Source organism: Streptomyces sp. SID12501 (assembly GCF_010550245.1).
In the GTDB taxonomy this organism is placed as follows: Bacteria; Actinomycetota; Actinomycetes; order Streptomycetales; family Streptomycetaceae; genus Streptomyces.
The window spans coordinates 1-54728 of the sequence record NZ_JAAGLU010000045.1; the positions used below are offsets into that span (position 1 = coordinate 1).

Genomic DNA, 54728 nt, shown 5'->3' on the forward strand with positions numbered 1-54728 from the left:
CCGGACCTGGCTGGCCATGCACTGGCACCGCTGGCGCACCCGCCACCAGACCCGAGCCCGAACCAGCCACTACCGCACCCGAACCGCCCGCGCTCACTCACCGTGAAACCACCGGCTGTAGTACTAGTGGCGTCGTGGGCCAGACCGAGCCGCCGCTCTCTTGCTGGAGCGTGGAGATGAGGCATTCGCCCCATATGTGACACTTGTCTGTAAAGACGCTGCGGTGGTCCCGGCTCTTCCGGAATTCGAGGACGTTCGGCAGCCTCTCGAACATGGACCATGACGGTCGGGGCGAAGTTCTCGTTCGGTCAGAGGAGCTTGTTCATGCGCACTTCACGGATCTCGCCGATGCCCACCGACAGCAGCTTCGCGAGCCTGGCCGCCTTGGCGGTGGCCACGCCGAGAGGCTTGATCGTCCCCGTGTTCGCGACGCGGCCACCGCCCTCGTCATACGTCAGCCGCGCTGCCTGCGTGAACACCCGCCTCATACCGCCCCCAGTCGGCGGAGATTCCGTCCACGGCCCACCCGAGGAGCTGCCGCCCCTCCAGCCACGTCTCGACCTCGTCGACGCTCATACGCGTTCCTCCCGCATCCCGGCCGTCATGGCCGCGATCCCCCTGGCCGTGTGGCTCTTCACCGTGCCCACCCGCATCCCCAGCAGATCAGCGGTGTTCGTGACGTTGAGGTCCTCCCAGTAGCTCAGCGCCAGTACCGCCAGCTACTTGGACGTGAGTTCCGCTAGATCGGCCCGCGCCATCATCCCGCGCCGCTGTTCACCGGCGCCCTGGCTATGTCCGGAACATCCTAGTATGCGCGCTCGCCCCGCCAGAAGGGCGGCAAACCATACGAGCTGAAGGACAGCGTGACAAGGCCGGCAACTACCGTTCCTAGAGACTGAGCGGGAGTGAGTCCTGTTGCCAGAACTCATGCTCGGCCGAACGCCCCGGACGGTGTTGGGCGTTCTGGTTGCCCGCGTTCGCTCCGCGTCCGGCGCCGACGGATCGTGTCCGTGGTCCGGGAATGCGGGGGCGGGTTCCCTCACACCCAGGAACACGCCGATCGGCCTGGACGGTCCGATGCCCCTGCTCATCACTCCGGTGAGCAGGGGGCGGTGCCGTCCGACGCCGGATCGGGTGTCCCTGGGCGCGCCTTCCGATCGCCACGGCAGCAGCATCGTGACGAGTGGTCTTGCGAGTCGTGCTGGTGAGCGGTTTCTGCCAGTGCTGGGCACCCCAGCGGCTGGTGTAGGCCGGGTCGACGGCGATGACCACGACGCCTGTCTGGACGGCCATCGAGGACAGCCGGGCGCGGAGTTTCCCGGTGGGCATGCCGGAGATCAGCTGCCGGAAGCGCTTCTTGCGGCCGTGCTTCTCCCGGGTCTTCTCGGCGGCGAAGTCCAGGTCCTCCACCGCGATCGCGCGCACACCACAATCTCTGGCCCAGTACAGCAGGCGGGTGAGGGCGTGGCGGACCTGCGCGTCACGGTGCTCGGCGGTACCGGACAGGTCGTAGAAGAAACGGCGCGGGGCGCCGGTCGGGTTGCCGTGCACGTCCAGCTGCCAGGCGGCCAGGTGGTCGGCGTTCATGTCGACGCCGATCACGCCATGGGCGAGCGCAGCCTCGATCGGGATGGCCGGGGTGACGGGGGTCTGCCACGAGGCCGTCAGGTACCAGCGGTCCCGGCCGGTATCCAGGTGGATGCGGTAGGCCACAGCCCGGTCGGCCGCGACCCGGTCCGCCCACTCACCGCCTCTGTGCGCGAACACGACCCGGCAGGCCAGGACATACCGCCCGTACGGGGCGTTCGCCAGATACGCGAGCGGCGCGGGGAGTTTGATGCTCACCTCACCCTCGGGGCTGATACGGATCGTCTCGTTGCCGTAGCGCTTGCCCGACTCACCGTCCGCCTGGCAGAACCAGCGCTCCGCCTCCCAGCCCCGGCGCCACTCGCCTTTGGTGAATCCGGCCTCGTCCAGGTGGTGGCGGGTGCGGGCCAGTTGCTTGCCGCCCCGTACGACGTGCACGACTCCTGCCTCACGGTCGGCCCGCGCGGCAGACAGCCGGTCCTCAAGCACCCGCAGCCGCCGGGACTTCGCATGCCACTCCCGCCGCGACCGGTAACCGCCCGGTGCCCGCTTGGCCCCCTTTTGCCCGACCGGCTGGGACAGTCGCTGCTCGATGGTGCGGATGCCCGCTTCCAGGTTCTGGATGTGCGCCAGCTGGCAGCGACGGGCCAGCGCCCACTGGTCATGAGTGGCTTTGGTGATACTGCCCGCCCATCGCGACGACGACAGGGCCGTCAGTCCCCGCTTGCGTCCCGCCCACGTCTCAGCGGAGTGCTCCAGGCCGTCCCGACAGCGCGCCTTGAGGTCCTTCGAGGCCAGCGACCCCAGATGCCCGCCCATCAGACGCAGCACCTTCCCATCGTCCGGTGTCAGCTTCTTGAAACGGGTCCGGACGGCCACACCACTCGGACCTGACGCGACGAACGGCGACGCCAAGTCCCTCAGTTCACCCATCCCGTCACCCCCGCCCAACCCCACGCGAAGCCCCCTGCCACTGCTTCCAACGAGCAGTTCCACAGAAGGTCACGCATTCGATGCAAGAACGTCAGTTCCTAGCTGAAAACCGACACCCGGCCGAGGCGCGCGACACCGACCACCGGCACTCACTCCCGCTCACCAAAACCCCCTTGAACACACTCCAGCGGCAGCAGCGCGTCGCCATCGCCCGGGCCCTGGCCATGGACCCGAAGCTGATGCTGTTCGACGAGCCGACCTCGGCCCTGGACCCGGAGCTGGTCGGTGACGTCCTGGACGTCATGCGCGACCTGGCCGAGTCCGGTATGACGATGGTCGTCGTCACCCACGAGATGGGCTTCGCCCGTGAGGTCGGCGACAGCCTCGTCTTCATGGACGGAGGCGTGGTCGTCGAGTCCGGCAACCCGCGCGACGTCCTGACGAACCCGCAGCACGAACGGACACAGTCCTTCCTGTCCAAGGTGCTCTGACCACAGCAGAGACGACCGCGGACATACAGCGGACATACGGAAGAGGCGGTGCGAGATCCTCGTACCGCCTCTTCCGCGTGCCCGGGTCACATGAGCGCGAGCAGCAGCGTGTCCGAGGGTGAGCACCACACGGGACGCGCCTCCGCGAACCCCTTCTCGCGGAGCACGCGCGCGTGCCACCCGGCGGAGGGCATGTCGCCTTCGGCGTGCTCGCCGTAGATCTCGAAGCGGCGGGCGGTCGGCCCGGCGAGGACGGGGTCCTGGGCGGCGAGCCGCCACCATTCCGCCCAGTCGACGGCGCCGCTGTGTTTGGCCTGATCCATACGTACGTGGCGCAGTGCGCGCTCCGCCGCGTTGATCCGGGGCGTGCTGTCGTCGATCATGTGGTCCGCGTTCATGAACAGACCGCCGCCGCGGACGAGCTCCGCGATCCGGCCGTAGAGGTCCGCGAGGGGTTCGCTGTGCAGCCAGTGCAGGGCGGTGGCGGTCACAACGGCGTCGTACGAGTCGTACGGCAGCCCGCTCGTCCACCGCGGGTCCTTGAGGTCGGCCGTGACGAAGGTGACCCGGTCGTCGCCCGCGAAGGTGCCCTCGGCGATGGCGAGGAGCGCCGGGTCGAGGTCGACGCCGACGCTTGTGGCCTGCGGGAACCGGTCGAGCAGCCGGGACGTGATACTTCCCGTGCCGCATGCGAGGTCGAGCACGCGCGGGGCGGGGCCGACGAGGGCCTCGACCATGTCGAGCATGATCCGGAACCGATCCTCACGGTCCGGCATGTACCACTCCTGCTGCCGGTCCCAGCTCGCCTGCCAGGCATTCCAGTCGGTTCCGGTGTTCGTCCCGTTGGTGCCGGTGGTGGTGGTCATGGCAAGCCTCTCCCCGTCGGTCAGTCACTCGCTCGCCCGCTTCGAACGCATGCGTAATACCCTGGAAGCAATATCAGCCGTTACTTCCCCGCATCCACGACCATAGAGCGCCCTCGTAAGGACTACAAGTGGAACTGGCCTATTACTCGGACTACGCCGTGCGCCTCGTCAACACCGAGGAACCGGCCCGCGGAAAGGACTCGCTGACCTCGATCGACGCCGTTCGCGATCTCTTCGGCGCCAACCAGCAGGCCGCCCGCCGCGCCACCGACGCCGACGTGACCCGCTTCCGCTCCGTACGGGCCCGTCTGCGCGCGGTCTTCGAGGCGGCGGACACGGGCGACGAGACGCTCTCGGTGGACCTGCTGAACTCGCTCCTGCTGGAGTTCCCGGTGAGCCCGCAGATCTCCGGACACGACTTCCGGGACGACGACGGCCGCCCGCTGTGGCACATGCACCTCGCCGACCACCCGTCGAACGCGACGGCGGGCTTCGCGGCCATCGCCGCCATGGGCCTGGCCTTCCACCTCACCGAGTATGGCGTGGACCGTCTCGGCCTCTGCGAGGCGCCGCCCTGCCGCAACGCCTACCTCGACACCTCGACGAACCGCTCCCGCCGCTACTGCTCCGACCGCTGCGCGACCCGGGCCAACGTGGCCGCCTACCGCGCCCGCAAGCGCCTGGAGGCGGACCGGTCCGAGAAGACGGGCCTGGCGGCCGACACCGCCCAGCGCAGCAGCGTCAGCGGCGAGCGCTGACCGGGCTTGAGCGGCCGGTAGCGGAACCGGACCCTGCCCAGGATCAGATCGTGCGGCACTGTGCCGTAGTCGGTGCTGTCGCCGCCGGCGAAGGAATTGTCCCCGAGCACCCACCAGCCGCCCTCACGGCGCTCCGCGGCCCGTTTGACGACCAGCAGATCCTGCTGGAACGGATGACGCAGGACGACGATGTCCCCGGCCCTGACCCGGTTCCCGTACCGCACCACGAGAAAGTCGCCGGGATACAGCGTGGGCACCATGGACGGCCCGTTCACCGCGACCCATCCGAAGTGCTTCGCAGCCCCTCGGCGCTCGCTCCCGTGTTCGCTTCCGTGTTCACTCTCCTGCGACAGCTCCGGCATCCCGGCACCTCCCCGGTCCATCCTCCACCAGTCCCGGTCTGAGCCCCTACTTTTGTCCTAAGCCCATGGGGGCACTCGCGAAAACCCCTCTCTCAGGGAGTAATGTCCAACCTGAGAAGACGATCACGAGGAAGGAACGCTCCATGCTTTCCCGCCTGTTTGCCCCCAAGGTCAAGGTCAGTGCACACTGCGACCTGCCCTGCGGTGTTTACGACCCGGCCCAGGCCCGCATTGAGGCGGAGTCGGTGAAGGCCGTGCAGGACAAAATGGCAGCCAACGACGACCCGCACTTCCAGGCGCGCGCCACCGTCATCAAGGAGCAGCGCGCAGAGCTCGCCAAGCACCACGTTTCGGTCCTGTGGAGCGACTACTTCAAGCCGCCGCACTTCGAGAAGTACCCGGAGCTGCACCAGCTGGTCAACGACGCCCTGAAGGCCCTCTCGGCCGCCAAGGCGTCCACCGACCCGGCGACGGGCCAGAAGGCGCTGGACTACATCGCCCAGATCGACAAGATCTTCTGGGAGACGAAGAAGGCCTGATGCAAGCCTTCCTCGAAGGGCCGGTCGAAGGCTGACCGGCCCTTTTCCCTGTCCCGGCTCGTTCACCTGTCCCGGCTCGTTCACCTCTCCCTGCCATTTCCCTGCCCCGGCCACGTCGGCCCGCTCAACGCCTGCAGACGAGAATCCCCGCCCGGCAGGTGACCTCGAACACGCCCTCGCGGGCGATCCGGTCGGTGACGATGGCGCGGGCCCGCTCGATCGTCGCGTCGAAGGGCGTGTCGTACTGGTCCGCCCAGGCCCGGTAGGACGCCAGGTACGCGACGACCGGCTCTGGTTCACGGACCGTGACGGTGCTGGGCAGCTCGATCGTCCGCACCCGGCCGAACTCCTCCCCGAGGAAGCCCGGGGCCTTCTCCAGGGAGAAACGGGCCCCGATCGAGAACCGGGCCGGTTCCTGTCCGGTGCCGAGCACGTCGCTCGCGGCCCGCTGCCAGAGGTCGTCGAGTTCGGCCTTGTCCCGCTCGCTGTTGGTGGAGGCGATCACCAGCCCGTCACGGGCGACGACGCGCGCCAACTCCCGCACCGCCTGCGGGATGTCGGGCACGTGGTACAGCATGTGCAGTGCCAGGGCGGCGTCCACGCTCCCCGTGGCCAGCGGCAGCCGCGTGACATCCGCCACGGCGACCGGGCCTGGGACGGTGACAAGGATGCCGGGCGAGATGTCCAGGCCGACCGTGGACAGGGCGGGCCGGTCCTCGCGCAGTCGCTGGACGTACTTTCCGTTGCCGCAGCCGACGTCGACCACGCGCCCGCTCCCCCGCACACCGCTCAGCTGCTCGACGACGACGCCCGACAGGTCATGACGGGGCGTCTGCCACTGGTAGAGCGACTGCCGGGCTGCCAGGTCCCGGTCGCTGCTGTACGCGCTTCCGGCGAGGCGGACGCGGTCGGTGCCGGCGGCTGCGGTGCGTTCGGTCACGTCAGCGGCTCCCGGGTGCGGGTGCGGGTGCGGGTGCGGGTGCGGGTGCGGGTGGGGCGGCGTTCACTCGCCGTCGTCGTCCTCCCCCGCCTCCAGCAGGTTCACCGCCGAGCCCACGATGCTCGGGTCCGGGCTGCCGACGACCTCCTCGTCCTTGCCCGTGTAGTCGAAGCGGGCCAGGACGCTGCGCATCGCCTCCACCCGCGCCCGCTTCTTGTCGTTGCTCTTCACCACCGTCCAGGGGGCCTGTTCGGTGTCCGTCGCACGGAACATGGCGACCTTGGCCGCCGTGTAGTCGTCCCAGCGGTCCAGGGAGGCGAGGTCCATGGGGCTCAGCTTCCACTGCCGTACGGGGTCGACCTGGCGGATCGTGAAACGCGTGCGCTGTTCGCCCTGGGAGACCGAGAACCAGAACTTGATCAGGTCGACGCCGTCGTCGACGAGCATGCGCTCGAACAGCGGGGCCTGACGGGTGAAGCGGCGGTACTCGTCGTCCGTGCAGAAGCCCATGACCCGCTCCACGCCGGCCCGGTTGTACCAGGACCGGTCGAAGAGGACTATCTCGCCTGCGGTCGGGAGGTGTTCGACGTACCGCTGGAAGTACCACTGGCCGCGTTCGCGTTCGGTGGGCTTCTCCAGGGCCACCACGCGGGCGCCGCGCGGGTTGAGATGCTCCGTGAAGCGCTTGATCGTGCCGCCTTTCCCGGCGGCGTCCCGGCCCTCGAAGACGACGACCAGCCGGCGTCCGGTCTGCTTGATCCAGCTCTGCAGCTTCAGCAGTTCGATCTGCTGGAGCCGCTTGTGCAGGTCGTACTCCCTGCGCTCCATGCGCTCGGGGTACGGGTAGTTCTCCCGCCAGGTCTCGACCGGCGTACCGTCCCGCCGGACGAGGACGGGTTCGTCGAGGTCGCTGTAGTCGACCTTCAGTCCGGACATAAGCGGTGTCATACCGTCGGCCTCCTCGGCATCGACATCAGCGGTCAATATCGATCAACAGTGGTCAGTGGAACTGCGGCACGATCAGATAGATGCCGTACGCGACCACGGCCGCACATGCCAGGAAGCACAGCCCCGCCTGGGCGAACCCGAGCGTGTGGGTACCTCCGTCATTCTCGCGCGCACTCTCGACCCGGGCGAGTCCGAGGACGCCGAACGCGAAGACGACGACCACGGCGACGGTGACCCCGAGGCTCACGGCGGCCACCTGGCCCAGTGCGGTCCAGTCCAGCTTCATGTGGGTTCTCCCTCGCTCACGCGGCCGTACCGACGGCCGTCGGCGGCGTCGACCTGATACTGACCTCGTGGGTGTCGTTGACGTTGTGCGCGCTCACGGGGTTGCGGCGCGCGGCGAGGACGATGCCCGCCGCGACGGCGGCGGCGACCAGCGCGACGACCACGGTGCCGAAGGTGCCGCCGTACCTGACCGCGCCCGCGGAGACCCCGCCGACCAGTGCGGCGGCGGGCAGGGTGATCAGCCACGCCATCACCATGCGGCCCGCGACACCCCAGCGCACCTCCGCCAGCCGCCTGCCCAGACCCGCGCCCAGGATGCTGCCCGAGGCCACCTGAGTGGTGGACAGGGCGAAGCCGAGGTGGGCGGAGGTGAGGATGACGGCCGTGGACGCCGACTCGGCGGCGAAGCCCTGCGGCGACTGGATCTCGGTCAGCCCCTTGCCCATGGTCCGGATGATCCGCCAGCCGCCCAGATAGGTGCCGAGGCCGATGGCGAGCCCCGCCGAGGCGATCACCCACACCGGCGGACCGGCGTCGTGGCCGAGCGCGCCCGCGGAGATCAGGGTCAGGGTGATGATGCCCATGGTCTTCTGCGCGTCGTTCGTGCCGTGCGCGAGGGAGACGAGGGAGGCGGAGGCGATCTGGCCGGCCCTGAACCCCTTGGTCACCGAGTCCTTGCGGGCGCGGGCCGTGAGCCTGTAGGCGAGGTACGTGGCGATCAGGGCCGCGACTCCGGCCACCAGCGGCGAGGCCAGCGCCGGGATCAGCACCTTCTCCACGACCTTGGTGAAGTGCACGCCCTCGGCGCCCGCGCCCACCCACACCGCGCCGATCAGCCCGCCGAACAGGGCGTGCGAGGAACTCGACGGCAGCCCCACCAGCCAGGTCAGCAGGTTCCACAGGATCGCCCCGACGAGCCCCGCGAAGATCATCCCCGGGGTGACGAGCGTGTCGTCGACGATGCCGCCGGAGATCGTCTTCGCGACCTCGGTGGACAAGAAGGCGCCGACAATGTTGAGGACACCGCCGATCAGGACCGCCGTTCGCGGTTTGAGGGCACCGGTGGCGATGGACGTGGCCATCGCGTTCGCCGTGTCGTGGAATCCGTTGGTGAAGTCGAAGGCCAGGGCCGTCACGATGACGACCGCCACCAGGAACGTGATGTGGTCCATGCGTTCGATGGAAGCAAGCGCAGGCGTACTCGCGACGAACTGCGAGCAAAGGCTGTTCCTCGAAAAACGCGGGTGCCGTGGAAACCCGCAAGCCTACGATCACCCCATGAGCACCGCCAACAACACCGGCACCGGCACCGACACCGAGAGCGGCATCCGCTGGACCTACGCCTTCGTCGACCGGCCCGTCGGCCGCCTCGGCGCCGCCCAGGCGTTCTGGACCGCCGTCACGGACGCCCGGGCGTCCGAAACCCGGGGTGAGCAGGGCGAGTTCATGACCCTGCTGCCGGGCTCGGGCGACGCCTGCGTCAAGGTCCAGGGGGTGGCCTCCGGGGACGGCGGCGCGCATCTCGACTTCGCCGTCGAGGACGTCGACGCCTTCGTAGGGTCGGCGTCGGCTCTCGGGGCGACGGTCGTCGGGGCGCACGCCGACTGGTCCGTGCTGCGCTCCCCCGCCGGGCAGCTGTTCTGCGCCGTGCCCTGGCACGGGGAGGCGGTACGGCCCGCCGTGGCGCACGGCAGCCGCCTCGACCAGGTGTCCATCGACATCCCGCCCACCGCCTACGACACGGAAGTCGCCTTCTGGGAGCGTCTGACCGCCTGGGACTCCCTCACCGGCTCACTCCCGGAGTTCCACGTCCTCAGGCCCCCGGCCGGCCTCCCGGTCCGGGTCCTCCTCCAGCGCCTCGGCACCGACCGGCCCGCCGCCTCCGCCCACCTGGACCTGGCCTGCGCCGACATCGGGGCGACCAGCGCCCGCCACGAGGAGCTGGGGGCCACGGTCGTCGCCCGGCACGCCCACTGGACGGTCATGCGCGACCCGGCGGGCGGCACGTACTGCCTGACCGGCCGTGACCCCGAGACGGGCGGGCTGCCGAGGGCGACGCCTGCGGACAATCCCGCCTAGCGATCGATCCCGTACGCGCATATCACCAGCGTCGGACCGGCTTCCGGCGCCGGATCCGGGGAACCTCCCGGCGTCGGCGGGCACCCGTTCTCCCCGTCGTCCTGCCCCGGCGCCAGCGCCGGACCGCTGTCGCTCGTCCCGTAGCGGCCGTACGTCTCCGACGAATCCGCCGAGTCCCGCAGCCACACCGTGAGCGCACCCCCGACGGCCACCGCGACCACCCACACGAGGACGGCCCGCCGCCACGCCCTGCGGCTCACCCCCACGCCTCGACGTCGACCACGGCGGCCACCGGGATCGGCCCGTACACGTGCGGGAACTCCTCGCCGCCCGGTTTCGGGGCCTCGTACTTCAGGGGTACGCCGAGCCGCGCGGGATCCACGACCAGCACCACCAGATCGTCGGGGCCGTCGTAGGAGCCGTACAGGAACGCCGCGACGCCCGGGAGCTGGGCGCGGGTCGAGCAGTGGATGAAACCCTCCTCCTGGAGGGTGCGGCCACGCGTCGACATCTCGTACGCGCCTCGCTCGCGGGCCGCTTCCCAGAGGGCGCGTTCGGTGATGTGGAGTATGTGCGGTTCGGGCATGAAGCCAACCTACGGGCCCGGCCGTGCCGCGCGTACGCCGGCCGGCCGGTGCTCTCTGCCCGTCTCTCCGCCGGACTCAGGGTTTCCCCGTGGCGGCCTCGCCCTTCGCCCCCGAGTCGGCAGCGGCCTCCGCCTCGGGATCGACGTACGCCTCGCACTCGGTGTTCCGGCACGGCCCGGCGACCCACTTCGGCACCCATGCGCCCAGGGTCTTGTACCGCCGTACCACCGTGGTCACATGCTGCCCGCAGACGGGACAGTCGTGCTCTTCTCTGACCATGCCCTCAGGGTATTGCCGGAGCGAGCGGGACGCTCCCCACCGGTCCAGGGTTTTCTGCCGAGCGTGCGCACCGGAGGCAGCGGGTGGGGATCAGGTCCGGGGCTCGCGCCACATGGGCCACATCTGGGGGCCGTCCGGAAGGTCCAGGGGGCGGTCGAGGAGGTCGAAACCGAGGCGCTCGTACAGCGTGCGGCTGCGGGCGCTGCTCGCCTCCAGGTAGGCGGCCACTCCCTCGCGGTCGCAGCGGTCGAGGACGTGCTGCACGAGGGCGGTACCCAGCCCCAGGCCCTGGCTGTCCGGTGCGACACCGATCATCCACAGGTATTCGTGGGCGCGCCCGGAGGGGTGTATCCCGGCCGTGAGCCGAGCGATCAGTTCGACGCGCTCGTTGTCGGGATCGACGGCCTCGCGCATCTGGGCGGCGTCGTCGCCCTGCGCCTCCTCCGCCTCGTCCCCTTCGTTCGCCTCGGTCGCCTCGTTCGCCGGGTGGGCGTCGGCGGGGACGGACAGCCACAGGGCGCATGCCGTGCCGTCCTCGGCGAGGTCGACGCGGCCCTCGGCGAGCACGATGTCGAGGAAGGCGGCCATCAGTCTGGGATGCGTCGCGCGGCGGTGCGCCGGGTCCGGGAAGACCCAGCCGCTCACCGGATCGTTCTGGAACGCCCCGTCGAGCAGCCGGACGACCAGCTCCCGGTCGTCCTCGCCCGCCGTACGTATCGCTACGCCCATGACCCGCCCCTTTTGTCTCAACCGCCGTTGATCATACGGCGGTTGAGCCTAACGGGTGCGGGATGTGTGACGGGGCCCGCACACCGTGGGGATGTGCGGGACCCGCCAGACCGGAGCGCCGCGGCGGGGCGCACGGAGTCAGGGCCGTACGCTCCGCCGCGGGTGGCTCCGGGGCCTCAGGTGGTGCGGCGGGTCACGAACTCGGCCAGGGACAGCAGGCCGCCTGCCGCCTCCGGGTCGGGGACCGCGCGGGACAGTTCGTGTACCGCGCGGGCCATCCGGTCGGCCGCCTGGAGCTGCGCCCAGTCCCGGCCGCCCGCGCGCTCGACGGCGAGCACCGTCCGCTCCAGCGCCCCTTCCTGCGCGTCGTCGTACGGAACCGCGTACAACTCGGCCAGTTCGGTGGCCGCCGGTGTGCCGGAGGCCAGTGCGGCGACCACGGGCAGGGACTTCTTGCGGGCGACCAGATCCGCCCCGGCCGGTTTGCCGGTGCGGCTCGGGTCCCCCCATATCCCGATCACGTCGTCGATGAGCTGAAAGGCGAGCCCGGCCTCCCTGCCGAACGCGTCCATCGCCTCGACGTCCTCGGCCGACCCGCCCGCGTACAGCGCCCCGAGGGCGCAGGCGCAGCCGAGCAGCGCACCCGTCTTGGCCTCGGCCATGGCGAGGCACTCGTCGAGGGTGACCTCGCCGGGGCCCCGCTTCTCCATGGCCGTGTCCACGTGCTGCCCCTCGCACAGCTCGACGACGCAGGACGCGAGCCGGGCGGCGGCGACGGCGGACGCCGGGTGCGGGTCCTCGGCGAGCAACAGCAGCGCCAGGGCCTGCAGTGCGTCTCCCGCGAGGATCGCGTCGGCGTCGCCGAACACGGTCCACGCGGTGGGCCGGTGTCTGCGGGTGGTGTCCCGGTCCATGACGTCGTCGTGCAGCAGGGTGAAGTTGTGGATCAGCTCCACCGCGGCGGCCGCTCGTACCGCCGCCTCCCGCCGGCCGCCGAGTGCCGCGGCCGCGGTCAGCACGAGCGCCGGGCGGATCGCCTTGCCCGCGTTGCCCGCCGCCGGGCTGCCGTCCGCGTGCTCCCAACCGAAGTGGTAGAGCGCGACGCGGCGCATGGCCCCGGGCAGCGACTCGATCGCCGCGCGCAGCACGGGATCGACCACGGTCCGGGACTGCTCCAGGATGAGGGCGGCGTCCTGCCCGTCCGCCCCGCCGGACGCCGCCCTCTCCGCCCCCTTCCCCCGTACATGTACGGGGGATGATCCCCCCTGCCTCGCGTGCCTTGTGCCCACGGCCGGCCGCTCCCGTCCCCCGGACTCCGATGATGTCTCCGAAGGCCTCTCCGCCGGACTGCCGATGGGGTTCCGCCTCTCCGGATCCAGAGTCCCGATGGTCTCGGCCGGGCCGTGGGCCCGGGTCATCGCCAGCGGCCGATCTCGACGTTCTCCAGCACGCCGAGGGCGTCCGGCACCAGGACGGCCGCCGAGTAGTAGGCCGTCACCAGGTAGTTGATGACCGCCTGTTCGTTGATGCCCATGAACCGCACGGACAGGCTGGGCTCGATCTCGTCCGGGATACCGGCCTGCTGGAGCCCGATGACCCCCTGCTCGGCCTCGCCGGTACGCATGGCGATGATCGAGGTCGTACGGGCCTCGGTGACCGGGATCTTGTTGCACGGGAAGATCGGCACACCGCGCCAGGTGGGGATGCGGTTGCCGCTCATGTCGATCGTCTCGGGGACGAGCCCGCGCTTGTTCAGCTCACGGCCGATCGCGGAGATCGCGCGCGGATGGGCGAGCAGGAACTTGGTCCCGCGCCGCCTGCTGAGCAGTTCGTCCAGGTCGTCGGGGCCGGGTACGCCGTCGTGCGGCTGGAGTCGCTGGTCGTACTCACAGTTGCTGAGCAGTCCGAACTCCCGGTTGTTGATGAGTTCGTGCTCCTGGCGCTCCTTCAATGCCTCGACCGTGAGCCGGAGTTGCTGCTCGGTCTGGTTCATCGGCTGGTTGTAGAGGTCGGCCACGCGGGAGTGGATGCGCAGCACCGTCTGGGCGATGCTCAGTTCGTACTCGCGGGGCCTGGCCTCGTAGTCGACGAACGTGCGCGGGATGTCCGCTTCGCCGTGGTGACCGGCCGCGAGGTCGATCTCCTTCTCTCCGTACCTGTTGGCGCTCTGCTCCGGGATCGCGCTCAGCGCCTGGAGGTGATCGCGCAGCGAGTCGGCACGCTCGGCGACCTGCTCGAAGTGCTGACGGGAGAGTGTCAGCACGATGCACGTGGTGACCGCGCGGGCCGTGTACTCCCACAGGGCGTCGGGGTCGACGAGCGCCTGGTCGCCGAAGTAGGCGCCGTCGGCCAGCATGCCGAGTTCGGTGTCGTCCCCGTACAGGCCCGTGCCGATCTTCTCGACCTTGCCGTGGGCCAGCAGGAACACCTCGTCGTTCGCGCTGCCGAAGGAGGCGATCTCCGAGCCTGGTGCGAACTCCCGCTGCTGGCAACGCCGGGCCAGCTCGGCGAACACCTCCTCGTCCTCGTAGTTCCGCAGCACCGGCAACTCGGACAGTTCGGCGGGGACCACTTCCACGCGTTCACCGGTCTTCACGAACGTCAGACGGCCGTCTCCCACGGAGTAGGTGAGCCGCCGGTTCACGCGGTATGCACCACCCTGCACGTTCACCCAGGGAAGCATCCGCAGCAGCCAGCGTGAGCTGATCTCCTGCATCTGGGGTACGGATTTGGTGGTGGTGGCCAGGTTCCGCGCGGCCGAAGTGCCGAGACTCTGCTGCGGCTTGTCCTGCTCCGTGCGGATCTCTTCGCCTACCGACATAAAGAACTGCCCTCCCATTAACGCGTAATGCGCCGATGCGTCGACCCCCCTCGGGCGTGCTCCGCATCGGACGCCTGCGCTCCCCACCCTTCCTCACCGAGCGTGTCGGTGCTATTACACGAATGAGCGGGAATGGATCATCGCCGAAGTGGGCACATGAGAGTTTTTCGCCAGCTCGTTCGACCTGGCGAACGGGAAATGCCTCTTCCGGGGAACTTCAAGATCGCGTCGGCCGTTTGAGCAATTACCGGACAACGAACAAAACGAACAAGGAGACATCGATGGCAGGCTTCCTGGACCGCGCCAAGGAACAGGCACAGCGCGGCCTGACGCAGGGCAAGCAGAAGCTCGACGAGGTACAGGCCCAGCGGGCCGGCGGCGACCTGCTCAAGAAACTGGGCGCGGCGTACTACGCGGAGCGGCGCGGCAGCGGTTCCCCCGACGCGACGCAGCGGGCCCTGCAGGCTCTGGAGAGCCACATCGCGGTGAACGGGGACTCGTTCCTGCACCAGTGACGGCCAGTGACGCCATATCGGCGTCTTTGACCGGATCGGCTCGCACGCCGTGCGAAAAACTGGCTCCGACCGTCGGATTCCGGTACAAGCTGCGATACGAGGCGGTCACGACCGGTGACCGTCGCGCAGTGCGAAGGAGACGGTCATGGCCCCACCCATGTCCGCTGCCGACTTCCTGGACCGGCTCAGGGAGGAAGGCGTCATCGTCGTCGAGGTGGGCGACTGGGTCCACCACAACCGCAATCACAAGGGTCCCTGGGGGCCGGTCCACGGCGTGATGATCCATCACACGGTGACCGAGGGCAGCGAATACACGGTGGAGCTGTGCCGTGCGGGCTACGCCGAGCTGCCCGGCCCCCTGTGCCACGGGGTCATCACCAAGGACGGCCGAGTCCATCTGGTCGGCTACGGCAGGGCCAACCACGCGGGCCTGGGCGACGACGACGTCCTGCGTGCGGTGATCGCGGAGAAGGCGCTGCCGCTGGACAACGAGGCCAACACCGACGGCAACCGGCATTTCTACGGCTTCGAGTGCGAGAACCTCGGCGACGGGGAGGATCCCTGGCCGCAGGCTCAGCTCGACGCCATCGAGAAGGTCGCCGCGGCGGTGTGCCGCCATCACGGCTGGACGGAACGGTCGGTGATCGGCCACCTCGAATGGCAGCCCGGCAAGATCGATCCCCGGGGCTTCACCATGCAGTGGCTGAGGGAACGGGTACGGGACCGTTTGAAGTAGGGGTTTCCTCGCCCCCGCCGCCCCCACCCGTCCCATCCTGAACCTGGGGGCTGCGCCCCCAGACCCCCGCATCGGCCCTGAACGGGCCTCGTCCTCGAACGCCGGACGGGCTGGGGTGGGCGGGTGGGAAACAAGGCCTCGACCGGATCCGCCTCGCATCTCGAACGCCGGACCAGCTCACAATGGCCCCGTGCCCCTCCCCACCCCCCTCCAGGAACTCGCCGACCCCCGCTTCGCCCGCCGCTCCCTCCGTCTGGTCCTCAAGCGCGACGACCTCATCCACCCGGACCTGATCGGCAACAAGTGGCGCAAGCTGGTGCCCAACCTGGAAGCCGCCGCCGGCCGCCCGGTCCTCACCTTCGGCGGTGCCTACTCCAACCATCTGCGTGCCACAGCCACCGCCGGCCGCCTCCTGGGCCTGCCCACGGTCGGCGTGGTCCGCGGCCAGGAACTCGCCGACCGGCCCCTCAACCCCTCCCTCGCCCACTGCACGGCGAACGGCATGCGCCTGCACTTCGTCGACAGATCGACGTACCGGCACAAGACAGACCCCGACACCCTCAAGGCCGTCCTCCGGGCGGCCGGCGCCGAGGACGCGTACGTCGTACCCGAGGGCGGCAGCAACCCCCTCGCCGTACGCGGTTGCCGTGCCCTCGGTGAGGAGCTGCGGGGCCATGCCGACGTCGTCGCGGTCGCCTGCGGCACCGGCGGCACCCTCGCCGGCCTCGCCGCGGGCCTCGCCCCCGAGCAGCGCGCCCTGGGCATCCCGGTCCTCAAGGGGGGCTTCCTGGACGCGGAGACACGGGCCCTCCAGGACCTCACCTTCGGCGGGCCCCGCGGCTCGTGGACCCTCGACCACCGTTTCCACTTCGGCGGCTACGCCCGTACGACCCCCGAACTGCACGCCTTCGCCGACGACTTCGAGGCCCGTCACGACGTACCCGTGGAACGTCTCTATGTCGCCAAGATGCTCTACGGACTTGTCGCCCTCGCGGAGGAAGGCGCGTTCGCGAACGGAACCACCGTCGCGGCGGTGATCACGGGCCGCCCGTTCCCGTAGCCGACCAGAGCGCGCCTCCCCCCAACCCGCCTACTCCGCCTCCCTGAACGCCGCCGCCTCCTCCAGGTCCAGTCGGCGCAGCAGCGTCCGCAGCATCTCGTCGTCGATGTGGCGCGCGTCCCGGAGTCGCACGAACACCTTCCGTTCCACGCTGATCATCTCGCGGGCCAGGCGCCGGTAGGTGTCGTCCACCGTCTCGCCGGTCACGGGGTTGACCGAGCCCAGGCGCTCCCAGACGGCGTTCTGCCGACGTTCCAGCACCGAACGCAGCCGGTCGGCCAGCGGGGGCGGCAGCGTGTTGCTCTCGCCCTCCAGCAGGCTGTCCAGGTGCCCCTGTGCCGCCCTGGACGCCTGCGCCTGGGCGTTGGCCTCCGCGAGCGTCTCGGCCTGCGCGTCACGTCCGGGCAGCTTCAGCAGCCGGATCAGGGGCGGGAGTGTCAGACCCTGGACGACCAGTGTGCCGATGACCGTCGTGAAGGTCAGGAAGAGCACCAGGTTCCGTTCCGGGAACGCCTCGCCGCCCTCCATCGTGAGCGGGATCGAGAAGGCGATGGCCAGCGAGACGACCCCCCGCATCCCCGCCCAGGAAATGACGAACGCGCCCTTCCAGGTCGGGTTCGGTTCGCGTTCCCGGATCCGCGGCGACAGCAGCCGGGGCACGAACGTCCCGGGGTAGACCCAGGCGAACCGGGTGACGACGACCACGAGGAAGACGGCGATCGCGTACCAGGCGGCATCGACACCCTCGTACTCCCCGAGTCCCTCCAGGACGACCGGCAGTTGCAGTCCGATCAGGGCGAAGACAGTCGATTCGAGAACGAAGGCAACCATTTTCCAGACCGCCTCCTCCTGGAGGCGGGTCGCGAAATCGACCTCCCACGCGCGATGTCCCAGATAGAGCGCCACGACCACCACCGCGAGGACCCCGGAGGCGTGCACGGCTTCGGCGACCGCGTAGGCCGCGAACGGGATCAGCAGGGACAGCGTGTTCTGGAGCAGCGCCTCCCTCAGGTGCGTGCGCAGCCAGTGGATCGGCATCATCAGGATCAGCCCGATCCCGACACCGCCGACCGCCGCGAGCAGGAACTCGCCGATCCCGCCCGCCCAGGTCGCGCCCTCCCCGACGGCCGCCGCGAGAGCGACGCGGTACGCGGTGATCGCGGTGGCGTCGTTCACCAGGGACTCGCCCTGGAGGATGGTGGTGACCCGCGACGGCAGCCCGACCCGGCGCGCGATCGCCGTGGCCGCGACGGCGTCCGGCGGCGCCACGACCGCGCCGAGCACCAGCGCGGCGGTCAGCGGCAGCCCGGGCACGATCAGATAGGCCGCCCAGCCGACGACGAGGGTCGCGAAGAGCACGTACCCGACCGACAGCAGGGCCACGGGCCGCAGTTGCGCGCGCAGATCGAGGTACGAGCTGTCGACGGCCGCCGTGTACAGCAGCGGGGGCAGCATCAGCGGCAGGACGACATGCGGGTCGAGCGCGTAGTCGGGCACCCCGGGGACGTACGCGAACACCAGGCCGGCGGCGACCAGCAGCAGCGGGGGCGGGACAGGGGTGCGGCGGCCCGCGGCGGCAATGGCGGCGCTGCCCGCGACCAGCAGGAGCAGTGGCATCACATGCATCGGTTTCGGCCCACTCTCGTTTCCACCCACCCTGGCATCCGTGCACTCCGGCTTTCCGCGCGGCCTGCCGCACAGCCGTCGTAACCTGGCAATCATGAAACAGTGCACGCATGCCGACGCGCTGCCGCTCCCGGAACCCCAGCCGAAGAACGAGACCTGTCCGGAGTGCCTGGCGGCCGGAACCCACCCGGTGCAGTTGCGCCTGTGCCTGGAATGCGGCCACGTCGGCTGCTGCGACTCCTCGCCCATGCGCCACGCGACGGAACACCACAAGGAGACCGGTCACCCGGTGATGCGGACCTTCGAACCCGGCGAGAGCTGGCGCTGGTGCTTCGTCGACCACGTCCTCGTATGACGGCCCGGATGAACGCGCGGAGGCCGGAATTGCCGGAGACCCACCCTCACACCCGTGTGAGCTGGGGCATTGGTGACCGAGGGCGTACTCGTGTGACTCTGGATCCGGACGGTTCGACCGTCTGACGTCTGGGTACGTCAACCCGGCGCGCGCTCTTCCCAATTGGGCCCGCAGACCCCTAGCCACTGTGCGTATACACAGGTTTACTATGAGTGACGGCAAGGGGCTGGGGTCCCGAGGACAGGAAAGTCCAGAGCGCGGTAGCGTCACCGCTGAACCACCTATCGCGTTACCCGGGGGGCGACCCTCGGCCCCCGAAAGAGCTTGTACCACCTTGGAGGTGAGGGTGTCCCAGTTCGCAGGCGAGCCCGCGACCCAGGACTTCGTGGAAGTCCGGCTGCCGGCCGCGGGTGCCTACCTGTCGGTGCTGCGTACGGCCACGGCCGGTCTCGCGGCCCGTTTGGACTTCACCCTCGACGAGATCGAGGACCTGCGCATCGCAGTGGACGAGGCCTGCGCGATCCTGCTTCAGCAGGCCGTGCCCGGCTCCGTACTCAGCTGTGTGTTCCGACTGATCGACGACTCCCTGGAGGTCACGGTCTCGGCCCCGACCACGGACGGTCACGCCCCCGCGCGCGACACCTTCGCCTGGACCGTCCTGTCGGCCCTCGCGGGCCAGGTCGACTCGACCGTCGCCGAGGACAAGACCGTGTCGATCAGTCTCCACAAGAAGCGCGGCGCGGGACCCGGGCCGGCGTGAGGAACGGGGACGGGCCGGTGCGTGACGAAGAGCGAGGCACGGCGGACGCCATTTCTGGCATCGCCGGTATCTCCGGCATCCCCGAGCAGGCCCGGCCGCATCCGGAGGACAACCCCCCGGAGGCCGGCTTCGTGGACGACGGGCAGCTGGATCGGGAAGGTGCCGTGCAGAGTGCGCCCCTGGAAGGGCCAAGTGAGCTCTCCCCTGTCCGAGCCGACGCTCGGACTCCGGGAGGGTCGACGGGCGGGACGATGAGCGAGCACGAACGAGACGACGCGCAGGGCGCACAGCAGACGGCACAACAGACGGCGCAGCCGCCGGCTCAGGCCACACAGCACTCCGCGACGGACCGCAGCGGAGCGCGCGCCCTGTTCTACGAGCTGCGCGCGCTGCCGGACGGCAGCGCCGAGTACGCGGAGCTGCGCAACCGGCTGGTCCGTATGCATCTTCCGCTCGTCGAGCACCTCGCGCGCCGCTTCCGCAACCGCGGTGAGCCGTTGGACGACCTGACCCAGGTCGCGACGATCGGCCTGATCAAGTCGGTCGACCGTTTCGACCCGGACCGTGGCGTCGAGTTCTCGACGTACGCGACCCCGACGGTCGTCGGCGAGATCAAGCGGCACTTCCGTGACAAGGGGTGGGCGGTCCGCGTCCCGCGCAGGCTCCAGGAGCTGCGCCTCTCGCTCACCACGGCGACGGCGGAGCTCTCGCAACGGCACGGCCGTTCCCCCACGGTCCACGAGCTCGCCGAGAAACTGGGCATCTCGGAGGAGGAGGTCCTGGAGGGCCTGGAGTCGGCCAACGCCTACTCCACGCTGTCCCTGGACGTTCCCGACACGGACGACGAGTCCCCGGCGGTCGCGGACACACTGGGCTCGTACGACGAGGCCCTGGAGGGCGTCGAGTACCGCGAGTCGCTCAAGCCGCTCCTCGAGGATCTCCCGCCCCGCGAGAAGCGCATCCTGCTGCTGCGCTTCTTCGGCAACATGACGCAGTCGCAGATCGCGCAGGAGGTCGGCATCTCCCAGATGCACGTCTCCCGCCTGCTGGCCCGGACGCTGGCCCAGCTGCGCGAGAAGCTGCTGGTGGAGGAGTGAACCCCCCGACGAGTAACCGTGTGACCGAGTAACCCTTCGGGTTATTCGGTTTCGCTGCCGGGCCCCCGGATCCCGAGGGCCCGGGTCGTCTCCTGGTTCACCAGCAGCACAAGCGCGGCGACCGCCACGACGCCCAGCACGATCCCGCCCGGAACGGCCATGCTGTCGGCCCGGAGCAGGTTGTAGGCGACGGGCAGTGCCATGATCTGCGTGATGACGGCCGGCCCCCGGCTCCAGCTCCGCCGCCCCAGCAGCCCGCGAGCGGCGAGCAGCGGCAGCAGTGCGAGCACGATGAGCGTGACGCCGCCGGTGACGGCCTGCTGCCGGTCGTCCGGATCGCCGGTCAGCCCCAGGACGAGGATGTAGGCCCCGCCGGCCATCAGGGCGAGCCCCTCCAGGGCGGCGAGCACGGCCGCCGCGGTCAGCCGCAGGGGCCGCGGCCACGTCGGTTCGAGGGTTTCCGGGGCGGGGGTCTGCTCAGCGCTCACCCCTGAAGGGTAGCTCCGGGCTCCACGGCGCTCGGCCCGCCCCGCACTCCCCCGGTCCACCCCGCACCCCAGGGGCGTGCGCCCAGAGTGCCGGACTCACGTCCGCTTTTCTTACTGATCCCTAACCTGCCCTGGGCCGAGTACCACCCAGTAGGTACCCTGCTTCGCATGCGTGCACTTCTCGTGGTCAATCCGGCGGCTACCACCACAAGCGCCCGTACGCGCGACGTGCTGACCCATGCTCTCGCGAGCGAGATGAAGCTCGAGGCGGTCACCACCGAGTACCGGGGCCACGCGCGTGACCTCGGCCGGCAGGCGGCGGAGAGCAAGGACATCGAACTGGTCGTCGCTCTCGGTGGCGACGGAACGGTCAACGAGGTCGTGAACGGCCTTCTGCACAACGGGCCCGACCCGGACCGGCTGCCCCGTCTCGCCGTGGTCCCCGGCGGCTCCACGAACGTCTTCGCCCGCGCCCTCGGTCTGCCCAACGACGCCGTGGAGGCCACCGGCGCCCTCCTGGACGCCCTGCGCGAGAACCGGGAACGCACGGTGGGCCTCGGTGTCGCGAGAGGCACACCGGGCACCGAGGACGAGTCGGTGCCGGAGCGCTGGTTCACTTTCTGCGCCGGACTGGGGTTCGACGCCGGTGTGATCGGCCGTGTGGAACAGCAGCGGGAACGCGGCCGTAAATCCACACATTCCCTTTACCTGCGGCAGGTCGTGCGCCAATTCCTTGGAGAAGCGAACCGCCGGCACGGCACGATCACCCTGGAACAACCGGGCGCCGACCCGGTTACCGATCTCGTGCTGTCCATAGTCTGCAATACGTCCCCCTGGACGTATCTGGGTAATCGTCCGGTGTACGCGTCGCCTAAGGCTTCGTTCGATACCGGGCTCGACGTACTCGGTCTCAGCCGCATGTCGACGGGCGCGGTTGCCCGGTATGGCACGCAGTTGCTCACTTCGTCCCCCGAGCGGGGGCCCCATGGGAGGCATGCCACCTCCCTGCACGACCTGACGGACTTCACCTTGCATTCGAAGGTCCCCCTACCCCTCCAGATGGACGGCGACCACCTGGGACTGCGAACGAGCGTGACGTTCACAGGCGTACGCCGTGCACTGCGTGTGATTGTGTGAGCGGAACGGGCTAAAGTCCTTCCACTCGAACGTTTAGGCCAGGGTCCACCCCATGGAAGTACGGCTGTGACCGAGCCGACACCGAGGAATCAAAAAAAACTTTCCGGTAGGGGTTGTATCCGCCGCTGAGGTTTGCGAGTCTCTACGTGGCGCTCGGGACGGCCCGCAACACCGGCCACCACAGAGAGCCAGAACCCCTCCTCACTCCAAAGGACCACATCAGTCCGTCTGATGATCGGCCCTTCACTTGTTGAGGGATTCGTGAAAGCGTTCACATTCACAAGCAACGTGCATGTAATACCAAGGAGAGGTAGCAGCCATGGACTGGCGTCACAACGCCGTTTGCCGCGAGGAAGACCCGGAACTCTTCTTCCCCATCGGCAACACCGGTCCTGCGCTGCTGCAGATCGAGGAAGCCAAGGCCGTCTGCCGCCGTTGCCCCGTCATGGAGCAGTGTCTGCAGTGGGCGCTTGAGTCCGGCCAGGACTCCGGCGTCTGGGGTGGTCTCAGCGAGGACGAGCGCCGTGCCATGAAGCGTCGCGCCGCCCGCAACCGGGCCCGCCAGGCAACCGCCTGACAACCCACCCCGTAACAGCCTGAGCTTGGCGGCGCGTACAGCGAGTACGCATCTCCCGCCCCCGAGCCGCAGCGCGCAGTGCCCCCGATGCGCATCACCACACAAGCATCTGAGCCCCGGACCGTCCCATGGTCCGGGGCTTATCGCTGTGCTCGGGCCTGTCGCCGCACTCGGGCTCATCCGCCCCGCGCGCGCTACTTGTTGGCACGCACCGGGATGTCGAGGATCACCTGCGTGCCTCGCTCGGGCGCCGCCACCATGTCGAACGTACCGCCCAACTCCCCCTCCACCAGAGTTCGTACGATCTGCAGGCCCAGGTTGCCGGAGCGGTGCGGGTCGAATCCCTCGGGGAGACCCACGCCGTCGTCCTGGACGGTGACGAGGAGGCGGGACTCCTTGGTCGTGCCGCCGCGGACCGCCGAGACCTCCACCGAGCCGGTGTCGCCCGGTCCGAAGCCGTGTTCCAGGGCGTTCTGCAGGATCTCGGTCAGCACCATCGAGAGCGGGGTCGCGACCTCCGCGTCCAGAATGCCGAAGCGCCCGGTGCGCCGGCCGGTGACCGTGCCCGGCGAGATCTCGGAGACCATCGCGAGCACACGGTCGGCGATCTCGTCGAACTCGACGCGCTCGTCCAGGTTCTGGGAGAGCGTCTCGTGCACGATCGCGATGGACCCGACCCGCCGTACGGCCTCCTCCAGTGCCTCGCGCCCGCGTTCCGAGTCGATGCGCCGGGCCTGGAGGCGCAGAAGGGCGGCCACCGTCTGGAGGTTGTTCTTGACGCGGTGGTGGATCTCCCGGATGGTCGCGTCCTTGGTGATCAACTCACGCTCGCGGCGGCGCAGTTCGGTGACGTCACGGAGCAGGACGAGTGAACCGATGCGCGTTCCCTTGGGTTTGAGGGGAATGGCGCGGAACTGGATGACCCCGTCGACGGACTCGATCTCGAACTCGCGCGGCGCCCAGCCGCTGGCGACCTTGGAGAGCGCCTCGTCCACCGGGCCCCGGGACGGCGCGAGTTCGGAGGTGGTCACGCCCAGGTGGTGACCGACGAGGTCGGAGGCGAGGCCGAGACGGTGGTACGCGGACAGCGCGTTGGGCGAGGCGTACTGGACGATGCCGTCGGCGTCGAGCCGGATCAGTCCGTCGCCGACCCGCGGCGAGGCGTCCATGTCGACCACCTGGTTGGAGAAGGGAAACGATCCGGCGGCGATCATCTGGGCCAGGTCGGAGGCGCTCTGGAGATACGTCAGCTCCAGGCGGCTCGGGGTCCGGACGGTGAGGAGGTTGGTGTTGCGCGCGATGACCCCGAGGACGCGCCCCTCCCGGCGCACGGGGATCGACTCGACGCGGACAGGGACCTCTTCGCGCCATTCCGGGTCGCCCTCGCGCACGATCCGGCCCTCGTCCAGGGCGGCGTCCAGCATGGGGCGGCGGCCACGGGGGACGAGGTGGCCGACCATGTCGTCCTGGTACGAGGTCGGACCGGTGTTGGGCCGCATCTGGGCGACCGAGACATAGCGGGTGCCGTCGCTCGTGGGGACCCACAGGACGAGGTCGGCGAAGGAGAGGTCGGAGAGCAGTTGCCACTCCGACACCAGCAGGTGCAGCCACTCCAGGTCGGAGTCGCTGAGGGCGGTGTGCTGGCGTACGAGTTCGTTCATGGAGGGCACGTGTGCGAGCGTACCCGCCGGTTCGGACATGGCCGGAAACCGTGGCTGGCGGGGGCCTCGAACGGGCCCGGAAACACCCGCGGGCCGCGGCGCCTGAGAGGGACCCTCAGCCCTCCCGGCACCGCAGCCCGGAGCAGCAACGGCCGTGGGGTGTGCGGTCCCGGTCGGCCGATGGATGAGGAGCCGGCGCAGTCAGGGCAGAGAGCCCCGGTTCCTCGATCCGTCTTCCTGTGCGGGGAAGACGGAGGCTCTGGTCTTATGTCTCTTCGTATGCCTCTCTACGCATTGTGGACTAGACCATAGGTTGTGTCCATGCGTTGAAGAGTGTTTGTTGCTGTGCCTTCACGAGCAGACCGGACACCCGGAGGCTGCCCGAAAGAACTAGTCGGACGTCCAAGCGTCCACCACGAAGCCTAGCTCTGTTGGTTCCTGTGCGGGGGTGGATCGCCAGGCCAATTTCCGCCGTTAACGCGGTCTGTTAGATTGGTCTAAACCACACGGTTCTCTCCAGATCGGCAGGCCCAGCGTGGAAGTTGTCATCGTTCCGGACGCCAAGGCGGGTGGCGAGCTCATCGCCGGGGCCGTGGCACAGCTGCTCCGGCACAAGCCGACCGCCCTGCTCGGCGTGGCCACCGGCTCGACCCCGCTGCCCGTCTACCAGGCGCTCGCGGCCCAGGTGGGTTCCGGCGCCGTGGAGGTGTCCCGGGTGCGGATAGCCCAGCTCGACGAGTACGTGGGGCTGCCGGCCGAGCATCCGGAGTCGTACCGTTCGGTGCTGCGCCGCGAGGTGCTGGAGCCGCTCGGGATCGGGATGGACGCGTTCATGGGGCCCGACGGGACCGCCGAGGACGTGCGGGGGGCGTGCGAGGCGTACGACAGGGCGCTGGCCGAGGCCGGCGGGGTCGACCTGCAGTTGCTGGGGATCGGGACCGACGGACACATCGGGTTCAACGAGCCGTGCTCGTCGCTGCGCTCGCGGACCCGGATCAAGACGTTGACCGAGCAGACGCGGATCGACAACGCGCGGTTCTTCGACGGTGACATCGGCCAGGTGCCGCATCACGTCATCACGCAGGGCATCGGCACGATTCTTGAGGCGCGGCATCTGGTGCTGTTGGCGACCGGTGAGGGTAAGGCCGATGCCGTGGCGGCGACTGTGGAGGGGCCTGTTGCCGCGGTGTGTCCTGCGTCGGCGCTGCAGTTGCACACGCATGCGACGGTGGTTGTTGATGAGGGGGCGGCTTCCAAGCTGAAGCTTGCGGATTACTTTCGGCACACTTTTGTCAATAAGCCTGACTGGCAGGGGATCTAAGGGCGATCCAAGGGCTCTACGCGTCTGCCGGGTTCTGTCTCGTATTGGATGCCGGTCCGCTGTGGCTTGTCGCGCAGTTCCCCGCGCCCCTAAAAAGGCCACGCCGGTCCTCCCTCTTTTTGAAGGCGGACCGGCGTTTTTGTCGTTGTTGGGGCTACTCCCCCGCGATGATCTCTGCCGCCGCCTGGCCGCAGACTCTGGCCGCTCCGTGGGTTGCGAGGTGGGCGGCGCCTCGGCGGGGGGACTGGGGGACGCCCATCTCGACGACGATCGTGTCGGGGCGGGCGGTGAGGAGCGTGTCGAGGGCCGCCGACATCCACGGGTGGCGGTGTTCGTCCCGGACCACGGCGACGATGCGGCTCGGGCCCGCCTCGGTCAGGGCTGTCTGGGCCGCCGCCTCGCCGGTGAAGGTGCCGGTGCGGGTGCCGGGCAGCAGACGTACCAGCTCGGCTGCCACGCCCCACGGGGTCTCGTTGCCGACGGCGAAGTTCGCCACGGGGGTGAGGGCGGCCACGTACGGGGGCTCGCGGAGGGGTTCGAACGGGGCGGAGTCCGCCGGGTACGTCGCCTCCACGGCTCGGCGGGCGGCGAGGAGGCCGACGTCCGTGAGCCTCGGGGCGGAGGGCTCCTGTGGTGGCGCTGCCGTCCAGCGGGACAGGGTCCGGACGCGTTCCGCCGCGTCCGCCAGGCGTTCCTCCGGGAGTTCGCCGGTGCGGACGGCGTTGATCAGGGCGTCGCGCAGACGGCGTACCGTCTCGTCGTCCGCGAGGCCGCCGCCCACGCAGATGGCGTCGGCACCGGCGGCGATGGCGAGGACGCTGCCGCGTTCGATGCCGTAGGTGCCCGCGATGGCCTGCATCTCCATACCGTCGGTGACGATCAGGCCGGTGTAGCCGAGTTCGCCGCGCAGAAGGTCGGTGAGGACGGGGTGGGAGAGAGTGGCCGGGCGGTCGGGATCCAGGGACGGGATCAGGATGTGGGCGCTCATCACCGCCCTGGTGCCGGCGTCGATCGCGGCGCGGAAGGGGGCGAGTTCACGGTCGAGCACTACCGAGCGGCTCGCGTCGATGCGTGGGAGGGCGTGGTGGGAGTCGACCGACGTGTCCCCGTGGCCCGGGAAGTGCTTCGTGCAGGCGGCGACGCCCGCCGTCTGGAGACCGGTGACGTAGGCCGCGGTGTGGCGGGCGACCAGCTCCGGGTCGGCGCCGAAGGAGCGGACGCCGATGACGGGGTTGGCGGGGTTGGAGTTGACGTCCGCCGACGGGGCCCAGTTGAGGTTGACCCCGCAGGCCCGGAGTCGGTGGCCGAGCTCGTACGCCACCTGCCGGGTCAGCTGGACGTCGTCGACGGCGCCCAGGGCGTGGTTGCCGGGGAAGGAGGAGCCGGTGTGGACCTCCAGGCGGGTGACGTCGCCGCCCTCCTCGTCGATCGCGACCAGGACGTCGTCGCGTTCGGCGCGCAACCGGGCGGTGAGGGCGGCCAGTTGGGTGGGGGAGGTGATGTTGCGGCCGAACAGGCCCACGGAGGCGAGGCCCTCGGCGAGGCGGCGCAGCAGCCAGTCGGGGGCCGTGGTGCCGGTGAAGCCGGGCTGGAGGACGGTGAGCGCGTCGCGGGTGAGGCCATCTTTTTCAGGACCAGAAGCAGCCGGGCGGCGGGCGAGTGTCGTCATCGGGTGGGGTTATCCCTTCACGGCGCCCGCGGTCAGACCCGCGGCCATCTTGCGCTGGACGAGGAGGAAGAGGACGACGATCGGCACGGCCATCATCGTGGAGCCGGCCATCATCGGGGCGTACTCGGTGCCGTGCTTGGTGGTGAAGTTGCCGAGCCAGACGGTGGCGGTCTGGTTCTTCTGGCTCATCAGCATCAGGGCGTACAGGTACTCGTTCCAGGCCTGGATGAAGCCGTAGACCGAGGTGGCGACCAGGCCGGGGGCCAGGAGGGGGAAGACCACGCGGAGGAAGGCGGTGGTGCGGGAGCAGCCGTCGACCATCGCAGCCTCCTCCAGTTCCTTCGGGATGTTGACGATGAAGCCGCGCAGGGTCCACACCGTGAACGGAAGGATGAAGGTGAGGTAGGTGATGATCAGGCCGGACAGCCGGTCGTACTGGTCGAGGTCGTTGAGGAGCAGGAACACGGGGATGATCATCGCGACCAGGGGGACCATCTGCACGGCCAGAATGCCCACAATGACGATCTTCCGGCCGCGGAAGGCGAAGCGCGAGATGGCGAGCGCCGCCAGCAGGCCCACGACGATGCCGATCACCACCACCGTCAGGGACACGAAGAGGCTGCGGCCGACCGGGCCCCAGAAATCGGCGATGTTCAGCGCGCGGCGGAAGTTGGCCAGGGTGAAGCCCGTCGGCAGCAGGTTTGGGTCGGGGTCGATCGCGTCCTTCGCCGGTTTGAACGCCGTGTTCAGCATCCAGTAGACGGGGAAGCCGGCCGTCAGGAAGACGAACAGGCCCAGCAGGTTCCAGCCGGCCTTCGACTTCCGGGGCTTCCGGGGCTTCCGGGGCAGGGCGGGGGCTGCCGCGCTCATGCCGCTCATTCGACGTCTCCGATCTTCAGCATCTGGCGCATGTAGACGGCGACGACACCGAGCAGCAGCACCACGGTGAGCAGGGCGATCGCCGAGCCCTGGGCGTAGTCGTTGACGGCGAAGGCCCGGTCGTAGGAGTAGGTGGTCAGGAGCTGGAACTCGGCTTCCGGGTGGCCGTTCCGCATGACGAACACCTGGGGGAAGACACCCATGTCCCAGATGACCGACAGGGTCGTGAGCATCACGATGATCGGTTTGAGGATGGGGAGGGTGACGTAACGGAAGACGCCCCAGGCGCCAGCGCCGTCCAGCCGGGCCGCCTCCTCCAGCTCCTTCGGGACCTGGGTCAGTCCCGCGCCGAGCGTGATGACCACGAACGGCACCGCGCCCCAGACGACGAGCAGCATGATCACGGCCAGGCCCTGCGGTCCGCTCGCGAACCAGTTGTGGCCGATCAGCTCGACGCCCGGCAGTCTGCTCAGCAGCGCGTTGACGATCCCGTAGTCGGAGTCGAACAGCCACTTGAAGACAGTGGTCGCCACGATGATCGGCATGCCCCAACTGGCCACCAGGACGATGTTGACGAGCGTCTTCATCCAGCCGCTCACCCGCTGGAGCAGCAGCGCGATCAGCATGCCGCCGACCATCGTGAGGACCACGCACCCGACGGCGAAGACGATGGTGCGGACGACGACGTCCCAGAACTCGCTGTCGCCGAGCACCTTGCCGAAGTTGTCGAAGCCCACCGACTCGGCCGGCTGGAAGCCCCACAGCTGGGACTGCCCGAACTTCTGGAAGGACAGGGTGACCAGACGCACGAGGGGATAGCCGAGGACCAGCGCGAGGATCAGCAGACAGGGCGCGAGCAGGGCCCACGGAATCGCGGCGGTGGCCTTCGGGGTCCGCCTTGCGGGTGGCGGTACGTCCGTGCCGGTTGGCGGAGACGGCCGCGCGTGCCGCTTCGGCGGCGGCAGCTTGGCAGGTGTGGTCGTATCAGCGGCACTCATCCGCGCGCTCCTCAGCGGTCCCTCAGGTCGTACGGTGGTTGCGGTCGTCCAGGTCGTCCAGGTCCTTCAGGCCCATTCAGATCCTTCAGGCACTTCAGGTCCTTCAGGTCCTTCAGGCAGCGGGCGAGCGGGGCCCTCCCCGTGGTGGGGCCCCGCGTCGGCTCGCTACTTGACGTTGATGACCTTGTCGATCGCCGCGTCCGCTTCCTTCGCGGCGTCCTCGACCGACTTCTTGCCGGTGCCGATGCTCTGCAGCATGGTCTGCAGGATCTGGGCCTTCTCGACCTGACCCCAGCCCGGTGCCATCGGCACGAACCAGTTGGACTCGGCCGCCGTGGCCGGGACCGCCGTCGCCGGGTCGCTCTTGAGGGTGGCGAGGTCGGTCTTGTTGTTGGGCAGGTTGCCCTTGGCGATCAGGCCCTTCTGGCCGCTCGCTCCGGTGTAGGCGTTGATCCACTCGGCGGCGACCGTCTGCGCCTTCGACTTCACCGGGACGGCGAGGTCCGAACCGCCCAGGAAGACCGGCATGTTCTTGCCGGACGGGCCGGGCATCACGAAGTTCTCCGTGTTGCCCTTGAGCTTGCCGGTCTTGTCGTTCTCCGGCGTCTCGGCGGTCGCGCCCTCCCACGCGGCGGCGAAGATCATGCTCGTCCTGCCCTGGCCGTAGACGATGTAGCGGTCGGACTCGTCCTTGGTCTTGTCGCCGTGCATGTACTTGTCGATGACGTTCTTGAACTCGGTGAGGCCCTTGACGGACTCCGGGGAGGACAGGCTCGCCTTCCACTGCCCGCCCGACTCCTCGGCGATCGAGCCGCCGGCGTCGTACACGAAGGACATGGCGGCGTACCAGTCACGGGTGGGCTGGTACCAGGCGTTGTACTTGCCGCCCTCCTTCTTCTGGATCTTGTCCAGGGCGGAGGTGAGTTCGGCGTAGGTCTTCGGTGCGGACTTGACGCCGACCGAAGCCGCCACGTCCTTGCGCCAGTTGGCGACGCGGCCACCGGCGTAGTAGGGCACGCCGTACGTCTTGCCGTCGTAGGTGACGGAGGCCTTGAGGCCGTCCAGCCAGGCGGCCGAGTTGTCGAACTTCGCAGGGTCCAAGGGGGTGAAGGCGCCCTTGACCATGTAACCGAGCATCTCGGTGTTGCCCATCTCGACAACGTCGGGGGCCTTGTCGGTGGCGAGGACGGCGTCGAGCTTGGCGTTCTTGTCGGGCCAGCCGTAGTACTCGTGGTTGATCTTGATGCCGGGGTGCTTCTTGGTCAGCGTGGCGTCGGCGGCCTTCACCAGCTCGGGCCAGTTGTTCTGGGCGTCCACGGTCAGCCAGACGGTCAGCTCCTTGGCGTCGGCGCCCGAGTTGTCCGAGCTTCCGCTGTCACTGTCCCCGCATGCCGCGATGGAGACCATCATGCCCGCGATACCGATCGCGGCTATCAGCTTGCGCTTCACGCCAACCTCCTCTGGGAGCTGGACCAATGGTGTAGACCAGTAGGCGGAGCTTGGCTCAGACCAAACAACGTGTCAAGGGTGCGGGAACGCCTTTGACCAGCCGTTATGCGACCTACATATGCAGGAACCTTTAAGTAAGAAAGTGGCGGAAATACCCAGCACATCCCTCCGGTACGAGGTAGACCACTTCAGGGGAGCGCACGGGCGCAACCTTGGGCGGGGCTTTCCGCGCGGTGGACTAGACCAGCGGGGGGCGTGAAGGTATACAGAGGGGATCACGGAGCGCGCGAGGGCTCGTGGAGACCATTCACAGGTCAATCACGGCGCCGACCGTGCCACGATGTGCACTTGGACCGGCGGGATGCCGGCCGAAGCGGTACCAAAAGCCGGGAAGGCGGAGCATGAGCACCGACGTGAGCAGTGCGGAGAACGAGGGTGGGGCTACCGTCCGTACCGCGCGCGTGCCCAAGTACTACCGCCTGAAGAAGCATCTGCTCGACATGACGGAGACCCAGGCGCCCGGCACCCCGGTCCCACCCGAGCGCACGCTGGCGGCGGAGTTCGACACCTCCCGCACCACCGTGCGCCAGGCCCTCCAGGAACTGGTCGTCGAGGGCCGGCTCGAACGCATCCAGGGCAAGGGCACCTTCGTCGCCAAGCCGAAGGTCTCCCAGACGCTGCAACTCACCTCGTACACCGAGGACATGCGCGCCCAGGGCCTCGAACCCACCTCGCAGCTCCTCGACATCGGCTACATCACCGCCGACGACGCCCTCGCCGAACTGCTCGACATCACGGCGGGCGGGCGGGTCCTGCGCATCGAGCGGCTTCGGATGGCGAACGGCGAGCCGATGGCGATAGAGACCACCCACCTCTCCGCGAAGCGCTTCCCCGCCCTGCGCAGGTCACTCGCGAAGTACACGTCCCTCTACACGGCCCTCGCCGAGGTGTACGACGTCCACCTCGCGGAAGCCGAGGAGACCATCGAGACCTCGCTGGCCACCCCGCGCGAGGCCGGCCTGCTCGGCACCGACGTGGGCCTGCCGATGCTGATGCTGTCCCGGCACTCGCTGGACAGGGACGGCCAGCCGGTGGAATGGGTGCGGTCCGTCTATCGGGGGGACCGGTACAAGTTCGTCGCGCGGCTCAAGCGGCCGATCGACTGACCGCACGCTCGAACGGGTTTTGCGGCTGCTGACAGATTCCCCTCACCAACAGGGGTTGTCCGTTGTACTGCTTGACAGCGCTCAGGGGGTGCCATGCCGCACGAACTGTTCTATTCCTGGTGGCGCCTGCGGGAGCTGACGCCCTTGAGGGAATTCACCAGCTTGGAGAGCTGGGCTTTGGGCCGGCAGCACACGAGCAGGTGCACGCGGTCCTGTTCGCCGTTGAACCGCTTCAGCTCGGCCTCGAAGCCGGTGCAGACCTCCCGCACAGTCTCCCCGGTGCGGGTCAGCATGGCGTCGATGAACACCTTCCGCCTGTTGGACCAAGGACCTGCCTGTGGGCAAGCGTGCCCACACGGAGAACCGGGCCGGACATCGGCATCGACGTGGGCGTCACCGTGCCCGGCTCGGCGGCACCCTGGCCAAGGTCCCCGCCCCCGGCACCTCCCGACGCTGCTCGGCGTGCGGCTGCGCCGCGCCCGGCAGCCGGGAGACCCGGGCGTGGCGGTCGAACTGCCGCCTGCCACGGCGGGCTCCGCACACTGAGCGAACGCCTTCCGCGACGGGCCGCCGGAGAAATCCGGCGGCCCGTCGTCCCATCTCCCTCGCATCTCCCTCGTACCTCCCTCGTACCTCCCTCGTCGTCCCAAAGCGCTCAACTCTCCGATACGACACAACATGTGGGGGTGCTTCCAGGGCCCGACACAAGATGTATGCTCATGCTCGCTGTCGCCGCAGGGGAATCCGGTGCGAATCCGGAACTGTCCCGCAACGGTGTACTCACGCACGTTTTGTGCGCGTTTCCAGTCCGAGGACCTGTCGACAGCACGCCCGGCCCAACCGGTCCGGGCGTCTGACGTCCGGGCCTCGTGGAGTGGGCCGGTGGACGCGCGCGTACCCGTAAGGCGTCCGTGTGCCCCGCTGCCCTCCGCAAGGCCCCGTGCCGAGCGAGGGAGAGCCCCACGTGACCATCGCGCCAGCCGAACCGGCTTCAGCGACCGCAGTGGCCCCACTGATCCCAGTGGCGCCAGTGGAGACGGACGGTCCCGGTGCCGCGCTGCTGCGGATCCTGACCGAGCTGACCGCCGACCTTCCCGACGCCGACCCCGGCCGGGTCGCCGCCGCCGCGCTGCGCGGCAGGTCCGTGCGGGCCGACGTGTCGGAGTTGCGCGAGCTGGCCACCGAGGCCGCGGCCGGCCTCATCTCCGAGGACCCCGCCTACTCCCGGCTGGCCGCCCGCCTGCTGACCGTCACCATCGCCGCGGAGGCCGCCTCACAGGGCGTCACGTCCTTCTCCGAGTCGGTCGCGGTCGGCCACCGGGAGGGCCTGATCGCCGACCGCACCGCCGAGTTCGTACGGCTGCACACGGACCGTCTGAACAACCTGATCGACGTCGAGGGCGACGACCGCTTCGGGTACTTCGGGCTGCGCACTCTCCACAGCCGGTACCTCCTGCGCCACCCGATCACGCGCCGGGTCATCGAGACGCCCCAGCACTTCATGCTGCGCGTGGCGAGCGGTCTCGCCGAGGACGACACCATTCGAGGGCTGGACGAAGTCGCCGCGCTCTACCGGCTGATGAGCCGCCTCGACTACCTCCCCTCCTCCCCCACGCTCTTCAACTCCGGTACCCGGCACCCCCAGATGTCGTCCTGCTACCTCCTCGACTCGCCCGTCGACGAGCTGGACTCCATCTACGACCGCTACCACCAGGTCGCCCGACTCTCGAAGCACGCCGGTGGCATCGGGCTGTCGTACTCCCGGATCCGCAGCCGCGGTTCGCTGATCCGCGGCACCAACGGGCACTCCAACGGCATCGTGCCGTTCCTGAAGACGCTGGACGCCTCCGTCGCCGCCGTGAACCAGGGCGGCCGGCGCAAGGGTGCCGCCGCGGTGTACCTGGAGACCTGGCACTCCGACATCGAGGAGTTCCTGGAGCTGCGCGACAACACGGGTGAGGACGCCCGCCGTACGCACAACCTGAACCTCGCGCACTGGATCCCGGACGAGTTCATGCGCCGGGTGAACGCGGACGCGCTCTGGTCGCTCTTCTCCCCCTCCGACGTGCCCGAACTGGTCGACCTGTGGGGCGACGAGTTCGACGCCACCTACCGGTTGGCCGAGGAGGCCGGGCTCGCCCGGAAGACCATCCCGGCCCGCGATCTGTACGGCCGCATGATGCGCACGCTCGCGCAGACCGGCCAAGGCTGGATGACCTTCAAGGACGCAGCCAACCGGACCGCCAACCAGACGGCCGAGCCGGGCAGTGTCGTCCACTCCTCGAACCTGTGCACCGAGATCCTGGAGGTCACGGACGACGGGGAGACCGCGGTCTGCAACCTGGGCTCGGTCAACCTCGGCGCGTTCGTCGATACGGCGGCCGGTGACATCGACTGGGAGCGGCTGGACGAGACGGTCCGTACCGCCGTCACCTTCCTCGACCGGGTCGTCGACATCAACTTCTACCCGACCGAGCAGGCGGGCCGCTCGAACGCGCGGTGGCGTCCGGTCGGCCTGGGCGCGATGGGCCTCCAGGACGTCTTCTTCAAGCTGCGCGTCCCCTTCGACTCGCCCGAGGCCAAGGCCCTCTCCACGCGCATCGCCGAGCGCGTCATGCTCGCCGCGTACGAGGCCTCCGCCGACCTCGCCGAGCGGGGCGGCCCGCTCCCGGCCTGGGAGAAGACCCGTACGGCCCGCGGTGTGCTGCACCCCGACCACTACGACGTGGAGCTGAACTGGCCCGAGCGCTGGTCGGCGCTTCGGGAACGTATCGCCGCGACCGGGATGCGCAACTCCCTGCTCCTGGCGATCGCGCCCACGGCCACCATCGCCTCGATCGCCGGCGTGTACGAGTGCATCGAGCCGCAGGTCTCCAACCTGTTCAAGCGCGAGACGCTGTCCGGCGAGTTCCTCCAGGTCAACTCCTACCTGGTACGGGAGTTGAAGGACCTCGGTGTGTGGGACGCCCGCACCCGGGAGGCGCTGCGCGAGTCGAACGGCTCGGTGCAGGACTTCGCCTGGATCCCGGCCGACGTACGCGCCCTGTACCGCACGGCATGGGAGATCCCGCAGCGCGGGCTCATCGACATGGCGGCGGCGCGGACGCCGTTCCTGGACCAGTCGCAGTCCCTGAACCTGTTCCTGGAGACGCCGACCATCGGCAAGCTCTCCTCGATGTACGCGTACGCCTGGAAGTCGGGCCTGAAGACGACGTACTACCTGCGCTCCCGCCCGGCGACCCGTATCGCCCGTGCCGCGCAGGCCACCGTCCCCGTCCAGCAGGCCGCCGACCCCGACGCCGTCGCCTGCTCCCTGGAAAACCCCGAGTCCTGCGAGGCCTGCCAGTAATGACCATCGCACCTGAGAAGACCGAGAAGAACCTGCTCGACCCGGGCTTCGAACTCACCCTCCGCCCCATGCGCTACCCGGACTTCTACGAGCGCTACCGGGACGCCATCAAGAACACCTGGACCGTCGAGGAGGTCGACCTCCACTCGGACGTCTCCGACCTGGCGAAGCTGTCCGAGGGCGAGCAGCACATGATCGGCCGGCTGGTCGCGTTCTTCGCGACGGGCGACTCGATCGTCTCGAACAACCTGGTGCTCACGCTCTACAAGCACATCAACTCCCCGGAGGCGCGGCTGTACTTGAGCCGCCAGCTCTTCGAGGAGGCCGTGCACGTCCAGTTCTATCTGACGCTCCTCGACACCTACCTCCCCGACCCGGCGGACCGGGCCGCGGCCTTCGACGCGGTGGAGAGCATCCCGTCGATCCGCGCGAAGGCCGAGTTCTGCTTCAGGTGGATCAACGAGGTCGAGAAGCTCGACCGGCTGGAGACCCAGGCCGACCGCCGCCGCTTCCTCCTCAATCTCATCTGCTTCGCCGCGTGCATCGAGGGCCTGTTCTTCTACGGTGCTTTCGCCTACGTCTACTGGTTCCGCAGCCGGGGACTCCTGCACGGCCTGGCCACCGGCACGAACTGGGTCTTCCGGGACGAGACCATGCACATGAGCTTCGCGTTCGAGGTGGTCGACACCGTCCGCAAGGAGGAGCCGGAGCTGTTCGACGAGCGGCTTCAGCAGCAGGTGACCGACATGATGCGGGAGGCGGTCGAGGCGGAACTCCAGTTCGGCCGGGACCTGTGCGGTGAGGGCCTGCCGGGCATGAACACCGAGTCGATGCGGCAGTACCTGGAGTGTGTCGCCGACCAGCGGCTGGCCCGCCTGGGCTTCGCCCCGGTGTACGGCTCCGAGAACCCCTTCTCCTTCATGGAGCTTCAAGGGGTCCAGGAGCTGACCAACTTCTTCGAGCGCCGCCCGTCGGCGTACCAGGTGGCCGTGGAGGGCACGGTCGACCTCGACGAGGATTTCTGACGCCACGTCACTGATGGTGCCGGGCTTACCGAAGAGTAAGCCCGGCACCATGAAGTGCGGGGCCTCGCCCATGGACCGTCCATCGGCCGTCCATGGACCTCCTATGGAGCGGCAAAGTTCTTCCGACGCATCTGTTCCGGTCTTGTCGGCCCCGGCTACTTTCTGGCCATCCGATCATGCGCACAACGGCATCACGGATGCTAAAAGTGTCATGCCCATGACGATAACGCGCACTGCTGCCGCTACGCGCGTCACAGGCCTGCCACCAACGTCGAGAACCCCACTCCAACGACGGAGGCAGTACCCCCATGCGTAAGACACCTACCGGTAAGCCCGGCCGGAGCCTGCGAAGACTCCTGGCCGCCGCCGTACCCGCCGCCGCCCTCGGCCTCGCCGGGCTCGTCGCGGTGCCGGCACACGCGGTGCCCGCGGCGCACGTAGCCGCGAGCACCTCCCGGGTCACCCAGAACTCCAAGGCCCTCACCTCCCCGGACCGGCAGACGTTCCACTCGACCGGCAAGGCCGGCCAGAAGGTGCCGACCACGCATCTCTGCGCCACCGCCGAGCCCGGTCACGTCTCCTGTTTCGCCCAGCGCCGGACCGACATCAAGCAGCGGCTCGCCGCCGCAGCCGCTGCCGCCACGCCGTCCGGGCTCAGCCCTGCCAACCTGCACAGCGCCTACAACCTCCCGTCAACGGGCGGCTCCGGCCTGACCGTTGCCATCGTCGACGCGTACAACGACCCCAACGCCGAGGCGGACCTGGCCACTTACCGTTCGACGTACGGCCTGTCCGCCTGCACCAAGGCCAGCGGCTGCTTCAAGCAGGTCAGTCAGACCGGTTCGACGACCTCGCTGCCGACCAACGACACCGGCTGGGCCGGCGAGGAGGCGCTCGACCTCGACATGGTCAGCGCCGTCTGCCCCAACTGCAGCATCATCCTCGTCGAGGCGAGCTCCGCCACCGACTCCGACCTCGGCACCGCCGAGAACGAGGCCGTGGCGCTCGGCGCGAAGTTCGTGTCCAACAGCTGGGGCGGCGACGAGGCGTCCTCCCAGACGACCGAGGACACCTCGTACTTCAAGCACCCCGGTGTCGCGATCACGGTCAGCTCGGGTGACAGCGCGTACGGCGCCGAGTACCCGGCAACCTCCCAGTACGTGACCGCGGTTGGCGGCACCGCCCTCTCCACGTCCTCCAACTCCCGCGGCTGGACCGAGTCCGTGTGGAAGACCAGCAGCACGGAGGGGACCGGGTCCGGCTGCTCGGCGTACGACGCCAAGCCGAGCTGGCAGACCGACACCGGGTGCACCAAGCGCATGGAGGCGGACGTCTCCGCCGTCGCCGACCCCGCCACCGGTGTGGCCGTCTACGACACCTACGGCGGTTCCGGCTGGGCCGTCTACGGGGGCACGAGCGCCTCGGCTCCGATCATCGCGGGTGTGTACGCGCTGGCCGGTACCCCGGGTTCCAGTGACTACCCGGCGAAGTACCCCTACAGCCACACGAGCAACCTGTACGACGTCACCAGCGGCAACAACGGCTCCTGCACCACCTCGTACTTCTGCACCGCGGCCACCGGCTACGACGGTCCGACCGGCTGGGGCACCCCCAACGGCACCACCGCCTTCACCTCGGGCACCAGCACGGGCAACACGGTGACCGTCACCAGCCCGGGCAGTCAGTCGACCACCACCGGCAGCGCGGTCAGCCTGCAGATCAGCGCGACCGACAGCGCGTCGGCGACCCTCACCTACAGCGCGAGCGGCCTGCCGACCGGGCTGTCGATCAGCAGCTCGACCGGCCTGATCTCCGGTACGGCGTCCACCGCGGGCACGTACCAGGTCACCGTGACCGCGAGCGACAGCACCGGCGCCTCCGGTTCCGCCTCCTTCAGCTGGACCGTCGGGTCGACCAGCAGCACCTGCACCTCGTCCCAGCTGCTCGGCAACCCCGGCTTCGAGTCGGGCAACACCACCTGGACCGCTTCCACCAGCGTCATCAGCAACTCCACCAGCGAGGCGGCGCACGCCGGCTCGTACTACGCCTGGCTGGACGGCTACGGCTCCGCGCACACCGACACGCTGTCCCAGTCGGTGACCGTGCCCAGCGGCTGCAAGGCCACCTACACCTTCTACCTGCACGTCGACACCAAGGAGACCTCCACCAGCACCGCCTACGACAAACTGACGGTCACCGCCGGATCGACCACCCTGGCGACGTACTCGAACCTCAACGCCGCCTCGGGCTACGCCCAGAAGTCCTTCGACCTGTCCTCGTACGCCGGCTCCACCGTCACCCTGAAGTTCAGCGGTGTCGAGGACTCCTCGCTCCAGACCAGCTTCGTCCTCGACGACACCGCCGTCACGACCAGCTGACCACCACCCGCACCGGAGCCCCGGCCGCCGCCTTCGCGGCCGGGGCTCCGGTGCGGGATGAGGTGCGAGATGAGGTGTGGGATCCGGACGGGCGGGTGACACGTCGAAGGAAAGAGGAGGCCCCCCTATGCGCCGAACGATCCGCCGCACGACCCTCGCCCTCGCGGCACTCACACTCACGCTCACCGTCGCGGGCTGCACCGAGCGCGCCGACAGCGGCAAGGACGGCGGCAACAGCGTGTCGTCCGCTCCCTCGCCCGCCCCCACCACTAGACCGACGAGCCCGACGAGCCCGACGCCGAGTCCCGCGGACTGTACGGCGGTGACGACGCTCGGCGCCCGCGACAGCGGCCGCACAGTGTGCCTGGCGGTTGGCGACACCGTCCGTATCAGCCTGGACGGAACCTCCGAGCGGCCCTGGAAACCGGTCACCGTGAGCGGTCCCGGCCTGGCGGCCACCAACAGCGGGCTCGTCCTGCTACCCGGCGACGCGAGCGCCGCCTTCAAGGCCGTATCGACAGGCAGGACCCGGCTGGAGTCCACGCGGCCGCTGTGCGCCACCCGGACCGGCCAGGTCTCGTGCCGGGCGATTCAGGAGTGGTGGGTCACCGTGGTGGTGAAGTAGCGCTGCCGCCGTACGGGGAGCGTCGTGGGGCCGATCCGCTCGGCCTCCCGGCGAGTCTGCTGGGCCTCGCGGAGCTGGCGGTCGATGCGCCGGTCGCGCGCCATGCCGATCAGGGACGGGAGGGCCAGGGCCACGAAGACCGCGACGACGACGAGGATTCCGACGATGTTGTCCGTTGCTGTGTTCATGGACATTAGTCTCGCGCCGAATGCTCCTGACCGTCAGTGGCAGGACTGCCGCACACCCTCGATTTCCTGCCAATGCCGAGGCACACTGGAGACATGCTCGAAAACGTGGCCGTGATTCTGCTCAACGGAGTGCATCCCTTCGAACTCGGCGTCGTCTGCGAGGTCTTCGGCCTCGACCGCAGCGACGAGGGCCTGCCTGTGTACGACTTCGCCGTCGCCTCGGCCGAGGGACCGACGCTGAGCACCCACGCGGGCTTCTCGGTGAGTACGGAACACGGGCTGGAGCGTCTGGAGACGGCCGACCTGATCGCCGTGCCGGCCGGGCAGACCTATGCGGACCGGGAGTATCCGCCGGAGCTGCTGGACGCGCTTCGGCGGGCCGTGGAGCGCGGGGCCCGGGTGCTCAGCGTCTGTTCCGGGGTCTTCGTGCTCGCCGCCGCGGGCCTGCTGGACGGCCGGCGGTGCGCGGTGCACTGGCGGCACGCCGACGAGCTGGCCCGGCGCTATCCGCGGGTCCGGGTCGAGCCGGACGTGCTGTACGTCGACGCGGGGCCGGTGATCACCTCCGCCGGTACGGCCGCCGGGATCGACGCCTGTCTGCACCTCGTACGGCAGGAGCACGGGCCCGAGGTCGCCAACGCCATCGCCCGCCGGATGGTCGTACCGCCGCACCGGGACGGCGGCCAGGCCCAGTACATCGAGCGGCCCCTGCCCCGGTCGCGGTGCGACACCGTCGGGGAGGTGCTCGTGTGGATGGAGCGCAACCTCGACGAGGAGGTGACCGTCGAGCAGCTCTCCGAGCGCGCCCACATGTCGCCCCGCACCTTCGCCCGCCGCTTCCAGCAGGAGACGGGCACCACGCCCTACCGCTGGATTCTGCGGCAACGCGTACTGCTGGCCCAGCAGTTGCTGGAGGCGACGGACGAGACGATGGACGCCATCGCCTGGCGCACCGGGTTCGGCACCGCGGCGGCGCTGCGCCACCAGTTCGTACGGTCGCTGGGGACCACCCCGCAGGCCTACCGGCGTACGTTCAAGGGCCCGGAGGCCGCCTGAACGTACGCCGGTTCCACCGCCCGGGCCCCTTCAGCGGGCTGTCGCCCGCAGCAGCATCCGGTCCGGGTGCAGGGTGATGCCCACGCGGACCGCGTCGCGCGATCCGGGCACGCGTTCGAAGCGCCACCGCCTGGCCACCTCGGCCGTGAGGATGGTCAGCATGGCCATCGAGAAATGGTCACTCGGACACTTGCGGTTGCCCACGCCGAACGGGGTCATCGCGTACTTGGGCAGGTCCTTGACACGTTCCGGAAGCCAGCGGTCGGGGTCGAACTCGGTGTTCCGCTCGTACGAACGCGGATCGCGCTGTATCGCGTACGGGCTGTACACGAGATCGGCACCGGCTGGAATCCGATAGCCGCCCAGCTCGGTCTCGGCCACCGCCCGCCGTGTCAATATCCATACGGGCGGCTGCAAACGCATCGTCTCGACGACGACATTGTTCGTGTGCGCCAGCTTGCGGACGTCCTCGAATGCGACCGCTCGGTCGCCCCCGACCGATTCCGCCTCCTCGGCCACCTTGTCGGCGTGTTCCGGCTGTTCGGCGAGGACCTGGAGCAGGGACATGATCGTGGAGGCGACGGTTTCGGCGCCCGGAGTGACTATGGCGATGACCTGGTCATGGATCTCCTGTTCGCCTATGGGGTCGCCATTCTCGTTCTTCGCCGTCAGCAAAGCCGTCAGCAAATCGTCCGGATTTTGACCGGATGCCCGGCGCTCGGCCACGATCTCGTCGACGACAAGATGCATATCGGCCAGGGCCCGGTTGAATTTGAGGTTGGCCGGCAGCGGAAGCCGGTAGAGCGGCCCCGCCGGGATCACCATGCGCCGGTACATCCCCAGGAACACCGTGGCGAGCGCGGCGCACAGGCGTTCGGCCCGCTCGTCCATGTAGTCGCCGCGCAGCAGACAGCGGGCCGCGATGCGCACGGCGATCCGGAAGGACTCCGCGGTGCAGTCGATGATCTCGCCGGGCTGCCAGCGCCGGGCGAACGCCTGCGCCTCCTCCGCCATGATCGGTCCGTACTCGGGGAGGACGTCCAACCTGAACGCGGGCTGTATGGTGCGCCGTTGGCGCCGGTGGGTGGGCCCGTTGGCGGTGGCCACGCCCTCCTTGCCGAGCAGCCCTTCGAGGGACTCCCACAGCGGGCCGCCGATGATGTAGTCGGGGTTCAGCGCGAGTTCTCCGACCAGTTCCGGCGCGGTGGCGGCGTACACCGTCTTGGGGCCGAGTTTCAGCCGTACGACGTCGCCGTGGTCGCGGAGCCGGGCGAAGTAGCCCAGCGGGTCGCGGACCAGCTGCCAGCCGTGGCCGAGAAGCGGGACACCGCCGCCCGCGAAGGGCGGATCGGGCAGCTCCCTGGCGTGGGGGGACACGGGACGTACTGATTCGACGGTCATTTCTCACCTGCCGCTTCGTTGTTGACGTACGGGGGTGTGGAGCGGTCGTCCCAGTTGTCGACCATGTAGCGGCCGGACTCGTGGTGGAACCAGTAGACGGAACTGAACCAGTTCCGCATATTGCCGAGACAGACGATCACGGCGGTGCTGATTTGCTTTCCGCGCGCGCTGCCGTCGTCGAGTGATTCGGCGAACCTGCGCGCTTCCTGTTCCTTCGAGAGGAATTCCAGAACTGTCCTCTCGACCCGCCCCCTGACTTCCGTGATGGCCTCTTCGAGTGTCAGCCCGTCGTGCCGTATGAGACTGATCCCGAGATTGTGCACCTCGTCACCCGCGAGTTCCTTCGGGAGTGAGCAGAGGTCGTTGTACCAGGCGGCGAATTCCTGACTCAGCAGCGCCGCCCGGTGGAATGCGGGGTGTTTCCGCACCACGCTCGGGAGTTCGCATCCCGCGCTGGGCTCCAGGAGATCGGTCCAGATCCAGTGCGCGAAGGTGAGCCGCCGAAGTTCGAGGTATTCCTCGACTTTCGGCACGGTTCCGTTTGTGCGGTTTCGGAATTCGCGGTCGTACGCGTCGATCACCTCGTGGAAGTGCCGCGCGAAGCGGGCGTTCCACCTCCTGCCCAGGAACGAGTACAGGCGCAGGACACTGTCCGCGAACCCCGCGACCAGCGGGTCCCGGTGGTACAGATACATCCCGGGTGCGTCCAGCGCGGCGTGGAGCCGGCCCTTGAGATGCCGCCAGGCGGCGGGCCGGCCATGCACGATGTCGCGGTCGTGGCGGTCGTCCCAGACGAAGAACCAGGCACTGAAGTCCGCTATCGCCTGGAGTACGTCGTCCGGGGCGCCGAGGTAGTACCCGGCCATGAGGTCGGTGTAGCAAAGACCGTCGGCATATTCTGCGACCTTGTCCGCCGACATGAGGCGTTTTTCCAGCAGCCAGCCCCTGGTCCTCTCCTGCAGTTGGGGCCAATACGGATGCAGTTGCCGGGGAAACGCCGCCTCGATCACAGGTAAGGCCAGTGATGGTGGGATCGCTACCGCTGGTGTCGCCGGTGAGGTGCTGTGTGGGAAAGCAGGCACGAACAAACCCCTCTCAGCCGCGAGTTGGCGCAACACCCCTCCCGCTGTGCCGGGCGTGCGCCGTTGCGTATCCCCGCAGTTCCCATTCAGCACTACAACTGACCGTTCTGGGAACGTATTTGCTTCCTTCACTACCCCAAGCTGCCGAGATTCACCTCTTGCCTGACTGGTTCTGGATCACTACAGGCGCACTTGAGTCCACGTTTCGATCGAACGTACGACAGACATGCGAACGGCTCCTGCTCAGGGCATCATCCTGAGCAGGAGCCGTTCGCGTTTACGTCTGCCTCAGACGTTGTCAGAAGTTGTCAGTCGTTCGCGACCACGGGATACCGCGGCTCGTTCTCGGCCATCTGCCGCAGCGCGTCCTTGCGCTCGCGCTTGGAGAGCCGGTCGATGTACAGATATCCGTACAGGTGATCGGTCTCGTGCTGCAAACAGCGCGCGAAGTAACCGGTGCCGCGCACCTTGATCGGATTGCCCTTCTCGTCCTGCCCGGTCACCTCGGCGTAGTCGGGCCGGGCGAGCGGCGCGTACGCGGTGGGCACCGAGAGGCAGCCCTCGTTGCTGTCGTCCAGCCGGCGCCGGTCGGCGGGCAGCTCGACGAGGACCGGGTTGCAGATGACACCGGTGTGCCGGGCACCGTCGTCGTCGGGGCAGTCGTAGATGAAGACCTTCAGGTCGACGCCCACCTGGTTGGCCGCCAGGCCGACGCCCTCGGCGGTGCGCTGGCTGGCGAACATGTCCGCGACGAGCTGGTCCAGTTCCGCGCCGAACTCGGTGACGTCCTGGCACTCCTTGTGCAGCACCGGGTTGCCGACGACCGTGATGGGCCGCGAGGTCCCGCGCTCACGCCAGGCGGCCTCGCGCTCCTCGCCGTCCTCGGTGTCGATGACGAAGCCCTCGTCGTCCACGGGAAGCACGCCCACGTGCTGCTGATCGGTGTCCTGCTGCGCCATGACCGACGATGCCTTCCTCAAACAAACGGGGGGAGAGTTGCTGATACAGGGTACGGGCAGTGCCCCTGCGGGGGCCGCCCCGCAGGGGCACCCCCAGGGGCGCGGGGCTGTGTCAATTTGCGGCTCCGCCGCGCGGGCGCGACAAGCCACGACGAACCCGCACCCGGCAACAAGCCCTAACAAACCTCTTCGAGATCCCGCCAGTCCCGAGTCTCCGGACTGTCGGCGACCCACCCGTCCAGCAACCCTCGTACGAGAGTTGCCGGGGCAGCGATGCCACATTCCCGCTCCGGCGCCCACAACTGCCCGTCCGTACGGTGCCCCAGCGGCCCGGGATGCCCCGGCTCACTGTGATCGTGCGGATCGAGATGCTCCCCGTCACCCTCGTCGGACGGCATCCGGGACTCCGAGCACATCCGGCACAGCAGCCGAACGGACGACGACCAGTCCTCGGCAGCGAACCCCGCGTCGGACGCCAGCCGCTCCAGGGCGTCCCGGTCCTCCTCCGCGCCGGCCTCCAGGAGGACCACCCAGGTGGGCACGGGCGAGGGCGCCCACAGCTCGATCTCGTCGAACACGGGGTAGGAGTGCCCGGCCACGGTGGTCCGCTCGCCATGGGGCACCCCGTCGTGCAGCACGACCTCGCCCCAGCGCCGGCCGGAGGACGGCAGCGGAATCGACAGCACCTCGATCCGGGCGGGGTCCAGCCGCCGCCCCCACACGACCTCGGCCTCGCCCTCCGGCGACAGCCGTACGGCCGCGCTGCCCAGGTCCATTCCGGTGGGCTCACCTGCGGCCGTGGCGCCCCCGGGGACCCGCAGCCCGTACGCCTGCCAGGCCCGCCGGGCCAGCGGCCAGTCCTGGAGGGCGGTGGCCGCGATGCCCACGTTCCACCAATCGGGGGCCCCGGTCTCCCGGTCGAGCAGTGCGACGGCTCGGAGACCGGCCGCGCGGGCCTGCTCCCAGTCGTGCCGGAACTTGTGCAGCAGGGCCAGGTTGAACCAGGACTCGGACAGCCAGGGCTCAAGATCGGCGGCACGTGTCAGCAGCGCGCCCGCGTCCTCGTACCGCCCGTCACCGATCAGCGTGAACGCGCGGTCGGTGGCCTGCCGCCATGAGGCGGAGGGCCGGTGCCGTCCCTTGCCGAAGATCCTCACGATTCCCGCCTGCCAGTGCCGTGGAGTGGGCCGGCTTCTGCCCCCGTACAGCCTCTCCCTCGCATCCAACCACGGACCGCTGGAGGGGCGCTCATTACCCATGGGTTACCCAACCGAGGGCAGCGTAAGACCGTGCGCCCCTCTCCCACCACCATCTTCAACCGATGCGCTCCCGGACGACTCCGCCATTTCTGGCGAGTACCCGGGCGAGGGATTCCACCACCTCGGGGTGATAGTCCCGGCCGGTGCCGAGCCGCAGCTCCTCCAGCGCCCGCAGCGGACCGCCCGCTCCGGCGTCCCGCACCTTCTCCTCGTACGCGTTGACGGCCCGCACGATGCGCGCGGAGACCGGCTGCTCCCGGTACGGATCGGCCTGCAGCTCCACGACCACGGCGACCGCCGCGGCCACCCCCGTCTGCCGTACGACGGCCCCGCCGAGCAGCGCGATCCGGCGCTGCTCCTCCAAGGGGAGTACGGCCGTGGCCCCGGCCGGTACCGGGTCGACGAGGCTGAGCTGCCCGATGTCGTGCATGAGAGCCGCGTACTCCAGCACGGTGAGCTCCGCCTCGGACAGCCCCAGCTCCCGCCCCACCGCGCAGCTGAGCACCGCGACGCGACGGGCGTGCCCGGCCGGGGTGTACCCGGCGATCTCGGTGGCGCGGGCCAGTGAGGCGATCGTCTGCCGATAGGTGGCCCTTACGGCCGCGTACCGCCGGAAGGCGAGCTGCGTGAGGAGCAGCGGCAGCGAGAAGACGGGCAGCGCCCAGAGCCCGACGACGGCGACGGCGAGCGCCATGACCACCCCGGTGGCGCACACGGCGGTCCCGATCCCCAGCATGGCCCGCAGCTCGTCCCGCAGCAGCGGACCGAAGGGCCAGCCGGTGCGCGAGTGGGCGAGCGCGGCGGCGAGTACGGCGTCGCAGAGTGCGGTGAGCACGAGCAGCGCGACGAGCAGCAGGACGTACGCGGGGCCACCCCAGGCCTCGAACACGCCCTGGTTGTAGAGGGGTTGGAAGCAGATGGCGGCGAACCCGGCGGTGAGCACCCGGCGGGCGAGGTGGTCGGCGGTCGGCCCCTGGCCGCGCGCGACGTGCGGCACGCAGCCGACGAGGGTGGCCGCGACGACGACGGCGACGACCTGGAGAGCGCCGTGATGCGTGGCCCGCCCCGCGTCCTCGCCGAGCAGCGCGTACGACAACGCCGCGGCGGAGGCGAGCGGCGCCGCCTCCCGCGACTCGGGCCCGCTCCACCGGGTCAGCTCCCCGAGCGCGACAAGCAGCCCGAAGGAGACCGCGACGACACGTCCGTCGAGGCCGGACCAGAGGGTGTGGCCGAGGGAGAGGACGGTGAGGAGAGCGGCGGTGAGGTGAACGCTGGTTCTCATGTCACCCCGCCCCCACCCTCATTACGAACCTGCCCGGCAACGGCAACAGGAACAGGGCCGGAATCGGGGCAGGGTCCGGGATCGGAGCCGGAGTCGGGATCGGGAGCGGAGCCGGAGCCGGAGTCGGAGTCGGGGTGCGTTGGTGTCCGACTGGAAACTGGCGGAGTGGGTGGGTAATCACGACGGGACTGGACCCCGTCAGCTGTGACCGCCGGATGCCACCCACCCCGCCGATCAAGAGCACGCGTCAACGCCCGCACCATCACCGGATCGAACTGCGTCCCAGCGCACCTTTCCAGTTCCGCCAGAGCAACCCGCACCGGCCTGGCCCGGCTGTACGACCGGGTCGACGTCATCGCGTCGAACGCGTCCGCGACGGCGACCACACGCGCGAACTCCGGAATCTGGCTGCCGACGAGCCCGTAGGGGTACCCACTCCCGTCCAGCCGCTCGTGATGGTGCAGGATCGCCGACCGGGCCTCCCCGAGGAAGCCGATCCCCCGGACCATCTCGTGCCCGTACTCCGGGTGCAGCTCGATCACGCGCCGCTCCTCCGGGGTGAGCGGCCCGTCCTTCCGCAGCAGCCGGGTGGGGACGCCCAGCTTGCCCACGTCGTGCAGGATTCCGGCGAAGCGCAGGACTTCCACCCGCTCGTCGTCCATGCCCAGTTCCCGCGCGATCATCATCGACGCCTGTCCGACCCGCTCGCTGTGCCCGCGCGTGTACCCGTCCTTGATGTCGACGGCCTGTACGAGCGCCCTGATCGTCGCCTGGTGCGCCGCCCGTTCCCGGTGGTACTGCGCGAACACCCACCACGACACCCACATCGGCAGCAGCACGAGCAGCGCGGCGACGGGACCGTACGGGCCTCGCCACAGGACGGCCATCATCAGCCCGGCGAGCCCGTGCACCCCGACCGGCACCAGGGACCGTACGAACAGCCCCCGCCAGGCCAGCCGTACCGGCACCCGTTCGGCGAGCGCCAGGATGCCGCCGTCGAGGAGGGCCAAGACCAGGCAGAACGCGACCACGGCCACCCCGGCGGTGACCAGGGCGTAGGGAAAGTAGGAGGAGACGACCGCGTCCGGTCCGCCGAGCGACCAGTGCACCCGCGAAGCCGTCCAGGCGCCGATCCCGAGCTGTCCGGCCCGCCAGAGCCGGCGCGTCCAGGGCGTCCGTTCACCGCCCCGCACCAGCAGCGCGCCCGGCAGCGGCACCAGGGCGGCAGCCGCGGGCGGCAGCAGGAAGGCAGCGGCGAGCAGGACGGGCGTGTGCCACCGGGGCGGCCCGCCGCCCCCGGGACCGGCGGCGCCCGGACCCTCGTACTCCCGGCCCCCGCCGAACCGGCCGACCGCGAGCTGCTCGCACGCGGCGCACAGCGCGGCGAACAGCGCAACGGCACCCCAGGGGGCGTGCGCGGACCGGACGGGCGCCGCGCAGAGAACGGCCCCCGCGGCGACGGCGATGACGTAGACACGCGCCCACGGCGTGATCGACCGCATGGCGCTCCCTCCCCCGTGTCCCGGACCAGGGCCGGCCGGGCTGACGTTCGGCACAAGCCTGTTCAGGCTCCGGGACATGGAGGATAGGTCGGCCGACGGCGGCCGTACGGAGGCATTGACCGAATCTCAGGCCTCAGAAGCCGAAGATTAGCCCGTTCGAGTGAGCCGTCGACATATCGGCCCAATACATCGATTCAGTACATCGGCTCAGTACATCGGCTCAGTACATCGGCTGAGCATGTCGGCTCAGCACGCCACATCCGCGGCCAGTACCTTGGCCAACTCCTCGATCGTGGCGGGGGATTCACGCTGGAACGCGGCGATGTCCAGCCCGTCGTCGCCCATGACGGTGAGCAGCGCGCGTTCACCGACGGCCAGCACGATGACATGCCCGGAGCCGCACCTGGCGACCACCTCGCGCAGGGCGCCGATCTTCGCCTGCTCGGCGATACGGCGGCTCACCCCGAGCGTCGCGGCGGCGAGCGCCGCCACCGACTCGGGGTGCACGGTGTCCGCGTCGGCCACGACGAGAAGGCCGTCCACCGTGGACAGAACGCTCTCGGAGACTCCCATCACCCGGTCCCGCAACGAGATCAGGATGTCGGTCAACTGTGAGGACTGGGGAGATTGGGGAGGCTGGGGAGGCTGGGGAGGCTGGGGATTGTCGCTGAGAGGGCTCGGAGGGCTCAGGGGACCCATGGGACGTACTCCTTGCGGTCAGTCAGGCTCAGGAAGAGCACCCAACGCATGGCGGACCCGCCGCAGCGTCTCGACAGAGGGTTGGTCGGCGGCCAGTTCTTCGGCCGAGGGGCCCAGCAGGGCAGGGTTCGCCGCACCCCGTACGGGAAGCGGCTTCCGTACGGGCAGAGGGGGCGTGCTCACACCCGGGTCGTCGTGGTCCGCGCGTCCCTCTTCGTGTCCCTCATCGTTTCCGTCAGCGCTTCGGTCGGTGCTTGGGTCAGCACTTCGGTCGGTGCTTGGGCCATCTCTTCCATCGTCCGCACTCACTTCCCCCCTTTCTCTCCGCCACGGGGCATGCGCCTCGGCAGCGGCTCGGTTCTCGACGGCGCCGGCGGCGGGCCGACGGCCGGCGTACGGCCAGGGGTGACACGCGGCGCCGTGCTGGGCCGACCGCCGGGGACGGTCGGGTTCTCCCACCGGAGGAACCCGAGTGTCCGCATGCGGATCAGGTCCAGCATCACGGCGTACAGCCCGCGCCCCAGCGCGAAGGCGATGTCCCGGGCCGTACGGCGCCCGTTGACCTGGTTCAGAATGTCCTCGTGCCGACGGGACAGCGGCCCTTCCACGACACCCACACCGGGTACGGGGCGCACCCGGGCCAGTTCGCCCGGAGGTCCCCAGAGGCGGATGAGCAGCGCGATGCGCCGTGTCGTCTCGTCGGTCAACTGCCTCGGCTCCACGCCCGGTCGGGCGAGGAGCGTCGGCTCCGGGTCGCTCAGTTCCCAACTGCCCGGCGCGCCCAGTGACAGCGCGAAGGCCCCGTCGAACACGGCGGCCGTGCAGACGACTTCGAGCTCGGCGGCGCCCAACAGCCCGTCGGCGACCAGGCGTTCACCGAGCAGGTCCGCGTCGCGCTGTGCGGCGCACGCGGCGAGCCAGTCCTCGTCGCCGATCCGGCCCGAGGTCAGCAGTACCGAGGTGGCGGTCGGCGCACCCGGTGTCTCGATCGCGCCCACCAGGCCGTCGCGCAGGTGGAGCGTGCCACCCGGGGCGCCCGCGACCCGTACCGTGCCGCTGACCCCCTCCTCGCGCAGCGCCAGCAGCAGCGCGGGCAGATTGCGGGCGGCGGATGCGTTCATGCACTCACCCGCACTCTCGTACGGGTCGTACGGGTCGTACGGGTCGTACGGGTCGCACAGGTGGGGTCGGCAGGGCCGGCCATACCGCTCGGGCCCGTCACGCCAGCACCTCGTCGGCCAGGTCACCCATGCTGCGCGCGGCGAGTGCGAGGTTGGCCCGTTCCCGGTCGAGTCCGGCCGTCAGCAGCAGCGGGTCGCCGGCCGGGCGGCCGACCGTGACCAGGACCTGGTGGCGTCGCACGCTGGTCGTGACGACGCTCTCCAACTCGCCCTCGGCGCCCGCCCGGCCCAGCCGTTCGGCGACGAGGGCGGCGAACTCGGAGCTCTCCGGGCCGTCCCCGGCCTCGGCGGTGTCTCCCGCCACTCCGTAGGTGAGGCCGGTGACGGCGTCGACGAGGGCGACACCGGTGACGCCGGGGGAGTCGAGGAACCGGGCCAGCGAAGCCTCAACTGCCGTCGACATTTCGCCATTCCCCCTTCGCGTACGACCGCTGCACAGTACTTTGAGCGCAACTTTCGTAACGCACACCAAAGTTGATGTTTTACGACCCGCAGGTCGTTCGAGTTCGATCGTAGTTGCACGGACTGCGACCGGTCAGCATCACTGAGGAATTGGGGCACCAGAATGAACATCGAGACAGCGCTCAAGGAAGCCATGACCGTGGACGGGGCGCTCGGCGTGGCGCTCGTCGACTACGACAGCGGTATGTCACTCGGCACACTCGGCGGTGGCCCGGGCCTCGACCTGGAGCTCGCGGCGGCGGGCAACACCGAGGTCGTACGGGCGAAGATGCGCACACTGGCCTCGCTGGACATGAACGACAGCATCGAGGACATCCTCATCACGCTGGGCAAGCAGTACCACCTGATCCGCCCGCTTGCCAGCAGCAAGGGCGCGCTCTTCCTGTACATCGCGCTGGACCGGTCGCGCAGCAACCTGGCGCTGGCCCGCCACAGCCTGAAGAGGATCGAGAACGGCCTGGACGTCTGAGGTCCACCTCCGAAGTCCAGACACAGACAGGCACAGGCACGAAAACGACGATCGGCCCCGCCTTGGCGGGGCCGACGACGTCCGGCGGTGTCTGCTGTCTGCTGTCAGCTCTCGGCAGCCACGTCGTGGTCGGGCACGACCTGCCCGGAGCGGATCATGTCGAGCCGCCCCATGACCTTGGCACGCAGGTCGGTCGGCACGTCGTCCTGACCGCAGCAGCGCTTGACAAGCTTCTTCACCGCCTGTTCGAGCCCGTACTTCTCCAGGCACGGAGAGCACTCCTCGAAGTGGACCTCGAACTTGGTGCAGTCCGAGTCCGGCATCTCCCGGTCGAGGAACTCGTAGAGATGATCGAGTACTTCACTGCAGTCCGTCTCGTGCGGCTCTCCGCAGCTCATGAGCCCGAGCCTTTCGCTTCGTTCGACTCTCCTGCACCGGCCGGGACCAGGCCACGGTCGCGGGCGTAGTCCTCCAGCATGCCGCGCAGCTGACGGCGACCGCGGTGCAGCCGGGACATCACCGTGCCGATGGGTGTCCCCATGATGTCCGCGATCTCCTTGTACGCAAAGCCCTCTACGTCCGCGAGATACACCGCGATCCGGAATTCCTCAGGGATCGCCTGCAGCGCTTCCTTGACGTCCGAGTCGGGCAGGTGGTCGAGCGCCTGCGACTCGGCGGAGCGCAGACCGGTCGACATGTGCGACTCGGCACGCGCGAGCTGCCAGTCCTCGATCTCCTCGGCGGCGCTGCGCTGGGGCTCGCGCTGCTTCTTGCGGTACGAGTTGATGAACGTGTTCGTGAGAATCCGGTACAGCCACGCCTTGAGGTTGGTGCCCTCACGGAACTGGTGGAAGGACGCGTACGCCTTGGCGTACGTCTCCTGCACCAGGTCCTCGGCGTCGGCCGGGTTGCGTGTCATGCGCAGCGCGGCGGAGTACATCTGGTCGAGGAATTCGAGCGCGTCCCGCTCGAAGCGCGCACTGCGCTCGGCGGTCGACTCACTCCTGCCCGGACCCTCGGGCTGCTCCGCCTGGCCGTGTTCGGTCCCTGCGTCGGTCCCAGTGACCGGACCCACCTCCTCCAGTGCCGTGGTGAGACCGAAACCGATCCCACTCGAATCGGAGGATAGACGAACATCGTGTCCGCCCGCCGCCCGAATAGGGGCGGTCTTCGACGCGTGCAGCACCGTCCAGTCCAGGTCAGCGCTGCTGCGGCGATTCGGGCAGATGGTCGAACCCATGCGGCGGACTTCCTCTCGTACGAACGGTCACCCCACGCTCGTGGTGTCTGATTCGCACAACAGTGGTCCGCCGCCCGGCATTCCCGGCCCTCACCCGAGTGACGCGGTCCACGACACGACCCGCCCGGTGATCACCGCCACCGCCTCCTCCTGCCCCATGGGTGCCCGTTTCGGCACGGCGAAACCATGATCGCCGTACGGAACCTCCACCAACTCGTGCTCCCCCGGCGGGAACTCGGCCGGTTTCCCGAACGGATCGTTGCCGCCCTGGACCACAAGGACGGGCACCCCAGCCCCGAGCAGTTCGGCGGCCCGCGACCTCTCGGGCCTGCCGGGAGGATGCAGCGGGAAGGAGAGCGCGAGCACGGCCACGGCGCCCAGTTCTCCGGCCGTACGACAGGCCACGCGGGCCCCGGCACTGCGTCCGCCCGCGATCACCGGCAGCCCGGGCTTCGCGAGCGCGGGCCAGATTCCCCGCCACCCCGCGTCCAGCGTCTTCGGCGCGGGCGCCATCTTCTTCCCGGCCACCCGCCAGGGCTGCTCGACGAGCGCCACGGTGACACCGTGCGCGGGCAGCTCCCCGGCGAGCGCCTGGAGATCCCGCGCCTCGATACCCCCGCCGGCGCCATGACCGACGGCGAGCACGAACCGGGCCTTGGCGGCCGGACACCAGGTGATGCGGGCAGTGCCCACGTCGGTCTCGACGGTCTCCGTGCTGTTCTCGGAGCTCTTCTCAGTGCTGTTCTCGGCGCTCTGGGTGTTCTGGATGTTCTGGGTGCTCACATCAGAAGAGTGTGCCCTCCTCGGGCCCCTCCAGCTCGGTCAGCAGCTCCGCTCCGTTGTTGCGGACGTTGCTCACCGCCGTGGAGACGGGGAACGCCCGCAGCAGGCCGGTCGGCGGTGGCGCGAGCAGCCCGCGCAGGTCGTCCACGTCGGTACGGGCCGGGTCGAGCCAGGCGTCCCAGTGGTCCGGGGTGAGCATCAAGGGCATCCGGGGGTGGATGTCGGCCAGGGCGCCCGGGCCCTCGGCGGGGGCGCCGACGAGCGGGGTGGTCTCGGCCTCGGTGGTGATGACCGAGCAGGTCACCCACCAGGCCAGCGGATGGTCGTCGGGCAGCGTCCGGTCCCGCCAGAACTCGTACAGGCCGGCCATCGCGAAGACCGACCCGTCGGCGGGCGTCACGAAGTACGGCTGCTTTCGCGGACGCTTCTTCTTCCCCTCGACCTCCAGCTCGCGCTCGCCGGTCGCGGTGACCCACTCGTAGTAGCCGTCGGCGGGCAGGATGCAGCGCCGGGTGGTGAAGGCACGTCGGAACGAGGGCTTCTCGTGGACCGTCTCCGCGCGCGCGTTGATCATCCGGGCGCTGCCCTCGGGCGTCTTGGCCCAGGACGGGACGAGCCCCCATTTCAACTTCCGCAGCTGCCGAACCGGATCCGGATCCTCGGCGTCCTTGAGAGGACGGTCGAGGACCGCGTAGACCTCTTTGGTCGGGGCCACGTTGTAGTCAGGGGCGAGTGTCTCCTCGGGCTCCCACTTGTCGACCTCAAAGATTCCTGCGAGATCCTCAGGCGCACGACTCGCTGCATACCTACCGCACATACGTGCCAGACTGCCAGATTCGAAGCGACGCTAGGGAGCCTCCGCAGACAATGGACAGCACCGCATCCACCTCGCTGGCCGGCCTCTGGGACGAGATATTCGGCAGCCAGCCCGACCCCGACCTGTGGGTGGTGATCGCGACCATGGTGGTCGCGCTCGCCGTGATCATCCCGCATCCGCTGTGGCGCCTCTCCCGCAACGCGATCACCATCGCGCACGAGGGCGGCCACGGTCTGGTCGCGCTGCTGACCGGCCGCACCCTCACCGGCATCCGCCTGCACTCCGACACCAGTGGCCTCACGGTCAGCCGGGGCAAGCCGCACGGCCTGGGCATGATCCTTACGGCCGCCTTCGGCTACACCGCTCCCCCGCTGCTGGGCCTCGGCGGCGCCGCGCTCCTCGCCGCCGGCCACATCACGGCCCTCCTGTGGCTGGCCACGGCGTTGCTGCTGGCGATGCTGGTCATGATCCGCAACGCGTACGGTGCCCTCACGGTGTTCGTCTCCGGCGGCACCTTCGTGGCGGTGTCCTGGCTCGCCGGCCCCCAGATCCAGGCGGCGTTCGCCTACGCGGTGGTGTGGTTCCTGCTCCTGGGCGGAGTCCGCCCGGCCTTCGAACTCCAGGCCAAGCGCCGCAGGGGCGGGGCGGGCGACTCGGACGCGGACCAGTTGTCACGGCTCACGCATGTACCGGCGGGGCTGTGGCTGTTCCTGTTCCACGCGGTGAGCCTGTGCTCACTGATAGGCGGGGGGCGCTGGCTGCTGGAGGTATGACGCGCCCCGCAGGGGCGTCGTCTCAGGGGCGCGGGGCTGTGTCTATCAGCGGCTCCGCCGCGGGGCTCGACCAGCCACAACGGCGCCGCACCCGAATAACGGCCGCCCACTAAACTAAACCTATGGCCCCGAACCCCGCAGACCCCGCCCTCTGGCCCGCCCCGCACGCGAGCGGAGCCGTCGACGCGACGGTCCACGTGCCCGGGTCCAAGTCCGTCACCAACCGCGCCCTCATCCTCGCCGCCCTCGCCTCGGAGCCCGGCTGGCTGCGCCGCCCCCTCCGGTCGCGGGACACCCTGCTGATGGCCGGCGCCCTGCGGACGATGGGCGTCGGCATCGAGGAGACGGTGTCATCGAGTTCGTCCGTCGCGGGGGCCCCCGACGGTTCCGGCTCCGGCGAGGCCTGGCGCGTGATCCCCTCCGGCCTGCAGGGACCCGCCACGGTCGACGTCGGCAACGCGGGCACGGTGATGCGCTTCCTGCCCCCGGTCGCCGCCCTC

59 protein-coding genes, 3 pseudogenes and 1 riboswitch (1 of these 63 running past the window's edge) are annotated in these 54728 nt (G+C 69.4%); of the genes and pseudogenes, 23 read left to right on the forward strand and 39 right to left on the reverse strand.

Annotated elements, in window-relative coordinates; translation table 11 throughout:
• Positions 1-308 precede the first annotated feature (308 nt).
• The 4 genes from G3I71_RS38595 to G3I71_RS38605 all read right to left on the reverse strand — a co-directional run bounded on the left by G3I71_RS38595 (position 309) and on the right by G3I71_RS38605 (position 2520).
• Positions 309-479 (reverse strand): hypothetical protein, encoded by a 171-nt coding sequence (locus G3I71_RS38595; protein WP_164322469.1) that lies wholly within the window; start codon positions 477-479, stop codon positions 309-311.
• Positions 448-576: a hypothetical protein gene (locus G3I71_RS52420; RefSeq protein WP_275409355.1), complete on the reverse strand. Its 129-nt coding sequence runs from the start codon at positions 574-576 to the stop codon at positions 448-450. The genes G3I71_RS38595 and G3I71_RS52420 overlap by 32 nt, the downstream gene beginning before the upstream one ends.
• Positions 573-719 carry a sigma factor-like helix-turn-helix DNA-binding protein gene (locus G3I71_RS53005; protein ID WP_164322572.1) on the reverse strand — a complete coding sequence of 49 codons (147 nt, stop codon included), beginning with the start codon at positions 717-719 and terminating at the stop codon, positions 573-575. The genes G3I71_RS52420 and G3I71_RS53005 overlap by 4 nt, the downstream gene beginning before the upstream one ends.
• Positions 720-888: 169 nt before the next feature.
• Positions 889-2520, reverse strand: a complete 1632-nt coding sequence (locus G3I71_RS38605; protein WP_203732512.1) for a transposase — start codon at positions 2518-2520, stop codon at positions 889-891.
• Between the two features lie 188 nt (positions 2521-2708).
• Here G3I71_RS38605 and G3I71_RS38610 point away from each other — a divergent pair.
• Positions 2709-3011 (forward strand): annotated as a pseudogene (locus G3I71_RS38610) (ATP-binding cassette domain-containing protein); the annotation flags it as partial.
• An 86-nt stretch (positions 3012-3097) separates the two neighbouring features.
• Here G3I71_RS38610 and G3I71_RS38615 read toward each other — a convergent pair.
• Positions 3098-3877, reverse strand: coding sequence for a class I SAM-dependent methyltransferase (locus tag G3I71_RS38615; RefSeq protein WP_164322471.1), 780 nt, complete (start codon positions 3875-3877; stop codon positions 3098-3100).
• A gap of 128 nt (positions 3878-4005) precedes the next feature.
• On the opposite strand from G3I71_RS38615, the gene G3I71_RS38620 reads away from it, so the two are divergent.
• Positions 4006-4635, forward strand: a complete 630-nt coding sequence (locus G3I71_RS38620; protein ID WP_164322472.1) for a CGNR zinc finger domain-containing protein — start codon at positions 4006-4008, stop codon at positions 4633-4635.
• Here the strand turns inward: G3I71_RS38620 and sodX are convergent.
• The gene (gene sodX / locus G3I71_RS38625; RefSeq protein WP_164322474.1) at positions 4539-4997 is read right to left on the reverse strand and encodes a nickel-type superoxide dismutase maturation protease; all 459 of its coding nucleotides are present in this window, start codon (positions 4995-4997) and stop codon (positions 4539-4541) included. The two genes, G3I71_RS38620 and sodX, sit on opposite strands and share 97 nt — an antisense overlap.
• A gap of 143 nt (positions 4998-5140) precedes the next feature.
• Between sodX and sodN the strand changes: the two genes are divergently transcribed.
• Positions 5141-5536, forward strand: a complete 396-nt coding sequence (sodN, locus tag G3I71_RS38630; RefSeq protein ID WP_005480378.1) for a superoxide dismutase, Ni — start codon at positions 5141-5143, stop codon at positions 5534-5536.
• 124 nt (positions 5537-5660) lie between these two features.
• Here the strand turns inward: sodN and G3I71_RS38635 are convergent, their stop codons facing one another.
• The 4 genes from G3I71_RS38635 to G3I71_RS38650 all read right to left on the reverse strand — a co-directional run bounded on the left by G3I71_RS38635 (position 5661) and on the right by G3I71_RS38650 (position 8881).
• Positions 5661-6476 (reverse strand): class I SAM-dependent methyltransferase, encoded by an 816-nt coding sequence (locus tag G3I71_RS38635; protein ID WP_164322476.1) that lies wholly within the window; start codon positions 6474-6476, stop codon positions 5661-5663.
• 63 nt (positions 6477-6539) lie between these two features.
• Positions 6540-7424 (reverse strand): polyphosphate kinase 2, encoded by an 885-nt coding sequence (gene ppk2 / locus G3I71_RS38640; RefSeq protein ID WP_164322477.1) that lies wholly within the window; start codon positions 7422-7424, stop codon positions 6540-6542.
• A 52-nt stretch (positions 7425-7476) separates the two neighbouring features.
• The gene (locus G3I71_RS38645) at positions 7477-7710 is read right to left on the reverse strand and encodes a hypothetical protein (RefSeq protein ID WP_164322479.1); all 234 of its coding nucleotides are present in this window, start codon (positions 7708-7710) and stop codon (positions 7477-7479) included.
• 16 nt (positions 7711-7726) lie between these two features.
• Positions 7727-8881, reverse strand: coding sequence for an inorganic phosphate transporter (locus G3I71_RS38650; protein ID WP_164322481.1), 1155 nt, complete (start codon positions 8879-8881; stop codon positions 7727-7729).
• A 106-nt stretch (positions 8882-8987) separates the two neighbouring features.
• On the opposite strand from G3I71_RS38650, the gene G3I71_RS38655 reads away from it, so the two are divergent.
• Positions 8988-9788, forward strand: coding sequence for a VOC family protein (locus G3I71_RS38655; protein WP_164322483.1), 801 nt, complete (start codon positions 8988-8990; stop codon positions 9786-9788).
• Here the strand turns inward: G3I71_RS38655 and G3I71_RS38660 are convergent.
• The 6 genes from G3I71_RS38660 to G3I71_RS38685 form a co-directional block, all read right to left on the reverse strand.
• The gene (locus G3I71_RS38660; protein ID WP_164322485.1) at positions 9785-10048 is read right to left on the reverse strand and encodes a hypothetical protein; all 264 of its coding nucleotides are present in this window, start codon (positions 10046-10048) and stop codon (positions 9785-9787) included. The genes G3I71_RS38655 and G3I71_RS38660 overlap by 4 nt on opposite strands.
• Positions 10045-10374 carry a DUF952 domain-containing protein gene (locus G3I71_RS38665; protein ID WP_164322487.1) on the reverse strand — a complete coding sequence of 110 codons (330 nt, stop codon included), beginning with the start codon at positions 10372-10374 and terminating at the stop codon, positions 10045-10047. The genes G3I71_RS38660 and G3I71_RS38665 overlap by 4 nt, the downstream gene beginning before the upstream one ends.
• 76 nt (positions 10375-10450) lie before the next feature.
• The gene (locus tag G3I71_RS38670; RefSeq protein WP_164322488.1) at positions 10451-10654 is read right to left on the reverse strand and encodes a hypothetical protein; all 204 of its coding nucleotides are present in this window, start codon (positions 10652-10654) and stop codon (positions 10451-10453) included.
• A gap of 90 nt (positions 10655-10744) precedes the next feature.
• A complete protein-coding gene (locus tag G3I71_RS38675) occupies positions 10745-11383 on the reverse strand; it encodes an N-acetyltransferase (protein ID WP_164322489.1) in 639 nt (212 codons plus the stop codon).
• Positions 11384-11559: 176 nt separating this feature from the next.
• Complete coding sequence (locus G3I71_RS38680) at positions 11560-12672, reverse strand: family 2 encapsulin nanocompartment cargo protein polyprenyl transferase (protein WP_343243193.1); 1113 nt, start codon at positions 12670-12672, stop codon at positions 11560-11562.
• Between the two features lie 125 nt (positions 12673-12797).
• The gene (locus tag G3I71_RS38685) at positions 12798-14204 is read right to left on the reverse strand and encodes a family 2B encapsulin nanocompartment shell protein (protein WP_164322490.1); all 1407 of its coding nucleotides are present in this window, start codon (positions 14202-14204) and stop codon (positions 12798-12800) included.
• A gap of 281 nt (positions 14205-14485) precedes the next feature.
• Here G3I71_RS38685 and G3I71_RS38690 point away from each other — a divergent pair, with 281 nt between their 5' ends.
• The 3 genes from G3I71_RS38690 to G3I71_RS38700 all read left to right on the forward strand — a co-directional run bounded on the left by G3I71_RS38690 (position 14486) and on the right by G3I71_RS38700 (position 16515).
• Complete coding sequence (locus G3I71_RS38690; protein WP_164322491.1) at positions 14486-14719, forward strand: hypothetical protein; 234 nt, start codon at positions 14486-14488, stop codon at positions 14717-14719.
• A 145-nt stretch (positions 14720-14864) separates the two neighbouring features.
• A complete protein-coding gene (locus G3I71_RS38695; protein WP_164322492.1) occupies positions 14865-15455 on the forward strand; it encodes an N-acetylmuramoyl-L-alanine amidase in 591 nt (196 codons plus the stop codon).
• Between the two features lie 190 nt (positions 15456-15645).
• Positions 15646-16515, forward strand: a complete 870-nt coding sequence (locus G3I71_RS38700; protein WP_343243194.1) for a pyridoxal-phosphate dependent enzyme — start codon at positions 15646-15648, stop codon at positions 16513-16515.
• 30 nt (positions 16516-16545) lie between these two features.
• Here G3I71_RS38700 and G3I71_RS38705 read toward each other — a convergent pair whose 3' ends face one another.
• Positions 16546-18141 carry a Na+/H+ antiporter gene (locus tag G3I71_RS38705; protein WP_164322493.1) on the reverse strand — a complete coding sequence of 532 codons (1596 nt, stop codon included), beginning with the start codon at positions 18139-18141 and terminating at the stop codon, positions 16546-16548.
• 94 nt (positions 18142-18235) lie between these two features.
• Here G3I71_RS38705 and G3I71_RS38710 point away from each other — a divergent pair, with 94 nt between their 5' ends.
• From G3I71_RS38710 to G3I71_RS38720, 3 genes are all read left to right on the forward strand, one after another.
• The gene (locus tag G3I71_RS38710) at positions 18236-18496 is read left to right on the forward strand and encodes a UBP-type zinc finger domain-containing protein (RefSeq protein WP_164322494.1); all 261 of its coding nucleotides are present in this window, start codon (positions 18236-18238) and stop codon (positions 18494-18496) included.
• A gap of 346 nt (positions 18497-18842) precedes the next feature.
• Positions 18843-19256 (forward strand): hypothetical protein, encoded by a 414-nt coding sequence (locus G3I71_RS38715; protein ID WP_006380964.1) that lies wholly within the window; start codon positions 18843-18845, stop codon positions 19254-19256.
• A 17-nt stretch (positions 19257-19273) separates the two neighbouring features.
• The gene (locus G3I71_RS38720) at positions 19274-20353 is read left to right on the forward strand and encodes an RNA polymerase sigma factor SigF (RefSeq protein WP_343243195.1); all 1080 of its coding nucleotides are present in this window, start codon (positions 19274-19276) and stop codon (positions 20351-20353) included.
• Positions 20354-20394: 41 nt separating this feature from the next.
• Here G3I71_RS38720 and G3I71_RS38725 read toward each other — a convergent pair whose 3' ends face one another.
• Positions 20395-20841 carry a hypothetical protein gene (locus G3I71_RS38725; RefSeq protein WP_164322498.1) on the reverse strand — a complete coding sequence of 149 codons (447 nt, stop codon included), beginning with the start codon at positions 20839-20841 and terminating at the stop codon, positions 20395-20397.
• Between the two features lie 168 nt (positions 20842-21009).
• On the opposite strand from G3I71_RS38725, the gene G3I71_RS38730 reads away from it, so the two are divergent.
• Both G3I71_RS38730 and G3I71_RS38735 read left to right on the forward strand, forming a co-directional pair.
• A complete protein-coding gene (locus G3I71_RS38730) occupies positions 21010-21978 on the forward strand; it encodes a diacylglycerol kinase family protein (protein ID WP_164322500.1) in 969 nt (322 codons plus the stop codon).
• A 319-nt stretch (positions 21979-22297) separates the two neighbouring features.
• Positions 22298-22555, forward strand: coding sequence for a WhiB family transcriptional regulator (locus G3I71_RS38735; protein WP_006380970.1), 258 nt, complete (start codon positions 22298-22300; stop codon positions 22553-22555).
• Between the two features lie 194 nt (positions 22556-22749).
• Here G3I71_RS38735 and G3I71_RS38740 read toward each other — a convergent pair whose 3' ends face one another.
• Positions 22750-24216, reverse strand: coding sequence for a sensor histidine kinase (locus G3I71_RS38740; RefSeq protein ID WP_164322578.1), 1467 nt, complete (start codon positions 24214-24216; stop codon positions 22750-22752).
• Positions 24217-24751: 535 nt separating this feature from the next.
• Between G3I71_RS38740 and nagB the strand changes: the two genes are divergently transcribed.
• Entirely contained in the window at positions 24752-25537 is a 786-nt protein-coding gene (gene nagB, locus G3I71_RS38745) for a glucosamine-6-phosphate deaminase (RefSeq protein ID WP_164322502.1), read from the forward strand.
• Positions 25538-25691: 154 nt separating this feature from the next.
• Here the strand turns inward: nagB and G3I71_RS38750 are convergent, their stop codons facing one another.
• The 4 genes from G3I71_RS38750 to G3I71_RS38765 all read right to left on the reverse strand — a co-directional run bounded on the left by G3I71_RS38750 (position 25692) and on the right by G3I71_RS38765 (position 30532).
• On the reverse strand, positions 25692-27206 hold the full coding sequence (locus tag G3I71_RS38750) for a glycoside hydrolase family 3 protein (RefSeq protein WP_164322504.1): 1515 nt from the start codon (positions 27204-27206) through the stop codon (positions 25692-25694).
• 9 nt (positions 27207-27215) lie between these two features.
• On the reverse strand, positions 27216-28076 hold the full coding sequence (locus G3I71_RS38755; RefSeq protein ID WP_164322506.1) for a carbohydrate ABC transporter permease: 861 nt from the start codon (positions 28074-28076) through the stop codon (positions 27216-27218).
• Between the two features lie 5 nt (positions 28077-28081).
• The gene (locus tag G3I71_RS38760) at positions 28082-29083 is read right to left on the reverse strand and encodes a carbohydrate ABC transporter permease (protein WP_164322507.1); all 1002 of its coding nucleotides are present in this window, start codon (positions 29081-29083) and stop codon (positions 28082-28084) included.
• Between the two features lie 165 nt (positions 29084-29248).
• Positions 29249-30532: an extracellular solute-binding protein gene (locus G3I71_RS38765; RefSeq protein WP_164322510.1), complete on the reverse strand. Its 1284-nt coding sequence runs from the start codon at positions 30530-30532 to the stop codon at positions 29249-29251.
• 401 nt (positions 30533-30933) lie between these two features.
• On the opposite strand from G3I71_RS38765, the gene G3I71_RS38770 reads away from it, so the two are divergent.
• Positions 30934-31698 carry a GntR family transcriptional regulator gene (locus G3I71_RS38770; RefSeq protein WP_164322512.1) on the forward strand — a complete coding sequence of 255 codons (765 nt, stop codon included), beginning with the start codon at positions 30934-30936 and terminating at the stop codon, positions 31696-31698.
• Between the two features lie 128 nt (positions 31699-31826).
• Here G3I71_RS38770 and tnpA read toward each other — a convergent pair.
• A pseudogene (tnpA, locus tag G3I71_RS38775) lies at positions 31827-32015 on the reverse strand (IS200/IS605 family transposase); the annotation flags it as partial.
• 83 nt (positions 32016-32098) lie between these two features.
• On the opposite strand from tnpA, the pseudogene G3I71_RS51680 reads away from it, so the two are divergent.
• The 5 genes and pseudogenes from G3I71_RS51680 to G3I71_RS38795 all read left to right on the forward strand — a co-directional run.
• Positions 32099-32200: pseudogene (locus tag G3I71_RS51680) on the forward strand (RNA-guided endonuclease TnpB family protein); the annotation flags it as partial.
• A 236-nt stretch (positions 32201-32436) separates the two neighbouring features.
• Positions 32437-32515, forward strand: a riboswitch (cobalamin riboswitch).
• A 147-nt stretch (positions 32516-32662) separates the two neighbouring features.
• The gene (locus G3I71_RS38780; protein ID WP_164322514.1) at positions 32663-35047 is read left to right on the forward strand and encodes a ribonucleoside-diphosphate reductase subunit alpha; all 2385 of its coding nucleotides are present in this window, start codon (positions 32663-32665) and stop codon (positions 35045-35047) included.
• Positions 35047-36072, forward strand: coding sequence for a ribonucleotide-diphosphate reductase subunit beta (locus G3I71_RS38785; protein ID WP_164322516.1), 1026 nt, complete (start codon positions 35047-35049; stop codon positions 36070-36072). Before G3I71_RS38780 ends, G3I71_RS38785 begins: the two co-directional genes overlap by 1 nt.
• Before the next feature lie 308 nt (positions 36073-36380).
• Entirely contained in the window at positions 36381-38450 is a 2070-nt protein-coding gene (locus G3I71_RS38790) for a putative Ig domain-containing protein (RefSeq protein WP_164322518.1), read from the forward strand.
• Between the two features lie 127 nt (positions 38451-38577).
• Entirely contained in the window at positions 38578-39075 is a 498-nt protein-coding gene (locus G3I71_RS38795) for a hypothetical protein (protein ID WP_203732514.1), read from the forward strand.
• On the opposite strand, the gene G3I71_RS38800 is transcribed toward G3I71_RS38795, so the two are convergent.
• On the reverse strand, positions 39042-39263 hold the full coding sequence (locus G3I71_RS38800) for a hypothetical protein (protein WP_164322465.1): 222 nt from the start codon (positions 39261-39263) through the stop codon (positions 39042-39044). The genes G3I71_RS38795 and G3I71_RS38800 overlap by 34 nt on opposite strands.
• A 93-nt stretch (positions 39264-39356) precedes the next feature.
• On the opposite strand from G3I71_RS38800, the gene G3I71_RS38805 reads away from it, so the two are divergent.
• Positions 39357-40319 carry a GlxA family transcriptional regulator gene (locus G3I71_RS38805; RefSeq protein ID WP_164322520.1) on the forward strand — a complete coding sequence of 321 codons (963 nt, stop codon included), beginning with the start codon at positions 39357-39359 and terminating at the stop codon, positions 40317-40319.
• Positions 40320-40349: 30 nt separating this feature from the next.
• Here G3I71_RS38805 and G3I71_RS38810 read toward each other — a convergent pair whose 3' ends face one another.
• The 10 genes from G3I71_RS38810 to G3I71_RS38855 all read right to left on the reverse strand — a co-directional run bounded on the left by G3I71_RS38810 (position 40350) and on the right by G3I71_RS38855 (position 50087).
• Positions 40350-41720, reverse strand: coding sequence for a cytochrome P450 (locus tag G3I71_RS38810; protein WP_164322522.1), 1371 nt, complete (start codon positions 41718-41720; stop codon positions 40350-40352).
• Entirely contained in the window at positions 41717-42802 is a 1086-nt protein-coding gene (gene cyc1 / locus G3I71_RS38815) for an epi-isozizaene synthase (RefSeq protein WP_164322581.1), read from the reverse strand. The genes G3I71_RS38810 and cyc1 overlap by 4 nt, the downstream gene beginning before the upstream one ends.
• Positions 42803-43110: 308 nt before the next feature.
• On the reverse strand, positions 43111-43761 hold the full coding sequence (def, locus tag G3I71_RS38820; RefSeq protein ID WP_164322524.1) for a peptide deformylase: 651 nt from the start codon (positions 43759-43761) through the stop codon (positions 43111-43113).
• Positions 43762-43937: 176 nt separating this feature from the next.
• Positions 43938-44918 (reverse strand): hypothetical protein, encoded by a 981-nt coding sequence (locus G3I71_RS38825; protein WP_164322526.1) that lies wholly within the window; start codon positions 44916-44918, stop codon positions 43938-43940.
• 157 nt (positions 44919-45075) lie between these two features.
• Entirely contained in the window at positions 45076-46302 is a 1227-nt protein-coding gene (locus tag G3I71_RS38830) for an HD-GYP domain-containing protein (RefSeq protein WP_164322528.1), read from the reverse strand.
• Entirely contained in the window at positions 46299-47804 is a 1506-nt protein-coding gene (locus tag G3I71_RS38835; protein WP_239149596.1) for an HD domain-containing phosphohydrolase, read from the reverse strand. The genes G3I71_RS38830 and G3I71_RS38835 overlap by 4 nt, the downstream gene beginning before the upstream one ends.
• A gap of 246 nt (positions 47805-48050) precedes the next feature.
• Positions 48051-48503: a roadblock/LC7 domain-containing protein gene (locus tag G3I71_RS38840; RefSeq protein ID WP_275409357.1), complete on the reverse strand. Its 453-nt coding sequence runs from the start codon at positions 48501-48503 to the stop codon at positions 48051-48053.
• A gap of 18 nt (positions 48504-48521) precedes the next feature.
• Positions 48522-48686 carry a hypothetical protein gene (locus tag G3I71_RS38845; protein WP_164322467.1) on the reverse strand — a complete coding sequence of 55 codons (165 nt, stop codon included), beginning with the start codon at positions 48684-48686 and terminating at the stop codon, positions 48522-48524.
• Positions 48687-48808: 122 nt separating this feature from the next.
• Positions 48809-49624 (reverse strand): hypothetical protein, encoded by an 816-nt coding sequence (locus tag G3I71_RS38850; RefSeq protein ID WP_164322532.1) that lies wholly within the window; start codon positions 49622-49624, stop codon positions 48809-48811.
• 97 nt (positions 49625-49721) lie between these two features.
• Positions 49722-50087 (reverse strand): hypothetical protein, encoded by a 366-nt coding sequence (locus G3I71_RS38855; RefSeq protein ID WP_239149597.1) that lies wholly within the window; start codon positions 50085-50087, stop codon positions 49722-49724.
• A 162-nt stretch (positions 50088-50249) separates the two neighbouring features.
• Between G3I71_RS38855 and G3I71_RS38860 the strand changes: the two genes are divergently transcribed.
• Positions 50250-50615: a hypothetical protein gene (locus G3I71_RS38860; protein WP_164322534.1), complete on the forward strand. Its 366-nt coding sequence runs from the start codon at positions 50250-50252 to the stop codon at positions 50613-50615.
• A gap of 104 nt (positions 50616-50719) precedes the next feature.
• On the opposite strand, the gene rsrA is transcribed toward G3I71_RS38860, so the two are convergent.
• The 4 genes from rsrA to G3I71_RS38880 all read right to left on the reverse strand — a co-directional run bounded on the left by rsrA (position 50720) and on the right by G3I71_RS38880 (position 53455).
• Entirely contained in the window at positions 50720-51013 is a 294-nt protein-coding gene (gene rsrA, locus G3I71_RS38865; RefSeq protein WP_053744538.1) for a mycothiol system anti-sigma-R factor, read from the reverse strand.
• Positions 51010-51690: an RNA polymerase sigma factor SigR gene (gene sigR / locus G3I71_RS38870; RefSeq protein ID WP_055524911.1), complete on the reverse strand. Its 681-nt coding sequence runs from the start codon at positions 51688-51690 to the stop codon at positions 51010-51012. Before sigR ends, rsrA begins: the two co-directional genes overlap by 4 nt.
• A 255-nt stretch (positions 51691-51945) precedes the next feature.
• On the reverse strand, positions 51946-52623 hold the full coding sequence (locus tag G3I71_RS38875; RefSeq protein WP_164322584.1) for an alpha/beta family hydrolase: 678 nt from the start codon (positions 52621-52623) through the stop codon (positions 51946-51948).
• A gap of 16 nt (positions 52624-52639) precedes the next feature.
• Positions 52640-53455, reverse strand: coding sequence for an SOS response-associated peptidase (locus G3I71_RS38880; protein WP_164322538.1), 816 nt, complete (start codon positions 53453-53455; stop codon positions 52640-52642).
• 50 nt (positions 53456-53505) lie between these two features.
• On the opposite strand from G3I71_RS38880, the gene G3I71_RS38885 reads away from it, so the two are divergent.
• Both G3I71_RS38885 and aroA read left to right on the forward strand, forming a co-directional pair.
• Positions 53506-54228 (forward strand): M50 family metallopeptidase, encoded by a 723-nt coding sequence (locus G3I71_RS38885; RefSeq protein WP_164322540.1) that lies wholly within the window; start codon positions 53506-53508, stop codon positions 54226-54228.
• Between the two features lie 122 nt (positions 54229-54350).
• Positions 54351-54728, forward strand: partial view of a 3-phosphoshikimate 1-carboxyvinyltransferase gene (aroA, locus tag G3I71_RS38890; RefSeq protein ID WP_164322542.1) — the 5' portion only. It continues 969 nt past the right edge of the window; 378 of the gene's 1347 nt are visible here — the first part of the coding sequence; it begins with the start codon at positions 54351-54353; its stop codon lies off the right edge, out of view.

Excerpts from the sequence above, each read along its gene's own strand:
- G3I71_RS52420 (WP_275409355.1), bottom strand. The coding sequence starts at position 576 with ATGAGCGTCGACGAGGTCGAGACGTGGCTGGAGGGGCGGCAGCTCCTC.
- G3I71_RS38605 (WP_203732512.1), bottom strand. The coding sequence starts at position 2,520 with ATGGGTGAACTGAGGGACTTGGCGTCGCCGTTCGTCGCGTCAGGTCCG.
- G3I71_RS38615 (WP_164322471.1), bottom strand. The coding sequence starts at position 3,877 with ATGACCACCACCACCGGCACCAACGGGACGAACACCGGAACCGACTGG.
- sodX (WP_164322474.1), bottom strand. The coding sequence starts at position 4,997 with ATGCCGGAGCTGTCGCAGGAGAGTGAACACGGAAGCGAACACGGGAGC.
- sodN (WP_005480378.1), top strand. The coding sequence starts at position 5,141 with ATGCTTTCCCGCCTGTTTGCCCCCAAGGTCAAGGTCAGTGCACACTGC.
- ppk2 (WP_164322477.1), bottom strand. The coding sequence starts at position 7,424 with ATGACACCGCTTATGTCCGGACTGAAGGTCGACTACAGCGACCTCGAC.
- G3I71_RS38645 (WP_164322479.1), bottom strand. The coding sequence starts at position 7,710 with ATGAAGCTGGACTGGACCGCACTGGGCCAGGTGGCCGCCGTGAGCCTC.
- G3I71_RS38650 (WP_164322481.1), bottom strand. The coding sequence starts at position 8,881 with ATGGACCACATCACGTTCCTGGTGGCGGTCGTCATCGTGACGGCCCTG.
- G3I71_RS38655 (WP_164322483.1), top strand. The coding sequence starts at position 8,988 with ATGAGCACCGCCAACAACACCGGCACCGGCACCGACACCGAGAGCGGC.
- G3I71_RS38665 (WP_164322487.1), bottom strand. The coding sequence starts at position 10,374 with ATGCCCGAACCGCACATACTCCACATCACCGAACGCGCCCTCTGGGAA.
- G3I71_RS38670 (WP_164322488.1), bottom strand. The coding sequence starts at position 10,654 with ATGGTCAGAGAAGAGCACGACTGTCCCGTCTGCGGGCAGCATGTGACC.
- G3I71_RS38675 (WP_164322489.1), bottom strand. The coding sequence starts at position 11,383 with ATGGGCGTAGCGATACGTACGGCGGGCGAGGACGACCGGGAGCTGGTC.
- G3I71_RS38685 (WP_164322490.1), bottom strand. The coding sequence starts at position 14,204 with ATGTCGGTAGGCGAAGAGATCCGCACGGAGCAGGACAAGCCGCAGCAG.
- G3I71_RS38690 (WP_164322491.1), top strand. The coding sequence starts at position 14,486 with ATGGCAGGCTTCCTGGACCGCGCCAAGGAACAGGCACAGCGCGGCCTG.
- G3I71_RS38695 (WP_164322492.1), top strand. The coding sequence starts at position 14,865 with ATGGCCCCACCCATGTCCGCTGCCGACTTCCTGGACCGGCTCAGGGAG.
- G3I71_RS38705 (WP_164322493.1), bottom strand. The coding sequence starts at position 18,141 with ATGCATGTGATGCCACTGCTCCTGCTGGTCGCGGGCAGCGCCGCCATT.
- G3I71_RS38710 (WP_164322494.1), top strand. The coding sequence starts at position 18,236 with ATGAAACAGTGCACGCATGCCGACGCGCTGCCGCTCCCGGAACCCCAG.
- G3I71_RS38730 (WP_164322500.1), top strand. The coding sequence starts at position 21,010 with ATGCGTGCACTTCTCGTGGTCAATCCGGCGGCTACCACCACAAGCGCC.
- G3I71_RS38735 (WP_006380970.1), top strand. The coding sequence starts at position 22,298 with ATGGACTGGCGTCACAACGCCGTTTGCCGCGAGGAAGACCCGGAACTC.
- G3I71_RS38740 (WP_164322578.1), bottom strand. The coding sequence starts at position 24,216 with ATGAACGAACTCGTACGCCAGCACACCGCCCTCAGCGACTCCGACCTG.
- G3I71_RS38750 (WP_164322504.1), bottom strand. The coding sequence starts at position 27,206 with ATGACGACACTCGCCCGCCGCCCGGCTGCTTCTGGTCCTGAAAAAGAT.
- G3I71_RS38755 (WP_164322506.1), bottom strand. The coding sequence starts at position 28,076 with ATGAGCGCGGCAGCCCCCGCCCTGCCCCGGAAGCCCCGGAAGCCCCGG.
- G3I71_RS38760 (WP_164322507.1), bottom strand. The coding sequence starts at position 29,083 with ATGAGTGCCGCTGATACGACCACACCTGCCAAGCTGCCGCCGCCGAAG.
- G3I71_RS38770 (WP_164322512.1), top strand. The coding sequence starts at position 30,934 with ATGAGCACCGACGTGAGCAGTGCGGAGAACGAGGGTGGGGCTACCGTC.
- G3I71_RS38785 (WP_164322516.1), top strand. The coding sequence starts at position 35,047 with ATGACCATCGCACCTGAGAAGACCGAGAAGAACCTGCTCGACCCGGGC.
- G3I71_RS38790 (WP_164322518.1), top strand. The coding sequence starts at position 36,381 with ATGCGTAAGACACCTACCGGTAAGCCCGGCCGGAGCCTGCGAAGACTC.
- G3I71_RS38795 (WP_203732514.1), top strand. The coding sequence starts at position 38,578 with ATGCGCCGAACGATCCGCCGCACGACCCTCGCCCTCGCGGCACTCACA.
- G3I71_RS38800 (WP_164322465.1), bottom strand. The coding sequence starts at position 39,263 with ATGAACACAGCAACGGACAACATCGTCGGAATCCTCGTCGTCGTCGCG.
- G3I71_RS38805 (WP_164322520.1), top strand. The coding sequence starts at position 39,357 with ATGCTCGAAAACGTGGCCGTGATTCTGCTCAACGGAGTGCATCCCTTC.
- G3I71_RS38810 (WP_164322522.1), bottom strand. The coding sequence starts at position 41,720 with ATGACCGTCGAATCAGTACGTCCCGTGTCCCCCCACGCCAGGGAGCTG.
- def (WP_164322524.1), bottom strand. The coding sequence starts at position 43,761 with ATGGCGCAGCAGGACACCGATCAGCAGCACGTGGGCGTGCTTCCCGTG.
- G3I71_RS38830 (WP_164322528.1), bottom strand. The coding sequence starts at position 46,302 with ATGAGAACCAGCGTTCACCTCACCGCCGCTCTCCTCACCGTCCTCTCC.
- G3I71_RS38835 (WP_239149596.1), bottom strand. The coding sequence starts at position 47,804 with ATGCGGTCGATCACGCCGTGGGCGCGTGTCTACGTCATCGCCGTCGCC.
- G3I71_RS38840 (WP_275409357.1), bottom strand. The coding sequence starts at position 48,503 with ATGGGTCCCCTGAGCCCTCCGAGCCCTCTCAGCGACAATCCCCAGCCT.
- G3I71_RS38850 (WP_164322532.1), bottom strand. The coding sequence starts at position 49,624 with ATGAACGCATCCGCCGCCCGCAATCTGCCCGCGCTGCTGCTGGCGCTG.
- G3I71_RS38855 (WP_239149597.1), bottom strand. The coding sequence starts at position 50,087 with ATGTCGACGGCAGTTGAGGCTTCGCTGGCCCGGTTCCTCGACTCCCCC.
- G3I71_RS38860 (WP_164322534.1), top strand. The coding sequence starts at position 50,250 with ATGAACATCGAGACAGCGCTCAAGGAAGCCATGACCGTGGACGGGGCG.
- rsrA (WP_053744538.1), bottom strand. The coding sequence starts at position 51,013 with ATGAGCTGCGGAGAGCCGCACGAGACGGACTGCAGTGAAGTACTCGAT.
- G3I71_RS38880 (WP_164322538.1), bottom strand. The coding sequence starts at position 53,455 with ATGTGCGGTAGGTATGCAGCGAGTCGTGCGCCTGAGGATCTCGCAGGA.
- G3I71_RS38885 (WP_164322540.1), top strand. The coding sequence starts at position 53,506 with ATGGACAGCACCGCATCCACCTCGCTGGCCGGCCTCTGGGACGAGATA.